General features: G+C 40.9%; 65 protein-coding genes (1 of these 65 running past the window's edge). 6 read left to right on the forward strand and 59 right to left on the reverse strand.

The window, feature by feature from the left end; all coding sequences use genetic code 11:
- Positions 1-667: 667 nt before the first annotated feature.
- Positions 668-889, reverse strand: coding sequence for a hypothetical protein (locus ACTWPF_RS18570; RefSeq protein WP_443150059.1), 222 nt, complete (start codon positions 887-889; stop codon positions 668-670).
- 302 nt (positions 890-1,191) lie between these two features.
- Here ACTWPF_RS18570 and pdaB point away from each other — a divergent pair, with 302 nt between their 5' ends.
- A complete protein-coding gene (gene pdaB / locus ACTWPF_RS18575) occupies positions 1,192-1,950 on the forward strand; it encodes a polysaccharide deacetylase family sporulation protein PdaB (RefSeq protein ID WP_036576798.1) in 759 nt (252 codons plus the stop codon).
- Positions 1,951-1,999: 49 nt separating this feature from the next.
- Here the strand turns inward: pdaB and ACTWPF_RS18580 are convergent, their stop codons facing one another.
- Positions 2,000-2,629: a KinB-signaling pathway activation protein gene (locus tag ACTWPF_RS18580; RefSeq protein ID WP_443150060.1), complete on the reverse strand. Its 630-nt coding sequence runs from the start codon at positions 2,627-2,629 to the stop codon at positions 2,000-2,002.
- Between the two features lie 157 nt (positions 2,630-2,786).
- On the opposite strand from ACTWPF_RS18580, the gene gerD reads away from it, so the two are divergent.
- Positions 2,787-3,437 (forward strand): spore germination lipoprotein GerD, encoded by a 651-nt coding sequence (gene gerD, locus ACTWPF_RS18585; protein ID WP_443150061.1) that lies wholly within the window; start codon positions 2,787-2,789, stop codon positions 3,435-3,437.
- 120 nt (positions 3,438-3,557) lie between these two features.
- Here the strand turns inward: gerD and ACTWPF_RS18590 are convergent, their stop codons facing one another.
- Together ACTWPF_RS18590 and cwlD are read right to left on the reverse strand one after the other, a co-directional pair.
- Positions 3,558-4,616, reverse strand: a complete 1,059-nt coding sequence (locus tag ACTWPF_RS18590) for an Mrp/NBP35 family ATP-binding protein (RefSeq protein WP_036576792.1) — start codon at positions 4,614-4,616, stop codon at positions 3,558-3,560.
- A gap of 117 nt (positions 4,617-4,733) precedes the next feature.
- Positions 4,734-5,462 (reverse strand): N-acetylmuramoyl-L-alanine amidase CwlD, encoded by a 729-nt coding sequence (cwlD, locus tag ACTWPF_RS18595; protein WP_161464368.1) that lies wholly within the window; start codon positions 5,460-5,462, stop codon positions 4,734-4,736.
- 395 nt (positions 5,463-5,857) lie between these two features.
- Between cwlD and ACTWPF_RS18600 the strand changes: the two genes are divergently transcribed.
- Complete coding sequence (locus ACTWPF_RS18600; protein ID WP_443150062.1) at positions 5,858-6,286, forward strand: DUF948 domain-containing protein; 429 nt, start codon at positions 5,858-5,860, stop codon at positions 6,284-6,286.
- Between the two features lie 43 nt (positions 6,287-6,329).
- Here ACTWPF_RS18600 and ACTWPF_RS18605 read toward each other — a convergent pair whose 3' ends face one another.
- Genes ACTWPF_RS18605 through ACTWPF_RS18615 form a run of 3 tightly spaced genes read right to left on the reverse strand, consistent with a single transcriptional unit; the run spans position 6,330 to position 7,501 of the window.
- A complete protein-coding gene (locus ACTWPF_RS18605) occupies positions 6,330-6,557 on the reverse strand; it encodes a hypothetical protein (protein ID WP_159033174.1) in 228 nt (75 codons plus the stop codon).
- A complete protein-coding gene (locus ACTWPF_RS18610) occupies positions 6,541-7,005 on the reverse strand; it encodes a DUF948 domain-containing protein (RefSeq protein ID WP_443150063.1) in 465 nt (154 codons plus the stop codon). Before ACTWPF_RS18610 ends, ACTWPF_RS18605 begins: the two co-directional genes overlap by 17 nt.
- A 1-nt stretch (position 7,006) precedes the next feature.
- Positions 7,007-7,501, reverse strand: coding sequence for a DUF948 domain-containing protein (locus tag ACTWPF_RS18615; protein WP_106895443.1), 495 nt, complete (start codon positions 7,499-7,501; stop codon positions 7,007-7,009).
- A gap of 125 nt (positions 7,502-7,626) precedes the next feature.
- On the opposite strand from ACTWPF_RS18615, the gene ACTWPF_RS18620 reads away from it, so the two are divergent.
- Positions 7,627-8,475 (forward strand): YihY/virulence factor BrkB family protein, encoded by an 849-nt coding sequence (locus ACTWPF_RS18620; RefSeq protein ID WP_443150064.1) that lies wholly within the window; start codon positions 7,627-7,629, stop codon positions 8,473-8,475.
- A gap of 200 nt (positions 8,476-8,675) precedes the next feature.
- Here ACTWPF_RS18620 and ACTWPF_RS18625 read toward each other — a convergent pair whose 3' ends face one another.
- From ACTWPF_RS18625 to ACTWPF_RS18645, 5 genes are all read right to left on the reverse strand, one after another.
- A complete protein-coding gene (locus ACTWPF_RS18625; protein WP_443150065.1) occupies positions 8,676-9,962 on the reverse strand; it encodes an efflux RND transporter periplasmic adaptor subunit in 1,287 nt (428 codons plus the stop codon).
- Positions 9,959-10,636 (reverse strand): hypothetical protein, encoded by a 678-nt coding sequence (locus ACTWPF_RS18630; protein WP_443150066.1) that lies wholly within the window; start codon positions 10,634-10,636, stop codon positions 9,959-9,961. Before ACTWPF_RS18630 ends, ACTWPF_RS18625 begins: the two co-directional genes overlap by 4 nt.
- Positions 10,637-11,032: 396 nt before the next feature.
- Positions 11,033-12,943, reverse strand: a complete 1,911-nt coding sequence (locus ACTWPF_RS18635) for a VWA domain-containing protein (RefSeq protein WP_161464177.1) — start codon at positions 12,941-12,943, stop codon at positions 11,033-11,035.
- Positions 12,944-12,958: 15 nt separating this feature from the next.
- Positions 12,959-13,831 (reverse strand): ATP-binding protein, encoded by an 873-nt coding sequence (locus tag ACTWPF_RS18640; RefSeq protein ID WP_036578606.1) that lies wholly within the window; start codon positions 13,829-13,831, stop codon positions 12,959-12,961.
- A 316-nt stretch (positions 13,832-14,147) separates the two neighbouring features.
- Positions 14,148-15,617, reverse strand: coding sequence for an ATP-binding cassette domain-containing protein (locus ACTWPF_RS18645; RefSeq protein ID WP_443150067.1), 1,470 nt, complete (start codon positions 15,615-15,617; stop codon positions 14,148-14,150).
- A 383-nt stretch (positions 15,618-16,000) separates the two neighbouring features.
- Between ACTWPF_RS18645 and ACTWPF_RS18650 the strand changes: the two genes are divergently transcribed.
- Complete coding sequence (locus ACTWPF_RS18650) at positions 16,001-16,528, forward strand: hypothetical protein (protein ID WP_443150068.1); 528 nt, start codon at positions 16,001-16,003, stop codon at positions 16,526-16,528.
- Between the two features lie 301 nt (positions 16,529-16,829).
- On the opposite strand, the gene ACTWPF_RS18655 is transcribed toward ACTWPF_RS18650, so the two are convergent.
- The gene (locus ACTWPF_RS18655) at positions 16,830-18,392 is read right to left on the reverse strand and encodes a collagen-like protein (protein WP_443150069.1); all 1,563 of its coding nucleotides are present in this window, start codon (positions 18,390-18,392) and stop codon (positions 16,830-16,832) included.
- A 423-nt stretch (positions 18,393-18,815) separates the two neighbouring features.
- Between ACTWPF_RS18655 and hpaB the strand changes: the two genes are divergently transcribed.
- Positions 18,816-20,273, forward strand: a complete 1,458-nt coding sequence (hpaB, locus tag ACTWPF_RS18660; protein WP_443150070.1) for a 4-hydroxyphenylacetate 3-monooxygenase, oxygenase component — start codon at positions 18,816-18,818, stop codon at positions 20,271-20,273.
- A 522-nt stretch (positions 20,274-20,795) separates the two neighbouring features.
- Here the strand turns inward: hpaB and ACTWPF_RS18665 are convergent.
- The 46 genes from ACTWPF_RS18665 to rplL all read right to left on the reverse strand — a co-directional run.
- Positions 20,796-23,786, reverse strand: coding sequence for a phosphatase PAP2 family protein (locus ACTWPF_RS18665; protein WP_443150071.1), 2,991 nt, complete (start codon positions 23,784-23,786; stop codon positions 20,796-20,798).
- A gap of 401 nt (positions 23,787-24,187) precedes the next feature.
- Positions 24,188-24,580: a 30S ribosomal protein S9 gene (gene rpsI / locus ACTWPF_RS18670; protein ID WP_036578626.1), complete on the reverse strand. Its 393-nt coding sequence runs from the start codon at positions 24,578-24,580 to the stop codon at positions 24,188-24,190.
- A gap of 19 nt (positions 24,581-24,599) precedes the next feature.
- Entirely contained in the window at positions 24,600-25,037 is a 438-nt protein-coding gene (gene rplM / locus ACTWPF_RS18675; protein ID WP_036578627.1) for a 50S ribosomal protein L13, read from the reverse strand.
- A 183-nt stretch (positions 25,038-25,220) separates the two neighbouring features.
- The gene (truA, locus tag ACTWPF_RS18680; protein WP_161464408.1) at positions 25,221-25,976 is read right to left on the reverse strand and encodes a tRNA pseudouridine(38-40) synthase TruA; all 756 of its coding nucleotides are present in this window, start codon (positions 25,974-25,976) and stop codon (positions 25,221-25,223) included.
- Positions 25,977-25,993: 17 nt separating this feature from the next.
- Positions 25,994-26,794 (reverse strand): energy-coupling factor transporter transmembrane component T family protein, encoded by an 801-nt coding sequence (locus ACTWPF_RS18685; protein ID WP_106895429.1) that lies wholly within the window; start codon positions 26,792-26,794, stop codon positions 25,994-25,996.
- Positions 26,787-27,659 carry an energy-coupling factor ABC transporter ATP-binding protein gene (locus ACTWPF_RS18690; RefSeq protein ID WP_443150072.1) on the reverse strand — a complete coding sequence of 291 codons (873 nt, stop codon included), beginning with the start codon at positions 27,657-27,659 and terminating at the stop codon, positions 26,787-26,789. Before ACTWPF_RS18690 ends, ACTWPF_RS18685 begins: the two co-directional genes overlap by 8 nt.
- Positions 27,635-28,474, reverse strand: coding sequence for an energy-coupling factor ABC transporter ATP-binding protein (locus tag ACTWPF_RS18695; protein WP_443150073.1), 840 nt, complete (start codon positions 28,472-28,474; stop codon positions 27,635-27,637). Before ACTWPF_RS18695 ends, ACTWPF_RS18690 begins: the two co-directional genes overlap by 25 nt.
- Before the next feature lie 281 nt (positions 28,475-28,755).
- Positions 28,756-29,109, reverse strand: a complete 354-nt coding sequence (gene rplQ / locus ACTWPF_RS18700; RefSeq protein ID WP_036578635.1) for a 50S ribosomal protein L17 — start codon at positions 29,107-29,109, stop codon at positions 28,756-28,758.
- 154 nt (positions 29,110-29,263) lie between these two features.
- Entirely contained in the window at positions 29,264-30,208 is a 945-nt protein-coding gene (locus tag ACTWPF_RS18705; protein WP_036578636.1) for a DNA-directed RNA polymerase subunit alpha, read from the reverse strand.
- Between the two features lie 208 nt (positions 30,209-30,416).
- On the reverse strand, positions 30,417-30,806 hold the full coding sequence (rpsK, locus tag ACTWPF_RS18710; protein WP_036578637.1) for a 30S ribosomal protein S11: 390 nt from the start codon (positions 30,804-30,806) through the stop codon (positions 30,417-30,419).
- 22 nt (positions 30,807-30,828) lie between these two features.
- A complete protein-coding gene (rpsM, locus tag ACTWPF_RS18715) occupies positions 30,829-31,194 on the reverse strand; it encodes a 30S ribosomal protein S13 (protein WP_036578638.1) in 366 nt (121 codons plus the stop codon).
- Between the two features lie 24 nt (positions 31,195-31,218).
- Positions 31,219-31,332, reverse strand: coding sequence for a 50S ribosomal protein L36 (gene rpmJ, locus ACTWPF_RS18720; RefSeq protein WP_010095733.1), 114 nt, complete (start codon positions 31,330-31,332; stop codon positions 31,219-31,221).
- A 33-nt stretch (positions 31,333-31,365) separates the two neighbouring features.
- Positions 31,366-31,584, reverse strand: a complete 219-nt coding sequence (gene infA, locus ACTWPF_RS18725) for a translation initiation factor IF-1 (RefSeq protein WP_036578640.1) — start codon at positions 31,582-31,584, stop codon at positions 31,366-31,368.
- Entirely contained in the window at positions 31,562-31,897 is a 336-nt protein-coding gene (locus tag ACTWPF_RS18730; RefSeq protein WP_036578642.1) for a KOW domain-containing RNA-binding protein, read from the reverse strand. Before ACTWPF_RS18730 ends, infA begins: the two co-directional genes overlap by 23 nt.
- A 184-nt stretch (positions 31,898-32,081) precedes the next feature.
- Complete coding sequence (locus ACTWPF_RS18735; RefSeq protein ID WP_106895425.1) at positions 32,082-32,726, reverse strand: adenylate kinase; 645 nt, start codon at positions 32,724-32,726, stop codon at positions 32,082-32,084.
- 34 nt (positions 32,727-32,760) lie between these two features.
- On the reverse strand, positions 32,761-34,053 hold the full coding sequence (gene secY / locus ACTWPF_RS18740) for a preprotein translocase subunit SecY (RefSeq protein ID WP_443150074.1): 1,293 nt from the start codon (positions 34,051-34,053) through the stop codon (positions 32,761-32,763).
- A complete protein-coding gene (gene rplO / locus ACTWPF_RS18745) occupies positions 34,053-34,493 on the reverse strand; it encodes a 50S ribosomal protein L15 (protein WP_036578646.1) in 441 nt (146 codons plus the stop codon). Before rplO ends, secY begins: the two co-directional genes overlap by 1 nt.
- A gap of 31 nt (positions 34,494-34,524) precedes the next feature.
- Positions 34,525-34,707, reverse strand: coding sequence for a 50S ribosomal protein L30 (rpmD, locus tag ACTWPF_RS18750; protein WP_036578647.1), 183 nt, complete (start codon positions 34,705-34,707; stop codon positions 34,525-34,527).
- Positions 34,708-34,720: 13 nt separating this feature from the next.
- The gene (rpsE, locus tag ACTWPF_RS18755) at positions 34,721-35,221 is read right to left on the reverse strand and encodes a 30S ribosomal protein S5 (protein ID WP_036578733.1); all 501 of its coding nucleotides are present in this window, start codon (positions 35,219-35,221) and stop codon (positions 34,721-34,723) included.
- A 23-nt stretch (positions 35,222-35,244) separates the two neighbouring features.
- The gene (gene rplR / locus ACTWPF_RS18760; protein ID WP_106895423.1) at positions 35,245-35,607 is read right to left on the reverse strand and encodes a 50S ribosomal protein L18; all 363 of its coding nucleotides are present in this window, start codon (positions 35,605-35,607) and stop codon (positions 35,245-35,247) included.
- Positions 35,608-35,639: 32 nt separating this feature from the next.
- Positions 35,640-36,176, reverse strand: coding sequence for a 50S ribosomal protein L6 (gene rplF, locus ACTWPF_RS18765; RefSeq protein WP_106895422.1), 537 nt, complete (start codon positions 36,174-36,176; stop codon positions 35,640-35,642).
- Between the two features lie 30 nt (positions 36,177-36,206).
- Positions 36,207-36,605, reverse strand: coding sequence for a 30S ribosomal protein S8 (gene rpsH, locus ACTWPF_RS18770; RefSeq protein WP_036578652.1), 399 nt, complete (start codon positions 36,603-36,605; stop codon positions 36,207-36,209).
- A gap of 29 nt (positions 36,606-36,634) precedes the next feature.
- Complete coding sequence (locus ACTWPF_RS18775; protein ID WP_019375521.1) at positions 36,635-36,820, reverse strand: type Z 30S ribosomal protein S14; 186 nt, start codon at positions 36,818-36,820, stop codon at positions 36,635-36,637.
- A 29-nt stretch (positions 36,821-36,849) separates the two neighbouring features.
- Positions 36,850-37,389, reverse strand: a complete 540-nt coding sequence (rplE, locus tag ACTWPF_RS18780) for a 50S ribosomal protein L5 (RefSeq protein WP_036578655.1) — start codon at positions 37,387-37,389, stop codon at positions 36,850-36,852.
- Positions 37,390-37,416: 27 nt separating this feature from the next.
- Positions 37,417-37,728, reverse strand: a complete 312-nt coding sequence (gene rplX, locus ACTWPF_RS18785) for a 50S ribosomal protein L24 (RefSeq protein ID WP_036578657.1) — start codon at positions 37,726-37,728, stop codon at positions 37,417-37,419.
- Positions 37,729-37,762: 34 nt separating this feature from the next.
- Positions 37,763-38,131: a 50S ribosomal protein L14 gene (rplN, locus tag ACTWPF_RS18790; RefSeq protein WP_036578659.1), complete on the reverse strand. Its 369-nt coding sequence runs from the start codon at positions 38,129-38,131 to the stop codon at positions 37,763-37,765.
- A gap of 42 nt (positions 38,132-38,173) precedes the next feature.
- Complete coding sequence (gene rpsQ, locus ACTWPF_RS18795; protein ID WP_036578661.1) at positions 38,174-38,437, reverse strand: 30S ribosomal protein S17; 264 nt, start codon at positions 38,435-38,437, stop codon at positions 38,174-38,176.
- 25 nt (positions 38,438-38,462) lie between these two features.
- Positions 38,463-38,663 carry a 50S ribosomal protein L29 gene (gene rpmC / locus ACTWPF_RS18800; protein WP_036578662.1) on the reverse strand — a complete coding sequence of 67 codons (201 nt, stop codon included), beginning with the start codon at positions 38,661-38,663 and terminating at the stop codon, positions 38,463-38,465.
- Positions 38,653-39,087, reverse strand: a complete 435-nt coding sequence (gene rplP / locus ACTWPF_RS18805) for a 50S ribosomal protein L16 (protein ID WP_036578664.1) — start codon at positions 39,085-39,087, stop codon at positions 38,653-38,655. Before rplP ends, rpmC begins: the two co-directional genes overlap by 11 nt.
- Before the next feature lie 18 nt (positions 39,088-39,105).
- A complete protein-coding gene (gene rpsC / locus ACTWPF_RS18810; RefSeq protein ID WP_036578666.1) occupies positions 39,106-39,747 on the reverse strand; it encodes a 30S ribosomal protein S3 in 642 nt (213 codons plus the stop codon).
- 3 nt (positions 39,748-39,750) lie between these two features.
- On the reverse strand, positions 39,751-40,092 hold the full coding sequence (gene rplV, locus ACTWPF_RS18815; RefSeq protein ID WP_036578667.1) for a 50S ribosomal protein L22: 342 nt from the start codon (positions 40,090-40,092) through the stop codon (positions 39,751-39,753).
- Positions 40,093-40,110: 18 nt separating this feature from the next.
- Complete coding sequence (gene rpsS / locus ACTWPF_RS18820) at positions 40,111-40,389, reverse strand: 30S ribosomal protein S19 (RefSeq protein WP_036578668.1); 279 nt, start codon at positions 40,387-40,389, stop codon at positions 40,111-40,113.
- A 58-nt stretch (positions 40,390-40,447) separates the two neighbouring features.
- Positions 40,448-41,278, reverse strand: coding sequence for a 50S ribosomal protein L2 (gene rplB, locus ACTWPF_RS18825; RefSeq protein WP_036578670.1), 831 nt, complete (start codon positions 41,276-41,278; stop codon positions 40,448-40,450).
- A 31-nt stretch (positions 41,279-41,309) separates the two neighbouring features.
- Positions 41,310-41,597, reverse strand: a complete 288-nt coding sequence (rplW, locus tag ACTWPF_RS18830) for a 50S ribosomal protein L23 (protein ID WP_036578671.1) — start codon at positions 41,595-41,597, stop codon at positions 41,310-41,312.
- A complete protein-coding gene (gene rplD / locus ACTWPF_RS18835) occupies positions 41,597-42,220 on the reverse strand; it encodes a 50S ribosomal protein L4 (protein WP_036578672.1) in 624 nt (207 codons plus the stop codon). The genes rplW and rplD overlap by 1 nt, the downstream gene beginning before the upstream one ends.
- A gap of 26 nt (positions 42,221-42,246) precedes the next feature.
- The gene (gene rplC / locus ACTWPF_RS18840) at positions 42,247-42,876 is read right to left on the reverse strand and encodes a 50S ribosomal protein L3 (protein ID WP_036578674.1); all 630 of its coding nucleotides are present in this window, start codon (positions 42,874-42,876) and stop codon (positions 42,247-42,249) included.
- Between the two features lie 30 nt (positions 42,877-42,906).
- A complete protein-coding gene (rpsJ, locus tag ACTWPF_RS18845) occupies positions 42,907-43,215 on the reverse strand; it encodes a 30S ribosomal protein S10 (RefSeq protein WP_036578675.1) in 309 nt (102 codons plus the stop codon).
- 606 nt (positions 43,216-43,821) lie between these two features.
- The gene (gene tuf, locus ACTWPF_RS18850; protein WP_106895419.1) at positions 43,822-45,012 is read right to left on the reverse strand and encodes an elongation factor Tu; all 1,191 of its coding nucleotides are present in this window, start codon (positions 45,010-45,012) and stop codon (positions 43,822-43,824) included.
- Positions 45,013-45,132: 120 nt separating this feature from the next.
- Complete coding sequence (gene fusA, locus ACTWPF_RS18855; protein WP_106895418.1) at positions 45,133-47,211, reverse strand: elongation factor G; 2,079 nt, start codon at positions 47,209-47,211, stop codon at positions 45,133-45,135.
- Between the two features lie 42 nt (positions 47,212-47,253).
- A complete protein-coding gene (gene rpsG, locus ACTWPF_RS18860; protein ID WP_036578679.1) occupies positions 47,254-47,724 on the reverse strand; it encodes a 30S ribosomal protein S7 in 471 nt (156 codons plus the stop codon).
- A gap of 48 nt (positions 47,725-47,772) precedes the next feature.
- Positions 47,773-48,192, reverse strand: coding sequence for a 30S ribosomal protein S12 (gene rpsL / locus ACTWPF_RS18865; RefSeq protein ID WP_042225473.1), 420 nt, complete (start codon positions 48,190-48,192; stop codon positions 47,773-47,775).
- Positions 48,193-48,340: 148 nt separating this feature from the next.
- Positions 48,341-48,592, reverse strand: a complete 252-nt coding sequence (locus ACTWPF_RS18870; protein WP_036578682.1) for a 50S ribosomal protein L7ae-like protein — start codon at positions 48,590-48,592, stop codon at positions 48,341-48,343.
- A 217-nt stretch (positions 48,593-48,809) separates the two neighbouring features.
- Positions 48,810-52,421 carry a DNA-directed RNA polymerase subunit beta' gene (gene rpoC / locus ACTWPF_RS18875; RefSeq protein ID WP_443150075.1) on the reverse strand — a complete coding sequence of 1,204 codons (3,612 nt, stop codon included), beginning with the start codon at positions 52,419-52,421 and terminating at the stop codon, positions 48,810-48,812.
- A 112-nt stretch (positions 52,422-52,533) separates the two neighbouring features.
- Positions 52,534-56,070 carry a DNA-directed RNA polymerase subunit beta gene (rpoB, locus tag ACTWPF_RS18880; RefSeq protein WP_058950410.1) on the reverse strand — a complete coding sequence of 1,179 codons (3,537 nt, stop codon included), beginning with the start codon at positions 56,068-56,070 and terminating at the stop codon, positions 52,534-52,536.
- A 373-nt stretch (positions 56,071-56,443) separates the two neighbouring features.
- Positions 56,444-57,046 (reverse strand): class I SAM-dependent methyltransferase, encoded by a 603-nt coding sequence (locus ACTWPF_RS18885; RefSeq protein WP_443150076.1) that lies wholly within the window; start codon positions 57,044-57,046, stop codon positions 56,444-56,446.
- Positions 57,047-57,161: 115 nt separating this feature from the next.
- Positions 57,162-57,230, reverse strand: partial view of a 50S ribosomal protein L7/L12 gene (rplL, locus tag ACTWPF_RS18890; protein ID WP_106895415.1) — the 3' portion only. The gene runs 297 nt beyond the window's last position; the window shows 69 of its 366 coding nt (coding positions 298-366); its start codon lies off the right edge, out of view — the gene reads right to left on this strand; its stop codon occupies positions 57,162-57,164.

The raw sequence follows: 57,230 nt of genomic DNA on the forward strand, positions 1-57,230 counted from the left end.
TTAGGCACGCCGCCAGCGTTCGTCCTGAGCCAAGATCAAACTCTCCAAAAAAGTTTGTATCATGTCGACACCAATCAACATGATCCGTCTTAGCTTCGCAGAAAACTGGCTTCTGCTTGTATTTCTTTGAAAAACAGAAAGTCTGTTTTCCCTTGACATACTAGTTGTTCTGTTCAGTTTTCAAAGAGCGAATTAAGTCTCTGTCGTTTTTTGCGACAAGATATAATTTATCATGTTTCCAATTGAATGTCAACATGTTTTTAAAATTATTTTTTAAAGACTGTGTTGCGTGTTTTGTTGTTTATTGACAACAGAAAATAATATAGCATATAAAAATCATAAGATCAATAGATATTTTAAAAAAACTTATATTTTTATGAAGTTCCCTTTCTCCATACAATAACATAAATGCTTTAGTATTGCTTAACACACTACAATTGACTGTCCATGTGAGATAAAAGAATTTTAAACCATGGTTTCTAGAATCATACCGTTGTTATCCTTTCCTCTACAAGTTAGATACTATTATATTCAATAGAAAAAACTCACATTTGGTCGTTTTTTTCCGAATGTATATGTTTTTCTTCTTCTTGAGACTTACAAAATTACTTTTTCGTCATTGCTTAGTTTGAAAAGAAAAAACCGCCACTGTGATGGCGATTATTGTTTATTGGTTACCACTGCGTTTAGGCATGTATTTTAAGCATTCCTTTTCGCTGGCCACCCTGCGGAACAATTGAAATAACAGATGGTACCTTTCCCCCATCGACCGTTTAAGCTTTTGATCAATACGATGATCTTCCAAGTCCATTAGCAATTCTTCTAGTTCACGTTTTAAAAGATACTCAACTTCCTTTTGTTCCATTTCGTTAATTAGTAAACCTAACATGTATTCACCTCAAATTTCATTTTTCTTTAATAACACTTCTTTTTCTCATTTATCTTGATCAAAGTTCGATACTTAAGTATGCGTACCCTATCATATCTATTCGTGAAACATGCCGAATTTTGTCGGTACAAAATGTCTTCGTGCATCGATCACAATATCATAAGATTACTATTCCCACTTTTTCTTGTTTTTCATCCATATTTCCCTATTCTTTCTTTATTAGCTACTTTTTAGTCAGTTCTAGAATAGGTTCTTCGCTGCATATGATATAAAAAAAGGACAAGTATTTAGGAGGGGTAAGCTTGCAGCATTTTTACGTCTTGAAGGCTAACAGATGGAAACGCTGGCTAGTTATTGTACTGTTTGCCTTGTTTACTGCTACGTTTGTTTGGTTCGAGCGTGACGGGGCTTTTTCAGTTTTTTCGAGTGATACACCTCAGGCGCTAACAAAAGGGAATGCGAACGAAACAGACATCGCACTTACATTTAATATCAGCTGGGGGGAGGATAAAGTACACGACATCTTAAAACAACTTGAGGACAAGCAAGTCCAGGCTACGTTCTTCGTTAGCGGAGAATGGGCGGAGAGGCACCCAGATATATTGAAACTAATCACAGAAGGAAAACATGAACTAGGAATGCTTGGTTACCGTTATAAAAGTTATTTAAAAATGGAACCAGATCAAATAAGAAGTGATTTAAATAAAGCAGAAGAGACGTTTACTAAACTGGGTTATGAAGATATTAGCCTTCTCCGACCACCAAGTGGCCAGTTCAACAAAGACACAATTGAATTGGCAACAAACCTGGGCTTTACTGTCGTGCACTGGAATGTTAACTCAAATGACTGGACCAATCCTGGTACAGACAAGATTATTGATAATGTAATGAAACATACGGAAAATGGGGATATTCTCCTCATGCACGCCTCAGACTCTGCTAAGCAGACTGCCGGGGCTCTAGAGAAGATACTGCCGGGGCTAAAAAACAAAGGCTTCTCTTTTATTCCAATTAGCGAGTTACAAAGCCAAGCACATGCTGAATCCAAAGTAGTAGAATAAAATGAAGAAAACCTGCTGTAGAATATCCACAGCAGGTTTTTAGTTCACGTTATTTCTTTTTACCCTTTGTATCTCCGGCCGTTTCCGCTGGCTTGCCTGGGTTAATGCGATGTAATGTGAGCAGTTGATATGTATTACATACTAATAAGGTTACAATCATAAGGACTGCATAATCTGTTCCCTCGGTATTTAATCCAGGTATCCATTCTAGTGTCGTCATAACCACCATAAAAAATAAAGCTGGAATGAAGGCACGCTTATTCGTTTCTTGCGCTTTTATTCGCGCTACAAACCAACCATATCCAAGAAGCGCTGCAGACATTAACAAATACCAAAACATGGATATTTCACCATCTGTGGCCTGATAAGGGAAATAAATCAAATCAAATACCACAAAAGCAATAAGAAGTACTTGCACGGTTGGCCAGTAACTTCGAAATAGTCCTAATCCAAGACGATTAATAAACAAGTATGCAAAAAAGCCAGTCTGGCTAATAGCACTAAATACAAGCCCTATCCCAATAAAAAAGACAATCAGTCCAATTAACTCCATAAAATCGAATGGAGCAAGATTACTACTATATTGCTCCGACATTACAAAAAAGCTGGTTATTAATCCGGCTAATCCTCCTAAAAATAGGGTTTTGATAAAGAAATTCACCAATTTTCTACTATTCAAAACAACTTCCTCCCACTATGTATGCAAAAAAAGATAAAATTTTACGCAAATGCTTACATGAGTAGTTTATCATGATGGAAGACATTTTTCCTTAACCTTGCGCATATTTTTCTTTTTCGACACTCATATTAAAGGTGTAGAGGAAGGAGGAACTCCAATGAACCGTTTATTATTAATTACCGTTCTTACCCTAACTGCCATGCTCATTACCGCATGTAGTGGAGGTAGTGCCTCTGGAGAAGAAGGGGATTATGAGGCAACAAAGAAAATGGTTGTCGATATATTACAGACTGAGGATGGCAAGAAAGCCCTCGGCGAAATCATGACAGATGAAAAGATGAAACAGGAGCTCGTTATTCAATCAGATGTTGTAAAGAAATCTATAAATGAAACCCTTGGCTCAGAAAAAGGGGCTGAAATGTGGTCCACCTTATTTAAAGATCCCAAATTTGTTGAAGGTTATGCAAAATCGATGGAAGAAGAACAAAAGAAATTAATGAAAAGCTTAATGAATGATTCTGACTATCAGAAGCAAATGTTAGAGCTTTTGCAAAACCCCGAAATTACAGATCAAATGCTTAGTACCTTAAAGGGACAGGAATTCCGCTCCCATCTTGAGGAAACAATACAGCAAACATTGGAAACCCCTACGTTTCAGGCAAAAATGCAAGACATTCTTTTGAAGGCTGCCGAGAAACAGGGAAGTGGGGAACAAGAAGGCGGCGGGGAATCACAGCAAGAAAGTAGTGGCGGCGGTGGTGGTGGTGGTGGCGACCAATCTGGAGGCGGTGGTGGAGGGAGCAGTTAGATGCTCTTCCACATCTCCCAAGTACTTAATATAGTGTACGCCACAAAATCATTGTTTCCAAAAAGGAAAACAGAGCGGAGGCACATTGCACCCGCTCTGTTTGAAATCATACCTATTGTTTTATTCTTCCATTTTGGCGACGACTTTCGACGCAATTTTATGGTATTCCTGTCCAATTGGATGGTCTTGCTGGTAGATGGAAGGTGCGAAAACATCTTCTTCCTCATAAGGCTGCTGGAGTGGAAGTTGACCAAGCACTTTTGTATTCAATGCTTCAGCAAGCTTCTTCCCGCCACCTTGCCCAAAGACATACTCTTTTTCTCCTGTCTTTTTGCTTTCAAAGTAAGCCATGTTCTCTACAACTCCAAGGATTTCGTGATCCGTCTTGAGCGCCATTTGTCCGGCACGTGCTGCTACGAACGCTGCCGTCGGATGTGGAGTTGTTACAATGACTTCCTTACAGCTTGGTAACAAGGAGTGAACATCCATCGCTATGTCCCCTGTACCAGGTGGCAAATCAAGCAAGAGATAGTCCAAGTCGCCCCACTCTACTTCCTTGAAGAAGCTGTTAATCATTTTACCAAGCATTGGTCCACGCCAAATAATTGGTGAGTTGTCCTCAACGAAAAAGCCCATCGATACTACTTTCACACCAAAACGCTCGACAGGAATTATTTTTTCTGCGCGAACTACCGGACGTTCCTCGATGCCCATCATATCCGGAACACTGAAGCCATAAATATCCGCATCAATAACTCCAACCTTTTTACCAAGACGCATAAGGGACATTGCAAGATTCACGGTAACTGTTGATTTTCCAACTCCACCTTTTCCACTTGCAACTGCAATAAACTTGGTATCTGTATTGCCGCCCATTAACGATGCTTCCTTAGACTCTTCTACGGCCGACTGATACTTCTTAATTACATCATCAGGCAATTGTTCAAAACGAAGACCTACGGTAGTGGCACCATTCTTTTTCAATATGCCAACGATTTCTTGTTGTAGTTGCATCTGCTCAGCCGTATTGGTTTTTCCAATAGCAACCTTTACACTAACATGGTTCTTTTCTTCTTTTATGGTTACTTCTTTGATCCCTTCTGTTTCTTCGAGCGATCTATGTAAAAATGGATCCTTAACAGGATTTAGTAATTGGATTATTTCGTCCTTTTTCAACACAATACGTCACCATCCTTTTCCAGCTATTGTGTATTCCTACACTCATGGCTAGTATAACATAATTCAGCTAAAATCTAAGTGATATGAATTATCGCTGGATTAGGATTGGTCACCCTTTCATTCTGCCTCCTCTTTAGGATCCTCCGTTACATAGCGTAGAATCCCCTCATAAATACTTGCTGACATTTGTTGTTGGTAGTCAACTTGTTTTAACAACTCTCTTTCTGATTCATTTGATAAGAACCCAATTTCCACTAACGCTCCTGGCACCTCTGCATGTTTTAGTAAATAGATACCATTAATCGCCATCGGTTCTCTTGTCGTATTTTCCATATTACGAATAATTTCCGACTGAATCATACTTGCAAGGTGTTTGTTCTCATCAAATTGAGGATAATAGAATGTCTGTGCCCCTCGCCATTTTGTGGAAGGCAGGGCATTTAAATGGATAGTCAGAAAAAAGTCTGGTTCCTTTTCATGGATAAACTCAAGACGTTTTCGAATATCTGCTGCTTTTCTTCTCGCAAGTCCTTTTGTATCCGTTTCAGCCAAATCCTTATCTGATTCCCTTGTTAAGTAGACCATTGCGCCAGACTGTTGCAAATAGTCCTGTACTTGTTTTGAAACTTCAAGAGATATATCCTTTTCAAGTGTATTATCTTTCCCAACTGCTCCTCCATCAGGTCCACCATGCCCTGGATCAATGACAATCGTCTTCCCTGATAAAGGTAACGACCATGAAGATGTACTCCATTCTACGTCACCCTTTGTTAATGGCAATTGAATTAAGAATACTAATAAAAGCATCCCTATCCCCCAGATTACAAACTTAATTCCCCGCTTCATTTGCCTGTCCCCTTTATCGTAAATTCCCTTAGGAACATTCTATGGGACAAGACAATGTAATATGACGATCAAAAGCGCAAAGTGCCGATTGAAAACGTAGCGGGTGGAGGGGATCAACTGAGATAAAGGAATCACAGTGAGTTTGCGAACTGATGATGACTTATCGTAGGGTGATTCGCGAAGTCGCCTAGTTTTTGGCACTTGAAGCTAGACGATCAAAAGCGCAAAGTGCCGATTGAAAACGTACTACTTGGTTGATTGAATCGATGACACATAAGCTTTACCATAGGTGATATACTACTATTACGCACATACCGTGTTTAAGCTATCTTACGTTTCATTTCAAAATAGTAGTGGTATTATTAAAATAAGTTAATTAAAGGAAGGGGTATTCTATGGATTGGCTCGGAATAGGCGTAACAGTTATTGGTGTCGCATTTTTAGTATTGGTTATCGTATTAATAAAGCCATTAAATAAGTTGGCAGGCGTTTTAGGGGGATTACAAAAAACTACAGATAACCTCCCTACACAGGTAGATGAAATGATGTCTCAGGCGAAGGATGCGTTGCAAACCGGGAACGACACATTATCGCAAATAAACACTCAAATAAAGGAGCTAAGCCCTATCTTCCATACAATTGGAGATGCCGGCAGAGCTACAAATCATTTATCTACATCGATTGCAGACAAGGTAATGAATGTTAAAACAGACGCTGCAGAAGGCCGCTCCTTTATAACAAAGCATGATCTTGAAGGACTTTATGGACTAGGTACACTAATTTACTATATCGTTCAAAAGAGAAAAAGCGAAGAACGCCTTTAGAAGAATAGGCTGAAATAAAAAAATCCCCATAATGGGGATTTTTTTATTTTGATACTTTATTATTGATCTCGCTTTTAATGTTCTTTAACTGCTCGTCACGTTGCTTTCCAGCTTCGTAAAGTTTTCTCTCAGCTTGTTTCAACTTCTCGAGAAGTGACTTGTTCTCTTCAAGGGTGCTTCGCTTTTCTTTACTGTTTTTAACAAACCAACCAGCAGCAACGCCGGCTCCGCCTGCTAGAATAGATCCCAGAACCTTATTCATCGGATTCACGACCAGCTACTCCACCTTGCTCCGCTTTCTTTTGCTGTCTTCTCTTCTGAAGCCAATAATAACCAAGCGCGAATGATCCATAGGCACCGCCAAGTTTATTTTTCTTTGTCACCTCGTTTGCTTCTCCAGTCTTCATTTTTAAAGAATCAGTTACATCCACTAAAGATGAAGAAAATTTACGAGTAACATTCCCAACATCTCCCATAATATAAAACATTGGGCTTAATTGCTGCATCTTATCATTAATATCCCGAAGTGTATGATTGCTCTCCTCGATAAGATTACCAGTCTCTTTTAAGATATCATCCATTTGCTTTGGAAATTGATTGACTGTTTTCTCTACTCCTTGTAAAACCCCAGCCAAGTTATTTAGTACATGTGCTACGAAAATGGCTATTACAATAAAGGCAACACCGATAAGTAATACGCCGACTCCAGTTAATGTCATATTATCTTTCCTCTCTCCCTGATGGATTTATTGGCACAAGCTGTGTTTTATTTTGAACCATTAGCTCATTTTTCTTGCTCGATTTCTTTGTTTTTTTAAACATATTAAATACTGTTAAAGCTGCCTCACTCCACCTAATGGCTTCCTGAAACGGTTTCGTTTTTTCCTGCATTTCCTGATCAGATAGCGTTGTATAATTGCTTTGGATAAATTCATTGGTTGTGTTTACCGTTGTGCCTACATGATCAACAGTATCAAACACATTATTGGTTGCATTTAATTTTTCCTGAATATCATCAATTGTTGCCCCGGTCTCCCGGATGGTCTCCTTTAATGGTGGAGTAATGTACTGAAGTTCTTTTTCGAATTCCCCAAGCGTGTTACCCATCGATTTAATGGTATCCGATAGTCGCTTCAATACAATGGCTATGTATACAGAAACGATTGCAAACGCTAGAGAGAGTAATAAAATTGCTAGATAGAATATTCCTTCCATTGAAAACCCTCCTTCTTAATTGCATTATACCACTACCCTACCAAAATAAAACGTGAAGCCCCTTACGATTGAATGATTAACATGAAGGGTATAGAAAAAGAAACACGTGGTTTGGAGGTTAGCATATGAAAAAAATAAAAGCATATGGGAAAAAGTTTATAGAGCAATTTCAAAAAGATAATGTCCCAATTCTTTCGGCCGCGCAAGCCTATTACTATTTTCTTTCCATTTTCCCTTTAATTGTGGTTTGTTTTGCATTAATACCGTATTTTAACATAAATCCCCAAGATGCTGTGACCTTTATAGGCAATATCCTCCCAAGCGAGATTGCCAGTGTCTTTGAAGAAAATATTGTGAGTCTTGTGGATACCCAAAGAGGTGGTTTGCTTACGGTTGGTATTATTGGTGCATTATGGTCCTCATCAGCAGGAATCAATGCGTTTATTAAATCTACAAATGAAGCTTATCATGTGGAAGAAACCCGTAACTTCCTTGTTGTAAGGCTTATCTCATTAGGACTGACATTAGGTATGATTGTGACACTGGTTGTTGCCATCCTTGTTCCCGTTTTCGGTGATGTTATTTTAAGCTTTGTAAGTTCTATCGTTGGGTTTTCGGGGGCCATGGAAATATTACTCCAAATCCTACGTTGGGCTGTAAGTTTATTGGCAATTACCGGCTTCCTGCTTATTCTGTACAGATTTGCACCAAATAAACGGATTCCTTTTAAGTACATCTTTCCCGGTGCGCTCACTGCAAGTATTTTGTGGTTGCTCATTTCACTAGGATTTTCTTTTTACGTTAGCAATTTTAGTAACTATTCCGCAACGTATGGAAGTCTAGGAGGAATTATTGTCCTGATGATCTGGTTCTTCCTTACAGGAATGGTTTTAATGATTGGTGCTGTCGTAAACGTATTAAATTACCGGCACCATCATAGTGTTGAGGAAACAAGACAGGCGTCTAATATGTAATTAGCAGCGGTAATCAACATTTAAGTATAACCAAAAGAAATCGGCAGGGAGCCGATTTCTTTTTTTGTACGTTAGGAAATTATAAAATTTCAGCAAGGAAGTAATGTTGACGTAGTTGAAATTTTGAGGTTCCAAGTATAAGAAAAACGTACACATTCGCTAAAGGATGAGCGAATGCAAGTTTTTCTAATATGCTTTGTCTAGCGTGATAAGAGTCCTGTCACGGCAAATTCCCACCAATTGGTTTCCTTCGGGTTCACAAGCTGTTTCCAGGGCTGCTTCCAAGCCTTCAGAGGTGTTATAAACACAGCATTATCGCGTAGCTGTCCTTCTGGCCCATCTGCCACCCATTCTCCAATCGTCGCGCCTTCTTTTATCTCCTGCATATTATTCATATGGACTCCTGTTACTACCGTTTGTTCTTGTAACTTCCCATCTACGGTCATCTTCCAAACTTTGTTTTGGTAAATATTTTTTTCAAATAGCGTAGCAGCCCCTTCTGCTGATTCCGTCGTGATAACGAGATTCGCATGATATCCAGGCAATAAATCGACTATCGCTTCGCTCTCCTCTATTTCGTCCGTAGTATCATCTTCTGCTAAGGAAGGATCTTCAAATGTCACACGTAGTGGATATATACTTTCCCCTTCCACAGAAGCTTCTTCTTTTGGTGAATCACTAACCTCTGCTACCGTGCCTTCGAGTAGGGCAGCTACTTCTGACACTTCCACCCTTACTGGGAACCCCTGCTCTATCAATGGTCTAACTGTCTCTGAGAGTTCACCTTCTGCTTGTAAGACCGTACTTTCAATTATTAAAAGAGGGTTGTCTAAAGCCTGAGATACTTCCTTTACCCTTCCTTCAAACGGACTTTCAACCGTTATCGTGTCTCCCGTTTCCCGAAGCTCTGCGATCTGTGCTTCGACTAAGGCCAGCTCTGCGCCCTTTTGATCTAATTCATTTTGCTTTTCTGTAAGGTACTGCTCTTTCATTAAACTTGCTTCAATAGGATCCTGCGGAAACTCAACCCGAATCTCCTCGTCATTCACTTCAAATGACGGTGCCGACTCTGTATCTGTTTCTGGTATTTGATAGGCACTAATTGTGGTGATTGCTGTTTCTATTGCTGTTAATTGACTCTCCAGTTTTGCTGCTTCCTCTAGTAAATTAGCTTCGGTTTCATAATAATTATGTACACTGTAGGTAAACAAGGGTTCTCCAACCGATACTTGAGCTCCCTCTTCTACCAGAAATTCGTTGAAAGTTCCGCTCTCCTGATCAAAGTAAATGCGGTTTTTCTCCATAGCCGCTAATACTCCTGATGTACTTACTGTTTCCTCTAGATCTGACTGGAATACATCGGACCAGTCATGGACATATGCAATTCGATCAACTTTATCCTCTTTATCTAGAAAAACGAGTAAGAAATTGGTGGCGATGAAGAGTAGCACGACGAGCTGTATAAGACGCTTTTTTCTTTTTCTCATTGTCCAAACCACCTGTTAATCATGTATTGATCCATATAAGCAAGTAGAGCTGTCAGCAACCAAAAGAAGAAATGGAAAAGGAGGACATAGCCCCACACCCATTGTTTTTTGATTTCTGTAAGATTTCGGATGTAACGCACTTGAAACCAGATAATCCATAATTGAAAGAGCGATATTGCCCCGAAAAAGTAAATAAGCCAAGGGATCTCCGTAAAGTAAGAAGCAATGATGCCAAACGAAACAGGCGATACATACCAATCAAGGCCATTAAAAACTGCCAAGGGAATCCAAATGGCCCGCTCTACCAACAATACGAAGAGCACGACCTGTTGCATAATGATTAATTTTTTATATGGTATATCTGTTAGCAATGAGAAATAAAGAGATGGAATAAATAATATAAACACGGCAAATAGTAGTCCAAATATTAGCCTTCCAGCGAGAAACCAAAACTTTTGTTGCTCATAGGCCAGTGGGTCAAGGCTCTGTGCTTGTGGCGAGAGGAGGTTTGTCCCCATTCCTAAATAAGCCATGTAACCGTAAAGGATAAGGCTGAGTAAGATAAGCAAAACATTCACTTTCCAAACGCGTTTTATGCTCTCTGCTTCTTTCACTCTAATTAAATGATCATCCATGGAAAATAAAAATCGAAGAAGGTTATTATGATAGGTCATCCGCTACATTCCTTTTCTATGTCACAATCATAGTAAATTTTAAATATTTCTTCAATTTTATCGTACAATTACGTAAAAATCTATTGTTTTTGTAAATTATTGTTAGATTTTCCCGGTTCTTATGTCACATCCCACCAAAAGGCCTAGTTTTATTACAGGTTGCTTCCAGCTTGGTTTGGTTAGAAACAAGTTTTATTTTGGCCCAGTTTGCCGCTTCGAAAATACACTGCGCTTCCCGCGGGCTCGCGCTAAGCCTCTCTTCAAGAGATCTTGTATTTTGTATTTACATTCGAGAATCACTCCACTGATCCAGAACACTAATCAAAAAGCCGAACAGTGATTCAGAATCCTTGGTCACCCAATTAGGATTTGAATTTGTTCGGCTTGTGACATTCTCTATATACTTTTCAATAGTAATTTTTTCAATAATGGGGCGAAGTGGTCTGGTAGTTCGGATACGGCGGGGACGATGATTTTTTCTCGACCGTAAATGTTTTTCATTAAGACTTCATCCCGCTCTTCTACTTCTCCATCTGATAAAAACATTCCAATAACTTCTATTCCTCTTTTTCGTGCTTCTGAGACGGCTAGGTTTGTGTCGATAATTCCATTTTGGTTGTAGTTGGCTGCTGCTGGCTCTCCGTCAGAGAAAACGAGCAGGAATCGATTCTTCTCCCGACGTTTTTCTAGCTCTTGGGCAGCAACGCGAATACTAAAGCCATCTCGATTATCCTCTCTGGCTTCGAGCTGCATAATCTTCGCGCCATTTTCTTTGTATAGCGAATCCTGGAAAGAGTGGATCACATGGAAATAATTCGGCTGATAGTTTTCCCGTACATCCATGGCGTCTTCCCAGAAACCTATAATAGAATGTGGTATTTTAAAGGTCTTCAACACTTCATGGAAGAGTGCAATCCCATGTCTTGTTTCCTCCATCTTTCCTTGCATCGACGCGGAGCAATCGACAAGCAAAGTAAAAGCAGCATCGAACTCTTTGGATTCCTGATTTTTTTTGTAAAAGATTCTAGGCTTCTCTTCTAACACGAGTGGCAATAGCTTTTTGGATAGACGACCTGCCATGAGATCTTTTCTCGGTGCATTCTTTTTATGCTCAATCGTTTTTTTAATGATGGTTGCAAGCTTCCGCTTATACGGTTCGATAGCATGAAGAATCTCTTGATAGCTACCTCTTTCTTCTGAAGTAGGGTTTTCTGCCTCTTCTATTATCTTAACGGCATCTTTGTTTTCTTCGCCAAATTGATTCTCTGCAGATGCACCTTTATTTGATTCTTGCTTATCCAGTGCGTCTAGCTCTGAGTAATCTTTATTTCGCGTTTGCTGGGATGAACCTTGGATGGAACCCATGGCCTGATCTGCATCTTCTGTTTCTCTTGCACCCCCACCTTTGATGTTTGTCTTGGTGCCTACTTCCAATTCAAACTGAAGAAAGGTCTGTTTACGGTCATTGTTTTCATTTTCCCTATGCCAGGTGGAAAATTCCTCATCAATATACTCGTTATTCTCTTCGTCGACTTCCTCGCTGTCATCATTGGCTAATTCATCCGTTCTGGTCAACTCATCAAACAAGGTGTTTTTCGTATAGTTTTCCAAATGGCCAACCGGGAACACGAAGTATTCATCTATCATATCGTTGTAGTCCTGATGAACACGATACACGACTTGTTCTGCGATTCGGGAAATAGCTCTTGTGTCCCTCGCCTCAAATACTTCATATAAGAGTGATTGAATATTAGCTAGCTGGTCTAGCTGGGGTTTAGTCGCTCTTGGAAAGCTTGGGTCAGGACTGTCTGATTGCAAGGATAAATAAATGAGGCAAAACAGCTCATCAAGGGCGAACCCTCTTGTTACATGTGCTGCAAGATCGGTTGTAAATTTATGCCGATAATACTGCTTCCGCATGTCAAAGACCCGTTTGGTCCCTGGGCGTTCTTTTCGAATTTTTTCCTCCAGCCTCAAATCCTCAAACAAGGTAACGAGCTGGGAAGCAAATTTAGGTAACGCAGCTTCTTCCACCGCACTCAGGTATGACTTTAATTCAGGGAGTTTGGAAAAGTGCATGGTTCCAATTGTCCTTAAATATATATCTGACTTTAATCCACCTTTTTGCAGCGTAGCAGGCGCCGTATCCCACGTCCTACTTGCCGTGACCTTACTATCCACCATATCGATATATGCTCCGTAGCTGTATTCGAATGTAAGGTCAGCTCTTCTTGCCAGTACGGTAGCAAGATCTTGGAGCTGACGAAATAAAAATGTATCCACTTTAGCATCATAGAAACGATACATGGTTCATGCTCCTAACTAGAATAAGGTTTCGGCTAAACTCATAATAAATTCTTGTTCTCTTTCCTCATCAAGCTTCGCGGCAATCGCACGCTGAACAGCTCGCTGTGGCGGTATAATGGAGCTTAAATCACATGCATCGAGAATTGCTCGGATGGATGCCGCGTCCTCTGAAAGCTTCCCTTGAAATGCGGCCTGCACGAGATCTGCTGATAACGAGACAAACAGATCGATCATCCGCTCATCTTGTAAGCGGGTGTTGGACTTAATAAGACTCTTCAATTGTTCCCCCTCAATATAAGGAACATCAATTACAACAAATCGATTCTTTAATGCCTCGTTCAATGGCACTGTACCGACATATCCTTCGTTGATTGCTGCTATGACACCGAAGCCTTTATTTGCAGTCACAATTTCATTCGTAAATGGGTTGGTAATTGTCCGGCGATAGTCTAGTACACCATTAATTAACGGTAGTGTTTCCGGCTTCGCCATATTAATTTCGTCAATATAGAGGAACGTTCCGTTAGCCATGGAATTCATCACTGGGCCTGGGACGAACTCGATCACTTGTTTCTCCCCTTCATAGGCCAATGTCTTAAAGCCAATAAGACTCTCTGCATCCAAGTCAACTGAGCAGTTCACACTGTACATCGGCTGATGAAATAGACTCGATAGCGTCTCAGCAAATTTCGTTTTTCCCGCTCCAGTTGGTCCTTTTAACAAAATGTTTTTCCCCATACTGAGCGCTGATATTGCATCTATTAATAGATCCGCATTTGGTGGCATATAGCCTCCAGGGCGAATTAATTCACTCAAGTTATCCGTCGTTCTTTTATTTTCATCTAATAAGTCACTTATTTGTTGTGGTAAATCATAATGTGCTGTCATTGTAATACGTAACTCCTTTCCTTGTTATTGTACCTTTTTTGGTGCAGATTAGAAAAGAAAGTCACTTATAGTGGGGAAATCTGGAAAATCGTCCTTTCTTGGCTGATGGGGGATACCATGGGAGGCGATGTTTGCACGCTCTCGGGTGATGTTTTCTCCGGCTCAGGCGTTGTTTGCACGCTCTCGGCTGATATCTTCTCCGGCACAGACGATGTTCTATTACTCTCGGGTGATGTTTTCCCAAGAACAGACGATGCAAACACAGTAAAAAAGAAAAGACCCTTCCCACAAAGTGAAAATGGCCTAATCTATGAATTTATACATCCCTTCTTAACTCAACCTTCTTCGTTGCAATAGACTCCACAAAATGTTCATTATGATCGACTCCAATCATCGATGGTTCATGCCTTTCTATTGCATCTATTAATTGCTCAATTATTAGCATATCTAGGTAGTTGGTAACCTCGTCCCAAATAAATAGCGAATGATTACCAAGTAATGCATGCGCCAGGAACACTTTTTTCTGTTCTCCTGCACTCCAATTTTCACTTGAACGATCAGCAAAGCTTGAACGTTCAAAACCCAATTGACGAAGCAAATGTAAATAAGACTCCTTTTCTTTTGCAGTTAGGTCATCAAGGATAGTAGCATAATCTTCATCAAGCTGATTCTTTTGGTGTAAGACAGACAGCTTATCGGGCAGTCGTATGTGATAGTCGCCTGTAATTTCAAACTTCCCGTTACCCATTATAAAGTTCAACAAGGTGGATTTGCCCACACCATTTTTTCCAGTTATAAAGAAGCGATCACCTGGGTATACATCTACATTAATAGGCACGAATAAAGGCTTTCCATCTTGGAGTATTGAAAAATTTCTCAAGAAGAGGATTTGTTTGTGTGGCTGTTCGACCTGCATTGCTAAATCGGCAACCTCTTCCACGTTATGAATTAAACGCTGTTTATCACTTATTTTCTCTTCGGTTCTTTTCTTAATAGCTTTTGACCGCTTCATCTGTTTAGCAGCTAGCCTTCTCCCAGCAGCATCTTTGGTGCTATCCTCTCTCTTTTGCCCCCAAACACCCACCCTTTTTGAAACAGCTTCTAGGCGATTAATCTCATTAAACAGCTTTTGATTCGTTTCTTCCGCTAAATTATCCGCATTCTTTTTCTCAAGTTGCCATGTATCGATATTACCTTTCAACACGTCTACGCTCTCTTTGTTAATTGCCAGCACATGGTCAACAAATTGGTTTAAAAAATGTTGATCATGGCTAATCACGATAAATCCTTTTTTTCGATTTAAAAAATCCCCAACTATTTTCCTCCCATGCACATCTAAGTTGTTTGTCGGCTCATCAATCAATGGAAAGGAGTCATCATTTAGAAATAATCCAATCAACAATATTTTCGTCTGTTCTCCACCGCTCAATTCATGAAAGCTTCTATCTAAAATCTCTGGAGGCAAATCCATATAGGATAACTCAAGCTCCATTTCCCAGCGTTCAGCCATTGGACTCTCCTTAAGTAGCACTTCTTCAGCAGTAAGGCAATCATCTCGGTCTGGAGAGACTGGAAAATACTTAAATTCAAGGGAGGCAATTACAGTCCCTTCAAATTCTAATTGGTCTAAAAGGATTTTTAATAGTGTTGTTTTACCACGACCATTTCTTCCAATCAATCCGAGCTTCCAGTCTTCATGGATGTTCACTGATACATTTTTAAAAAGTGGTGAAATCATGGAGGGGTATTTGAATGTCATGTTTTTGACGAGTATATTTCCTGACATAATTAGTGACTCCTTTTACATAGCATGGCAATTTTGCTAATTCAGTGGTGGTGATTACTTTTAGATGAGATAACCATTAGACAGGTACCTACTTTTGAAAAATCTTATCATAATTATTTAAAAATTCAAACCACACTATAGGAATGCTAGCTTACGAGTAGCAAGCCTAGCAATTGATTCTAGACATGCAGTTAGGTGTAAAGTTTCTTCAAAACAGTAGCAATACCACTAAAAATATAAGCTAAATACCAAAGTGAAGTTTATCTCATCAAGAGAAAGAACAGTTAATAGCTTTTAAGAAATCTTCTTTAATGTTAATATTATAAATAATCTAAATATAATGAATAATGACTAGATAGCTAAATTAGGAAAGGAGTGTCTACATGAGAAAGTTATTCTTATTACTTTGTTATTCTGTTGCTCTTTTACTATTCGTTACTGCTTGTAAAGACACAGGCGCTGACGACTCTTCGAATTTTAAGGATACAGCAGTAGAGCTTGGTGAAGAGTTTATTAAGGAATTCTATACTGTAGATGAACTTAATTTTGATTTCGAGGATACTGATTTAATGCTTGATTATTCAAATGCGTATTCAACTTATTTAACGGAAGAGGAATTTGAAGACCTTTCAGCTAAAAGGTTCTTTATAATTCCACAAGAGGTAGCAAACAAGCAAAATAGGACAATTACTGTACAAAACATTAAATTCGAAAGAGACGATGGTGATCAAGAAGAAAGTAACTCAATTGATTTAGAGCAAACCTTCACTTTAATATTTACAGACCAAGAAGGAAATACAGTAGATGAAGTAGACATGAAGGGTCAAATGACAGTTGTAGATACAGAGAATAGATTAAAAATCGACCGATATTATGATGGCCAAACTTTAGTGGATATGTTATATCCCTAACGTAACATTATAAAAAATTTATTTACTTATTTTTATAAGCCATTGCATTAAAAATGCCTACGTATTGTTACCTACATTCATATCAGAAAAAAGCACCCGTTGGAGGCAGGTGCTTTAAATCTCTTAATTGCTTCTGTTGATAACTATAATCCATTTTGCTGATATGGTAAAACAAATCTCTGCTCTCTGGCGCAAGAGAAGTGTAGAAAATAACTGAGCTTATGATAAAACTGCCTAGATAGACTTTATTTATGAACTCAAGCAACCCTTGATAAAGAAGTTGTTTTCATAAAGCAATCTATTATTGTAATCTCGTGATAACAAGATGGGCAGAAACAGGCTCTGTTCCTCCTGCAAGAGGTGTGATAGTTAGTGCAGTGGATTCATCAGCAGGATTCCGTACAGTGAGTATAGAATTGATAACAGTCGTTTGAACAAGAGCCATTCCTACTAGTTGAGAGGTACCTGTTGCCCGCCCCACCACTGTGTAGGATAGTTCAACTGCTCCTGCTCCCGAATCAAGAGTTAAAACTAGTTGCCCTGCTTCGGAAACACTCACCTGAAACAATACCTGATAAATACCAATTTCAGACAAGTTAAATGTATCATCTCCTGTACGGGAAATTGCCCCTCCACCAGAGGGACCATCACGCGGAAAGTCCACATCCCCACCAGGCGGAACAGTTGCAGCATTATCAGGAGGCATTAAAGCATAAAAATCTGCAAAATCTAACACTCCTCCTGCTGGCCCCGTTGCTCCCGTCGCTCCTGCTGGTCCCGCTGGCCCCGTTGCTCCTGTTTCTCCTGTTGCTCCCGCTGGCCCCGCTGGCCCCGTTGCTCCTGTGTCTCCTGCTGGTCCCGCTGGCCCCGTTGCTCCTGTGTCTCCTGTGTCTCCTGTTGCTCCCGCTGGTCCCGCTGGCCCCGTTGCTCCTGTTGCTCCTATTGCTCCCGGTGGCCCCGATGGTCCCGTCGCTCCTGCTGGCCCGGCTGGTCCCGCTGGCCCCGCTGGCCCCGTTGTTCCTGTGTCTCCTGTTGGTCCCGCTGGCCCCGTTGCTCCTGTGTCTCCTGTTGGTCCCGCTGGCCCCGTTGCTCCTGTTGCTCCTGTGTCTCCTGTTGCTCCTGTGTCTCCTGTTGCTCCTGCTGGTCCCGCTGGCCCCGTTGCTCCTGTATCTCCTATTGCTCCCGGTGGCCCCGATGGTCCCGTCGCTCCTGCTGGCCCGGCTGGTCCCGCTGGCCCCGTTGCTCCTGTGTCTCCTATTGCTCCCGGTGGCCCCGATGGTCCCGTCGCTCCTGCTGGCCCGGCTGGTCCCGCTGGCCCCGTTGCTCCTGTTTCTCCTATTGCTCCCGGTGGCCCCGATGGTCCCGTCGCTCCTGCTGGTCCCGCTGGTCCCGTTGCTCCTGTTTCTCCTGGCGGTCCCGCTGGTCCCGGTGGCCCCGTTTCTCCTGTTTCTCCTGGCGCTCCTGGCAGTCCCGCTGGCCCCGTTGCTCCTGTTTCTCCTGGCGCTCCCGGTGGCCCCGGTGGCCCCGCCGGCCCCGTTTCTCCTGGTGATCCAGGCGGTCCTGGTGGCCCGACTGGTCCAGGTGCTCCGGCTACTCCTCTTGGGCCCCGCGGGCCTGGTGGACCGACCGGCCCTGGTAAACCGGCTACTCCTCTTGGGCCCGGCGGTCCAGCCGGTCCTATGTCGCCTGCCTCTCCTGGTGGTCCCGCTGGCCCCCGAAACCCACGTGGACCTCTATAAACAGGAAAATCTTTTACACAACATTCGATGGATTTTCCACACTCACATTTGCAGTTAATCTCAACTGTTTTTTGTTTTTCCCTTTTTCTTCTGCAACGAGCACAATTACATTTGTTATTACTCATTAAAGGTACTCCCTTCTACCCCCTTTCTAAACTTTATGATTTATATGTAATTAATGAAGCTTGTCCCACCTATGTTTGGACGAAATGGGAACTTCTAGGACAATGAGAAGTGAAATAATCTTTTTATCCACTGTTTATAAGCAAATACAGAGACATTAAAACTATACAGTACCATATGATAGTCGTTCAGATTTTGCCAAAGAAATTTCTATATTTAACATTGCCTTACATATAAAAAAGGCCCCCAACCAAATTAGTTGAGAGCTTGGAAAGTAATTACCATAAAATTAAAATCTTAACCTCCGTTTTTATAAGTCCTTTTGCATTTTAAAAAAATGGTGAACAGGTAAACACACTGATTAATAAAATAATACAGTAAGCCTAACGCTGCATTATAAAACAAAGGTAAATGGGAGTGTTATTATGGGAGCTATTACAGGAACGGATTTTATTAAACGTTTAAATCAACTGGATACTGAAATTTGGCTGGATGGAAAAAAGGTTAAGGGGGAAATTTCTGAACACCCTGCATTTAAAGGAATTCTTCAGACAAAGGCTTCCCTTTATGATATGCAACATGACCCGGAAATTAAAGAGGAGATGACTTTCCATTCCCCAGAAGCGGGGGAGGCTGTTGGACTTTCCTTCCTGCAACCCAAAACAAAGGATGACTTAATAAAAAGACGAAAGGCAAGTGAGCACTGGGCTAAACGTACAGGTGGATTGATTGGAAGAAGCCCCGATTACCTCAATACCGCTATAATGAGTTTCGCCTCTTCTTCTCCCTTATTAATAGGAAGGGCCAACTGTTTTCCAGAAAATATCCAATCCCTTTATGAATTGGCGATGAAAAAAGACCTTTCATTCACCCATACATTTGTCACACCTCAAGTAAACCGTTCCGAGTCATACTTAGAATCCTCTGAGGAAGAACCGATTGTAGCCCGGGTGGTTGATAGGAATGAAGAAGGGATTGTAATTAAAGGGGCACGACTCTTAGCTACTCAAGGTGGGTTAACCGACGAAGTGTTAGTTATTAGTACTCCTAAATTTTTACTAGATGAAGATGAAGCTTTTGCCTTTTCAATCCCATCAGATACGAAGGGGTTAAAATTCATTTGCAGAGACCCGTTTGTTGGTGGGGATTCTCTTTTTAACCATCCCTTAAGCTCTCGATTCGAAGAGATGGATACCATCCTTGTTTTCGATAATGTACTCGTTCCGTGGAATCGAGTATTCTATTATGACAATGCGATTGTAGCTGCAGATTTCTCATACCAAAGCTCGTTTCACAATTTTACGACCCACCAAGTCATAACCAGGCAAATTGCCAAAACGGAATTCATTTTAGGTCTGGCTGAGCTCCTTGTACAAACGATAAACGTGAGAGAATATCAACATATTCAGGAAAAGCTGTCTGAGATTATTATTGGTCTAGAAACGATGAAAGCTCTATTGGAAAAGTCGGAGAACGATGCGGAGTTGGATCAGTGGGGAGTCATGCGACCGGATATTGTTCCGCTTAAGGTTGCCAATAATATCTTTCCTAAAATTTATCCCCACTTCACCGAAATTATTCAATTAATTGGCGCAAGTGGTTTGGTTAGTCTGCCTACTGAAAATGCATTCAATTCCTCTATTCGAGCCGATCTCGATCAGTATCTTCAAGCAGCAACCAGTAACGCAGAGGATCGTGTGAAAATATTTAGGTTAGCCTGGGACCTGACAATGAGTTCATTTGGAACAAGACAAACCCAATATGAGAGGTACTTTTTTGGAGACCCAATCCGTTTATCCGGCCGCCTATACAATGCATATCCACTTGATGATTATGTGAAAGAAGTTAGGAATTTTTTAGACTTGGAAACGGAAGAATCCTAAGAAAAGCTAACTCATACGGAATCCTGGTGATATTTTGAAGAATATTTATTTTACAGGGAAAATGAGGTGTACTGTATATAGATAGTAATATGATAATAAAAGATCGTCCATGGTGGTATATGGCACTGCCTAATGTGTAAAAGCCCTTCAAGTGGGAAGCTCACGATTTGAATTAAAAAAGTAACCAACCCAAAGGCTTGCTAGGCGTTTAATGGGTAGTTACTTTTTTTGTTGCGACAGTATTGCTATTATTAAGGTTCCGAAAGATATCTTCACCACTAATGTTTCGATTACTATCATAGTATCACCCCCTTTCTAATAAAGGGTGAACCACCACACATGAAATCTCTATTACAAAAGACCCCCAGCCAAAATAGCTGAGAGCCTGATACGTAAATATAAAAATTTAACGTTTTAATAAATATACTGGTCTATTGAATCCACAATAAATGTTAGTTGTATACTATTTCTGACCATGGCTTATAAACTCTAATATTCTCATATATTTCTCTACATAAATGATTAAGCTTTTCTTTTTCTCATGAAGAGGAAGAACACCCCACTTAACAAGAGTAAAAACCCTGCTAATAAGTACTGATAGATCGTAGTGGCAGTTTCCGGTAGCTTTTGTCCTTCTTTTCCTCCTTGAACACCTTGTTCTTTTTGTCCGTCATCCGTACCAGGCTGCTGTTCTATTGCTTCCTGTTCAAAAACAGTATAGGTGCTAAAATGACCGGTTTGTGCCATTACCTTTCCATCTTGCCATTCTCCGCCAATTGCTTCCCATTCTTCAAGTTCTGGGTTCAAATAAAACAGTTGCACCTGATCCTTATCATTTACCTTGTCGCTATTAACAGAAAAAGTCAGCGTCACTTTTTCGTCGAAGGTATTTAATTGTTTTTCGCCTTGTTTAATTTCAAAGTTATAGACCACACTCAATGCTTGGTCAATGTCATCTAAACGCTCTAACTGGATTGTTGCAGCCTCGGATACATTAGTGAAATTGGAGGCAGCTAGTTGCAAGCTGACATTTTTCAACTGAATGATGATCGTTATTCGATGCTCCTTCAGCCATTTTATTTGGTCAGAAGTAAATACTAGGTTAACAGAATCATTATGATTACGTAAATCTATCCATAATTCACCTTGATCAGCTAGCTGATAGAGCGAGTCTGTTTCGATCGTTGCTTCGTCATTGATAACGTCAGGTGTTACGGTCACACGGGGGTGTTTCTCTGGGTCTGGGTCTTGTGAGTCCTCCGGTTCTTCGGGATCGACAGGATCTTTTGGATCTTCATGATTTCCCGGATCTTCAGGGTCTGGTGTACTTGGATCAGAAGTACCGACTGCTTTGATATGTGCAACGACACTATTATTATCATAAGTGACTTTTACCTCATAATCATCTGCTGTTACATTATTAAATTTACCTTCCACCTTGTCAGCAGTCATTATCGTAATATTTGCAGCCTTGTCTATTTCATAATTAGAAAGATCCAAATTCAGATCCCCACCATCCAGGTATACCAAGCCATCTACATTTAGTTGAGTTTGGTCATTATTCATAGCAATATCTAGGCTTCCAGCTTCCATTGTTAAGTTCCCATTTAAATTCAGAGGTTCATCTACATTAACTAAAACAGCACCATTTTCTACATAAAGGTCACCTTCACCAAAAGCAGTCGCTGAAGTAGCTTCTAACGCTCCTTCTTGCAGTAATGTGCCTCCCGTATAACTATTATTCCCTGTCAATGTAAGTGTTCCTGTCCCTTGCTTGGTAAGCATACCACTGCCAGTTATATCATTTCTCCACCAATCTTGGGCATTAAATCTTCCTTTTGAAGCATCCATATCCACTGTTACAGTGCTTAAAAACGCACCATATCCATCAGACGCTGTTACCAAATCAATTCTTCCCCAACCATTTGATTCATCTATTACAGGGTAGCCTGAGTCAATTTCTGTCGTATATAACACTTCTCTACGTTGTTCATCAGTCAAATAAGGTTGGCGAGTTTCTAACAACACTTCTGCCCCTTTAGGTACTACAGGAGCTAAACCTTTTACGCCTGTTTGAGGTAATCCGTATGTGAGCTTTTGCCGATAGAGTGTTTTATTTGCTTCATGGTCTTCCCACTTTTGTTCATCGTACGCACTTTCAAACGTATAATCCTCTGTTACTGTATGTGCATATTCGTACAAACTCATTTCTTTGGATGCAGCTAATTTACCGAATACTTCTCCAGCATTGTTATATGCCTTATCCAATACTTCTTTATTTCCTGAGAGATTGTATGCATAAGCAGTCATGGCAGTAGATTGTATTCTTCCTCCTATAATATCAAGTGGAGAGTGCATACCAGTCACTATTCTATTTTCTCCCATTTGAGCTGCTCTTGTTAAAAATTCAGCATACCTTTCAGGTGTTGCGTATGCAAACCCGAATGTTGACAAATAAGATGCACTTGTATGCCCGCTTGGAAAAGCTCCGTCTTTACCTCTCCCGTCTTCCGCTATTCTTTTTACATATTCTAATGCAGGAATTATTTCCACATTCGTTTCATATTGTTGGTAATGTCTTTCCCCTGTTTCTTTTTTCCCGCCTGAAGGTAATTCTTCTACTACCTTCTCGCCGCTACCGATTGTTTCCCATTCAGGTAAACCATTCTCATCAACAACTTCTATCACTTCTCCATTTGAATTCATTCTGTAAGGCCTTGGAGAAGAGTAATAGTACTTAGAAGGATTAGATGAAGAAGGATTTCTAAACCTAATTAAATGTACTAAATCCAACGCATCTGAAAGTTCAGTTCCTTCCCATTGTCCCATTCCTTGGCTTTGGTCTTCAACAGTCGTTTCTTCCAATATCTTATTCATGTCCTCAGTTGATCTTACTACACTTGTGGTCGGATTAACGATACCTACATAGGTATTAGCCAAAGGCCCATAAGCTTCCATCATACTATATATCTTATCTCTTTGATCGTCATAATAGGCCGCTAACGCCTCTTCATCGGTTCTGTTTTTGGTAACATCTTCAACATATTTAATATTAGCCTTCCAAGTCTCTGGATCTCTGATTTCTACGTTAGCATATGTATTCTTATCTGCTACTACTTTTGTCTTATCATTTTTATATCCATCAAAATAAACGGTAGGGCCGTCACCATAGTTAGCAACTTCCCCATTTGCACCTGGTATAGTTAACGCTTTTCCGTCTCTCCAATCTGGTTGATTCATAGACCATACTTGATCAAACCCATCCAAAATACTTATAAAAGGGTTAGTCGCAGCTATATTCTTTAATTGTGAATCATTGGCATTTCCGCCATTATCCAATGCTGGTAAAGGTTGCTCAACGTTAGGAGGATCTGTATTTACTTTTTCAGTAGTTCCTTGTGGCTTTGAGGGTTTATCTGAATATTGACTAGCAGCCTGAACAGGAAGCTCAAAATTTGTTATAATTAGCATTGCAAGTAGTAATATTATCGACGCTTTTTTCATGAATTTCATACTTTTTTATTTCCCCTTTTCTGCTGCATTTTAGAATAACTAACTAAACCTCACTAGTTACACTTTAAGGACAGTATGTTAAATGAATGTAGGGAAACTGTTAAAACTTCGTTAATTTTATGTAGAAGAGCAGAGAAGTATGACGAAAATTACGGGTTCAGTTGTAGTCGAAGCAGGCATGGATCCTAACAAAGAATATTTCATTACTAACCATGAAAACGTCAAAATGCTATTACGATGATAAGTGGGGAAAGTGATGGAATACTCATGTTACCGATGAAGCGAAGGAGAAAACATCCGAGATTTTCCCAAATTAGCCCAGGGTATTCAATCCCAGAGTTGGACAGAAAAAAAGACTCTTTCCACATAAGTGAAAAGAGCCTTGAAACGTAAATATAAAATTAACGTTTTGAGAACTGTGGTGCACGACGTGCGCCTTTAAGACCGTATTTCTTACGTTCTTTCATACGAGCGTCACGAGTTAGGTATCCTTCTGATTTAAGGGATCCGCGGTATTCTGGATCTGCTTCAAGAAGTGCGCGAGCGATACCGTGGCGAATTGCTCCAGCTTGTCCTGTGAATCCTCCACCATGAACGTTTACTAAAACATCATAAGTTCCTTGAGTTTCAGTAGCAGCTAGTGGTTGGTTCAAGATTAAAAGCTGAGTATCGTATGGGAAATAGTCTTTCGCTTCACGACCATTAATTGTTACATTACCTGTACCTGGTACTAAGCGTACACGTGCAGTTGATTTTTTTCGACGACCTGTGCCGTAGTATTGTACTTGTGCCATTTGATTAACCTCCTTTTAATTACCCGCGAAGTTCGTAAACTTCAGGTTGTTGTGCTTGGTGATTGTGCTCAGCGCCTCTGAATACGTGCAATTTCTTACCCATTTTACGGCCTAGAGAACCTTTTGGAAGCATTCCTTTGACTGCAAGCTCAAGCATTTGCTCAGGGTATTTTGTACGCATTTCATATGCATTACGTTCTTTCAATCCACCTGGGTGGTTTGAGTGACGGTAGTAGATCTTGTCATTGATTTTGTTACCAGTTAGTTCGATTTTCTCTGCGTTAATGATGATTACATTATCGCCAGTGTCAGCGTGTGGTGTGTAAGTTGCTTTATGCTTTCCGCGAAGGATTGCAGCAACCTCACTAGCTAAGCGACCAAGACGTTGGCCTTCAGCATCCACAACAAGCCATTTGCGTTCGATATTAGATTCATTCGCCATGAAAGTTGTGCGCATGATTGTTCCCTCCATAATTAAAAATTCATTTTAAAATTCGTTTCGCTATTTCTATATTCAACACAATTAGATTCCGGGGCTAATCGTGGTTTCAGAAATAAATTGCCATAGATCATAATATACCAAAGTATAGGGATTTGTCAAGGGGATGAGCAAATGATTTGCGTAAATCCTCTATTTACATTATGAAGACTCCTCTTCATAGACAACATTCCACAAATAAAGCCCCTGTGGTGGAATCGTTTCGCCCACAAGCTGACGATCTTTCTGTTTCAGCAAGTCATTTATGTCTTCGGGGTTACGCCGCCCCTGTCCAACATCTAGGAGCACTCCAACAATGATGCGCACCATATTATATAAAAAGCCGCTCCCCCGAAAAATAAATTCTAGTTCTGTCCCTTGGTGTTCGCAACTTACCTGAAATAGGGTCCTTTCCTTACTCCCCTTCGTCGTTGCTTTCGCAGATGAAAAGGTTGTGAAATCATGTGTCCCTTCCAGGTAAGTGCACGCCTCTTTTATTTTCGAGACATTAAGTGCATAGGGGAAATGATAGCTGTAATGACGTTTAAACACATCGGGCTCTTTTTCATTTATTACGTAATAGCGATATTCTTTTTCGACTACATCATAGCGAGCATGAAATGTTTCCGAGACTTCTGTTACGTCCTTAATATAAAGATCATCTGGCAATAAAGTATTTAGCGCAAGCTTCCAGTTCCCTGTTGGAATCTTATAAGGGGAATCAAAATGGATTTTTTGCCCTTTTGCATGCACGCCAGTGTCAGTCCGGCCAGATGCCTGGATCCGAATGTCGCTACCCTTATGCATTTTCTTCAACGCTCTTTCCAACTCACCTTGGATTGTTCGCTTTTTGGGTTGTATTTGGAAACCGGAAAATTGGGACCCATCGTAATAAATGGTACATCGTAGTCTTACCATCGTGCTTCAGCCTTTCCTTAATAGCCTCTTGTTAGCAGCAGACCTGCAATGACAGCGATAAATAGTAGATAAACGGCGATATCACGTGCGTTTATTTTTAATTCTCTTAATTTCGTACGTCCCTCTCCACCTTTATACCCACGAGCTTCCATCGCCATAGCCAGCTCTTCCGCCCGCTTAAAGGCACTAACAAACAAAGGAATCAGCAATGGAACCACCGCTTTTGCTCGATCTTTGATAGAGCCTGTCCGAAAGTCAACTCCGCGTGAGGCCTGAGCTTTGGAGATTTTTTCTGTTTCCTGCATAAGTGTTGGGATAAACCGAAGAGAAATAGACATCATCAGTGCAAGCTCATGAACAGGGAACTTCACTTTCTTTAATGGATGCAGCATATCCTCAATAGCATCGGTAATCTCAATTGGTGTTGTGGTTAAAGTTAAAAGAGATGTAATGAGAATAAGCAAGAAGAACCGCAATGAGATAGCAATCCCTTGAAATACTCCACCAGAATAAATCTGAAAGGAGTATATCTCCAGCCATATGGTGCCTTCCTTCGTTACAATGATATGCAAGATGAACGTGAAGACAATCAGGAACCATACAGGTGTCAGCCCCTTCATGATAAATCGTATGGGTACACGAGAGGTCACCATACTGGCCAGTGCAAACAACGCTAGAATACTATAACTCACTACATTATTGGCTAAAAATACAATGAATACAAAAAAGAAAATAAGTGTAATTTTAGTTCTTGGGTCTAATTTATGAACAAGGGAGTTTCCTGGTACATATTGTCCGATGATCAGGGTGTTATTCATCTATTCTGCCCCCTTGCATGACACGCCGGATGTCCTCAGCCAATTCATCAACCGTCTGCCCTTTAAAAGGTAGAGAGTATTTAAATCTCTCTTCAAACTTACTTAGGAATGCAACACTCTCTGGTACATCTAATTGCACCTTATGCAGTGCATCCTTTTGGGTGAAAACTTCAACAGGGTTTCCCTCCATATACTTTTTCCCTTTGTTCATGATCAACACGTGGTCAGCATATTTGAGTGCATCCTCCATGCTATGGGTAACGAGAATGGTAGTAAGCCCCTGTCTTTTATGCAACTCATAAAACATCTGCAAAATCTCTTTCTGACCTCGGGGGTCTAAACCTGCCGTAGGTTCATCCAAAACAAGTACTTCTGGCTGTACAGCCATAACACCTGCAATCGCAACTCTACGCATTTGCCCGCCACTCAAGTCAAATGGAGAACGCTCTAATATATCCTCAGATAACCCAACAGCTGGAATGATTTCTCGAATCCGCTCCTCGATTACCGCTTTCTCGACACCGAAATTTTCTGGACCAAAGGCGATATCTTTTGCAACGGTTTCTTCGAATAGCTGATGCTCGGGATATTGGAATACGACGCCTACTTTGCTACGCAGTTCTCGCATGTTCTTCGGCTTCTCTTTTGCTTTAAGGTGAAAATCACCAATCGTTACCTCGCCTCTTGAAGGCATGGCTAGACCATTTAAATGCTGGATCAGGGTCGATTTACCGGAACCAGTATGACCGATGACAGCTACAAAGGAACCAGATGGAATATGAAAACTTAAATCCTCAATCGCCTTATGAGCGAAAGGGCTATTTTCTTGGTATATATAGCTTACGTTGTTGAATGTAATGTCCATAATTCCTCCAGCAGCTCTTCATGGTTTAATGGTTCCTTTGTTAAAGCTAGTCCCTTTTCCTGCAACTTATCAGCCAAAATGGCAACAAATGGCACGTCAAGCCCGATTTCTCGAAGTGCATGTTTTTTAGCAAAAATTTCTCTAGGTGTGGCTTCATCCCAGATCTCTCCATGATTCATAACAATAACGCGATCTGACTGCACGACTTCATGTAAGTCATGGGTTATCGTGATGAGAGATAAATTATTTTTTTCTTGCACTTGATTTAATGTGTTCATAATTTCCGTTCTACCTTTAGGGTCAAGCATCGCTGTCGCTTCATCTAATATCAGGACTTTTGGGGAGACTGCCAGTACACCTGCGATGGCGACACGCTGTTTTTGACCACCTGAAAGCCGGTGTGGTTCTGTTAAATGGTAATCCTGCATTCCCACGGCTGTTAAGGATTCCTCAATACGGGCTATCATTTCTTCTCTTGGAATACCTCTGTTTTCCATCCCGAAGGCTACATCATCCTGGACGGTGGTACCCACGAACTGATTGTCAGGATTCTGAAAAACCATCCCTACATCTTTTCTAATATCCCAGATTGTCTCCTCTGTTACAGGTTTTCCAGCTATTAAAATCTCGCCTTCTTGAGGAAATAGTAAGCCATTAATTAGTTTTGCTATTGTAGATTTACCACTTCCATTATGGCCAATGATAGCAATCGATTCATCTTCATAGATTTCAAACGAACAGTTTTTCAAGACCCAGGGGTGCTCTTCTCTATATCGAAAGGATACATTTCTAAACTCTATTAGCTTCTCTCTCATTCTAATGCCTCCTCTAGCTCTTCTCTCCCCCTGAGGTGTATTTGTAGGGGCAATGGGTTAAATAATGTTCAGAAGGGCGTTAAAACGCTTCTGTGAGGTTTATACTCTATGATGTCTCTTCCATCTAGTTGGATACAAAGCATAGTAGGCTTAAACACTCCGCAAGCAACATTAGCCAGCACTAGAGTGTTACAAGCCCACTACCTTTTTAAATTACAAAAAAAGGGCTTGGCTTCACCTCATGAAGAGATTCAGTCCTGCCCTCGACGCCTTTTTGTAGATTAAACTAATTCTACAATTGCCATTTTTGCTCCATCACCTTGGCGTTCACCTAATTTAAGAACGCGTGTGTATCCACCTTGACGGTCTTCATAGCGTGCAGCAACGTCATTGAAAAGTTTTTGAACAACACTTTCATTTTCGTTAGCTTCTTTGTTATACAAGAATGCTGCAGCTTGACGACGTGAATGAAGATCACCACGTTTTCCAAGCGTAATCATTTTATCTACTACAGATTTAAGCTCTTTCGCTTTTGCTTCTGTTGTTTCAATCCGTTCATGAATAATCAAATCAGATGCAAGATTACGAAGTAGAGCCATACGAGAATCTGTTGTACGACCTAGTTTTCTAGCCATGGACTATCCCTCCCTTTCTTGATGACTACAGACTAAATTTAAAAATGCGAAAAACCGCAAAGAAAACCTGCGATACCTATTCTTCCTAACCTGCGTATGTCCCGGTTATCGGGACCAGGTTAAATGGGAATAGGAATGCTGGTAAAAACAATGATCAATCGTCATCACGTAAGCCTAAGCCAAGATCAATTAGTTTTACTTTTACTTCTTCTAATGATTTACGACCTAAGTTACGAACTTTCATCATGTCTTCTTCCGATTTGTTTGCAAGTTCTTGAACCGTGTTAATTCCAGCACGTTTCAAGCAGTTATAGGATCTGACAGAAAGATCAAGCTCTTCGATTGTCATTTCCATTACTTTTTCTTTCTGGTCTTCTTCTTTTTCTACCATGATTTCGGCCTTTTTGGCTTCATCAGTTAAACCAACGAAAATATTAAGATGCTCAGTGAAAACTTTAGCTCCAAGAGAAACTGCTTCCTCTGGGCGAATGCTTCCATCTGTAGAGACATCCAACGTTAGTTTATCAAAATTAGCTACTTGCCCTACACGTGTATTCTCAACTTGATAGGTCACACGGGAAACGGGAGTAAAAATAGAATCGATTGGCACAACACCAATAGGTTGGTCATCTTTTTTATTCGCTTCAGCCGGACGGTATCCGCGACCACGTTCTGCGGTAATTTTCATACGCAAATTACCTTTGCTGTTCAATGTAGCAATAGGTAGTTCCGGATTTAATACTTCCACATCACTATCGTATGTCAGATCAGCGGCCGTAACTTTCCCTTCCCCCTGTACATCCACTTCTAAAACCTTTTCTTCATCAGAATAGATTTTCAAAGCTAGTTTTTTCAAGTTCAAAATGATAGACGTTACGTCTTCAACAACACCATCAATTGTTGAAAATTCATGAAGCGCCCCATCAAACTGAACGGATGTAACAGCAGCACCTGGAAGTGAGGATAGTAGGATACGACGCAAGGAGTTTCCTAGAGTGGTACCATATCCACGTTCAAGCGGTTCGACTACGAATTTACCAAACGTAGCATCCTCGCTGACTTCTACCGTCTCAATTTTTGGTTTTTCAATTTCGATCATTCAATAAAACCCTCCTTTAAAACGTCGAAACCCCGGTTAGACACCGCGTCTAACCGAAATTCCTCAAATAGGCAGTTGGCGTTTCTGCACTACCTGCAATACTTTCGTACTTCTTGTCTCTCGAATGCTGTATGGTAAAGGGCGGACCTTTACATTTTTAGCTATCATAACCCATTATAGACAGGGTGACAAATTCTATACGGTATAATTATACGCGACGACGTTTTGGTGGGCGACAGCCATTGTGTGGAACAGGAGTTACATCAACAATTGCTGTTACTTCCAGACCAGCTGCTTGAAGAGAACGAATCGCTGCTTCACGGCCAGCTCCAGGTCCTTTAACTGTTACTTCTAGAGTTTTCATTCCATTATCTACAGCAGACTTCGCTGCAGTTTCTGCTGCCATTTGAGCAGCAAATGGAGTAGACTTACGAGATCCTTTGAATCCTAATGATCCAGCAGAGCTCCAGCCAATCGCATTACCTTGCGCATCTGTAATTGTAACAATTGTGTTGTTAAAAGTAGAACGGATATGTGCAATACCGGTTTCTATATTCTTTTTCACACGACGTTTACGTGTATTAGTTTTACGTGCCATTAATTAGCTTACCTCCTTCACGTTATTTTTTCTTGCCTGCAACTGCTCGACGAGGTCCTTTACGAGTACGTGAATTGTTCTTAGTTTTTTGTCCACGAACTGGCAACCCACGACGGTGACGTACACCTCTGTAAGAACCAATCTCGATTAGACGTTTGATGTTAAGGGAAATTTCACGACGAAGGTCCCCTTCGGTTGTATAAACATCGATTACTTTACGGATTTTACCAAGCTCATCTTCTGTTAGATCGCGTACACGAGTGTCTTCTGAAACGCCTGCTTCTTTAAGGACTTTCTCTGCGGTCACTTTGCCAATTCCATAAATGTAAGTCAATGAAATTACTACACGTTTGTCACGTGGAATATCAATACCTGCAATACGTGCCATAAGATTGTAACACCTCCTATTAGTTTAGCCTTGTTTTTGCTTGTGTTTCGGGTTCTCGCAAATAACCATAACTTTACCTTTACGTTTGATTACTTTGCATTTTTCACAAATTGGTTTAACAGATGCTCTTACTTTCATCTCATCTTTTCCTCCTTTTATATCGGAGCTCGCTTATTTATAACGGTACGTAATTCGTCCTCTAGTTAAATCATACGGAGAAAGTTCAACCGTTACTTTATCACCTGGCAGAATGCGGATGAAATGCATACGAATCTTGCCTGAGACATGGGCCAAAACTGTATGGCCATTTTCAAGCTCTACATTAAACATCGCATTCGGCAATGTATCGGTTACGGTACCTTCAACTTCAATTACATCGTCTTTCGCCATCGTGTTGATCTCCCTTCTTCAAATCAGTCACAACTTCATTGATAAATTTAGCTATGGCAAACCGTAGCTTACCATTTGTGACACGACCAGTTTCTAGAAGGCTTTTCTGGACTTCAGGAGAAATGTAGTCCATAACTTCAATATGATGCAAGTTCTTTTTCTTTGGTCGATCATATTTACGTTTTTCCCCATCTGCAAGCAAGACATACCGATCTTCAAGTAATTTTATGATAACCGCATATTGTCCTGCTTCCCGTCCCTGCATAATACGAACAACTTGACCTATTAGCGGAATCGAATCATCTTCGTTCAACAACGATCACCTTCACTTAGGCTATAGTTTATACTGCCACCCTACTAAATAGGGGTTATCGCTTATCCAATCCTGTGTCACTTAACTTGAAGCAATGCACGTTCAAATGTGATTACTCCATTTTATTATAACTTTTCATCCAACGGAATGCATCCGTTGGCTATACAACAGTTATAATAAAAGATTATTTATCAATCTTGTTTTGAATATCTTCAAAAACCTGATCAATATCTTGGTCACCGTTAACAGATACTAAGTATCCTTTGTCCTCGTAAAAGTCCAATAACGGTTGAGTTTGCTTTATATTAACTGCCAAACGGTTCTTCACTGTTTCGGCCTGATCATCTTCTCGCTGAATTAACTTGGAACCATCTTTATCACAAATTCCTTCAACCTTTGGCGGGTTGTAAAGAACGTGATAAGTAGCTCCACATGTCGGACAAATTCTACGACCCGTTAGACGCTCCACTAATTTTTCTTTTGGTACATCTACATGCAGTACATAGTCAATGGATTGATTTAAATCGGAAAGAAGATCTTGTAAAGCCTCTGCCTGGGCAATGGTTCTTGGAAATCCATCCAATAAGAAACCTTCCTTACAGTCTGCTTTGCTTAAACGTTCTTTCACAATCCCGATTGTTACTTCATCCGGAACAAGCTCACCTTGATCCATATATTCTTTAGCTTTCTTTCCAAGGTCTGTACCCTCTTTTATAGCTAATCGGAACATATCTCCTGTTGAAATATGAGGGATGTTATATTTTTCGTTTATCTTTTCGGCCTGAGTACCTTTGCCGGCACCAGGAAGACCCATTAAAATCAAATTCAACAAATTTCCCCTCACTCTCATTGGCAGCAGGATCCTACTTGATAAAACCTTTGTAGTGTCGTTTAACCAACTGACTTTCCAGCTGTTTCATTGTCTGTAATGCTACTCCAACAACAATCAGTAAGCTTGTGCCACCAATTTGAACTGCGGTAGGTAAACCAGCCAGCCCACCCAATAGGATAGGGAGCACAGATACAGCCGCCAGGAAGAGAGCACCGACAAAGGTTAAACGGTACATCACACGTGTTAAATACGTTTCAGTATTTTTACCAGGTCGGATACCTGGAATATAACCGCCTTGTTTCTGTAAATTCTCAGCCATTTGTTCAGGATTAACCTGTACGAACGTATAGAAATATGTGAAAGCAATAATAAGCGCTACATATAAAACCATACCAATTGGCTTTGTATAGTCAAAAATCGTTGTGATCGTTGATGCGATTTGGCTTCCTTCAAAGAAGTTAGCCACCGTACTTGGTGCAACCATAAATGCTATCGCAAAGATTACCGGGATAACTCCTGCAGCATTTACTTTTAACGGTAAATGTGTGGAATGTCCGCCAACCGGAGAGCGATTAACAAGTTTTTTTGCATATTGGATTGGTATTTTACGAAGTGCCTGCTGGATGAAGATAACTCCAACCACTACAGCCACAACTACCAAAGCAATCAAGGCAACAATTACAATGTTGATAAACAATTCATCACCAGGATTAACAAAATACTGACTGTAAAGTTGTTGAATCCCGTTTGGAACTGCGGCTACGATACCCGCAAAGATAATAATTGAAATTCCATTCCCTACACCATTTGCAGTGATCTGTTCTCCCAACCACATTAAAAATGCAGTTCCACTTGTAAGAACAATCGCAATCACGAGAAATGTTAATACACCTGGATTGGTAATCAGTGAACCTCCAGCCATTGCGTTGAACCCAATGGACATCGCAATCGCCTGAATGAATGCAAGGACGATCGTACCATAACGCGTGATCTGTGCCAACTTCTTACGTCCCGCATCACCTTGCTTCTTCCACTCGGCAAATTTAGGAACAACATCCATTTGCAATAGCTGCATAATAATGGACGCTGTAATGTATGGCATGATACCCATGGCAAAAATGGAGAAGTTTTGTAGTGCTCCTCCACCAAATGTGTTCAGGAATCCAAATACATTTTGTGAGTTCATCCAATCAATTGCTTGTTTATCTGTATAAGGCACAGGAATAAATGTGCCTAGACGGAAGACAACCAACATCAACAAAGTGAAGATTATTTTCCGTCTAATGTCACCTACGCGCATAAAATTGGAGATTGTACGGAACATTAAATCACCTCGGTTTTACCGCCCGCTGCCTCTATTGCTTCAATTGCTGAAGCAGAGAACTTATGAGCTTTTACTGTAAGTTTTTTTTCGATAGCACCTTTGCCAAGTACTTTAATACCAGCATTAAGCTTGCTTACGACACCTTCTTCAAGTAATAGCTCAGGTGTAATTTCTGTGCCGTCTTCAAAACGATTTAGCGCATCTAAGTTCACAATAGTAAATTCTTTACGGTGAATGTTTGTAAATCCACGTTTAGGTAAACGTTGGAATAAAGGCATTTGACCACCTTCAAAGCCCGGACGAGTACCGCCGCCTGAACGTGCTTTTTGACCTTTATGTCCACGGCCGGAAGTTTTTCCGTTACCAGATGACATACCACGACCTACACGGTTACGATTTGTGCGTGTTCCTTCTGATGGCTTCAATTCATGAAGTTTCATTCGAGCACCTCCTCTTTACGCAATTATATAATTAAAGTTCTTTAACCGCTACTAGATGAGATACTTTGTTAACCATACCGCGAACGGCATCAGTATCTTCACGTACTACGGATTGACGAATCTTTCTAAGTCCTAATGCTTGAACAGTTTTCTTTTGTACATCTGATCCACCGATAACACTACGCGTGAGGGTGATTTCTAATTTTTTAGACATAACAGTTCCCTCCTTATCCTAACAGTTCTTCCACAGACTTTCCACGTAGTTTTGCTACGTCTTCTGCGCGCTTCAAGTTTGTTAAACCGTTTAATGTTGCACGAATCATGTTAATTGGTGTATTTGAACCAAGTGATTTTGTTAAAATATCACCAACACCCGCAAGTTCAAGGATGGCACGAACCGGTCCACCAGAGATAACTCCAGTACCCTCTGCTGCAGGTTTCATCAATACATTACCAGAACCAAAACGTCCATTAATTTGATGAGGAATAGTAGTTCCGACGATCGGTACTGTAATCAGATTTTTCTTCGCATCATCAACTGCTTTTTTAATTGCTTCTGGTACTTCTTGTGCTTTACCTGTACCAAATCCTACATGGCCATTTTTATCACCGACAACTACTAAAGCAGCAAAGCGGAAACGACGTCCACCTTTAACTACTTTTGCAACACGGTTGACCGTAACAACACGTTCTTCAAGATCTAATTTGTTCGGATCGATGTTTGACATCATGTATGTCCCTCCTTTATCGATTAAAATTCAAGACCTGCCTCACGGGCAGCATCTGCTAATGCTTTTACACGTCCATGATAAAGGTAGCCTCCGCGATCGAATACAACCGATTTGTAACCTTTATCTTGGGCACGTTTCGCGATAGTTTCTCCGACTTTCACGGCAGCGTCAAGGTTGCCAGTAGCTTCTACTTTTAATTCGTTATCTTTAGTTGAAGCACTTGCAACTGTTACACCATTATTGTCATCAATTAACTGTGCATAGATGTGTTTATTTGAACGATATACGTTAAGACGTGGGCGTTGCTCCGTACCAGAAATGTTTTTTCTTACACGTGCATGCCTTCTTTTACGTACAATATTTTTGTCAGGCTTTGTGATCATTTAGGTCACTCCTTTCTGCTCCCTAACTAGTCTTACTTAGCAGTTTTACCTTCTTTACGACGTACATATTCACCTTCGTAGCGAATACCTTTTCCTTTATAAGGCTCAGGTGGTCTGATTGCTCTAATATTGGAAGCAACTGCACCAACAAGCTCCTTATCAATTCCTTTAACAATTACTTGCGTGTTTTTAGGAACGTCAATTTCAATGCCGTCAATTGGATCAAGTTCAACAGGGTGTGAATAACCAGCGTTAATCACAACTTTGTCTCCTTGTTTCATTGCACGGTAACCAACCCCGATGATTTCAAGGGATTTTTCGAATCCTTTGCTTACACCTTCAACCATGTTGTTGATTAAACTACGAGTAGTTCCGTGCAGGGCACGATGGTCTTTGTGATCACTTGGACGTGCAATTGTAACAACATTATCTTCAATATTAATATTCATATCCTGGTGTACGTTTCTTGTTAACTCACCTTTAGGTCCTTTCACAGACACTGTAGTTCCGTTAAGTTTAACTTCTACACCTTGTGGAATTTCAATCGGCTTAAGTCCTATACGAGACATTCCATACACCTCCTCATCAAAAAATGTTAATTACCAAACGTATGCTAGAACTTCGCCACCAACAGCTTGTGAACGTGCTTCTTTATCAGAAAGCACACCTTTTGATGTTGAGACAATAGCTATACCTAAACCATTAAGCACACGTGGTACTTCATTAGCTTTAGCGTAAACACGTAGTCCTGGCTTACTAATACGTTTGATACCTGTAATTACTCGTTCTTCGTTTGTACCGTATTTAAGGAAAATACGCAAAACACCTTGTTTGTTATCTTCAACAAACTCATAATCTGAAACGAATCCTTCACGCTTAAGGATGTCAGCGATCTCCTTCTTCATTGTTGAAGCCGGAAGCTCTAACTTTTCATGGCGTACCATGTTAGCATTACGAATACGAGTTAGCATATCTGCAATTGGATCTGTCATAACCATTACTAATTACCTCCTTCCCGAATCGGGGTTTACCAGCTTGCTTTTTTGACACCAGGAATTTGACCTTTGTAGGCAAGTTCACGGAAACAAATACGGCAAAGTTTAAATTTACGGATTACAGAATGTGGACGGCCACAACGTTCGCAACGTGTATATTCACGTACTTGATACTTTTGTGGGCGTTTTTGTTTCGCAATCATTGATTTTTTAGCCACAATTTTCCCTCCTTGTATTAGCTCTAAGCTTATTTTTGGAAAGGCATGCCTAGCTGAGCTAAAAGTTCACGAGCCTCTTCGTCAGTATTGGATGAAGTTACAATAACGATATCCATACCACGTACCTTGTTCACTTTATCATAATTAATTTCCGGGAATATTAGCTGTTCTTTTACACCTAATGTATAGTTTCCACGACCATCAAAAGCTTTTTTAGAGATACCACGGAAGTCACGTACACGTGGAAGTGATACCGATACAAGCTTTTGAAGGAATTCGTACATACGCTCACCGCGAAGGGTTACTTTTGCACCGATCGGCATTCCTTCACGAAGGCGGAAACCAGCGATTGATTTCTTAGCACGAGTGATCAATGGTTTTTGACCAGAAATTAACGCAAGCTCTTCAACAGCGCTATCTAATGCTTTAGAGTTTTGAACTGCATCACCGACACCCATGTTGATAACAATCTTCTCAACAGCTGGTACCTGCATTACAGACTCATAATTAAATTTATTCATCAAAGATGGTGATACTTCATCTTGGTATTTTTTTCTTAATTCATTCATCAATGTCGCCCTCCTTTCGTCGCTAAATTATTTATCTATTGCTTCACCGGATTTTTTAGCGATGCGGACTTTCTTTCCGTCACGTACTTCATACCCAACGCGAGTTGGTTCACCGGATTTAGGATCTATTGGCATTACGTTAGAAGCGTGGATTGGAGCTTCTTGGTTTAGGATTCCACCTTGTGGATTTTCCTGTGAAGGTTTCGCATGTTTTTTCATCATGTTAATGCCTTCTACAAGAACGCGCTCCTGAGCTGGGTTCACTTCTAGGATTGTGCCTTCTTTACCGCGGTCTTTACCGGATATTACTTTAACTTTATCACCTTTTTTTACATGCATGCTTGACGCACCTCCTTGCAAGGCTAATTTTAGCTTATAGAACTTCTGGAGCTAGAGATACGATTTTCATGAATTTTGCATCACGTAATTCACGTGCAACTGGTCCGAAGATACGAGTACCTCGTGGACTTTTATCATCACGGATAATTACCGCTGCATTTTCATCAAAACGAATGTATGAACCATCTTTACGACGTGCACCAGATTTAGTACGTACGATGACAGCTTTAACAACTTCACCTTTTTTGACAACGCCTCCTGGTGTTGCTTGTTTGACAGTACAAACAATTACATCACCAATATTGGCAGTTTTACGGCCAGATCCGCCTAACACTTTAATAGTTAAGACTTCACGTGCGCCAGAGTTATCTGCAACTTTTAAGCGAGTTTCCTGTTGAATCATATCGCTGTGACCTCCCTTCGGATACCTTCCGAGCGAACTTTATTATATAATTACCGCTTCTTCAACGACTTCAACCAAACGGAAACGTTTAGTTGCTGATAGCGGACGAGTTTCCATGATACGCACAACATCTCCAGTTTTTGCCTGGTTGTTCTCGTCATGTGTTTTGAATTTCTTAGAGTATTTTACACGTTTACCGTATAGTTTATGAAACTTATAAGTTTCAACTAATACCGTAATTGTTTTATCCATTTTGTCTGATACGACACGGCCTGTATATACCTTACGATCATTACGTTCAGTCATTCGAGGCTAACCTCCTCTCAGATTTCTAGTTATTTACGCTAACTTCGCGTTGGCGTACTACTGTTTTCATGCGAGCAATTGACTTTCTCACTTCACGAATACGAGCAGTGTTTTCCAGTTGACCAGTTGCAAGCTGGAAGCGCAAATTAAATAGTTCTTCTTTTAAAGATTTTACTTTTTGTTCAATTTCGGCAGTGGTTAGTTCTCTGATTTCATTAGCCTTCATTGCTTTCACCACCAATTTCTTCACGTTTTACGAATTTAGTTTTGATCGGCAGTTTGTGAGATGCTAGACGTAGCGCTTCACGAGCAACCTCTTCGGGAACTCCTGCGATTTCAAACATGATTTTTCCTGGTTTTACTACTGCTACCCAGCCTTCTGGAGCACCTTTACCGGAACCCATTCGAACTTCTAGGGGTTTTGCAGTGTATGGCTTATCAGGAAAGATTTTAATCCAAACTTTACCGCCACGTTTCATGTAACGAGTCATTGCAATACGGGCAGCCTCAATCTGACGACTAGTGATCCATGAAGCTTCTGTTGCTTGTAGGCCGTATTCACCAAAAGCTACTGTAGTACCACCTTTAGCTTGGCCTCTCATTTTACCACGATGTTGTCTACGATATTTTACGCGTTTAGGCATTAACATAATGCATTGCCCCCTTCCTTATTTGTTTGATTTAGTTGGAAGGACTTCCCCACGATAGATCCACACTTTAACACCTAGTTTACCGTAAGTAGTATCTGCTTCAGCTGTACCATAATCGATATCAGCACGCAATGTGTGTAGTGGTACTGTTCCTTCACTATAATGTTCCGCACGAGCGATATCTGCTCCACCAAGACGTCCGGAAACTTGTGTTTTGATTCCTTTTGCTCCTCCGCGCATTGCACGTTGAATTGATTGCTTTTGTGCACGACGGAATGAGATACGGTTTTCTAATTGACGAGCAATGTTTTCAGCAACTAGTGTTGCATCAAGATCAACTTTCTTAATTTCAACAATGTTGATGTGTACTCGTTTACCAGTCAAGCTGTTCAATGATTTACGTAGAGCTTCTACTTCAGAACCGCCTTTACCAATTACCATTCCTGGTTTCCCAGTATGAATAGTGATGTTTACGCGATTAGCTGCGCGCTCGATGTCGATAGAAGAAACAGCAGCAATACGCAAACGGTTTTCAAGATATTCTCTGATTTTAATATCTTCATGTAGTAAGTCTGCATAGTCTTTACCAGCATACCATTTTGACTCCCAGTCTTTAATGATGCCGACACGAAGACCCGTTGGATTTACTTTTTGACCCACTGACTATCCCTCCTTCTTTTCTGTTACAACCACTGTAATGTGGCTAGTGCGTTTGTTAATTTTACTTGCACGTCCTTGTGCACGTGGACGGAAACGTTTCAATGTAGCACCTTCATTTACAAATGCTTCGGAAATCACTAGATTGTCCGGGTCCATTTCGTAGTTGTGTTCTGCGTTTGCGATAGCAGACTTCAAAACCTTCTCTACGACTGGAGAAGCACCGCGTTGTGTGTGGCGTAGAATTGCAACTGCTTCGCCAACGTTTTTTCCTCGAATTAAATCAACGACTAATCGTACTTTACGAGGAGCAATACGAACCGATTTCGCCATGGCTTTAGCTTGCATACTTAGTGCCTCCTCTCATTAGCGTTTAGTTTTCTTATCATCGCCACCATGCCCTTTATACGTGCGAGTTGGCGCGAATTCACCTAGTTTATGACCGACCATGTCTTCTGTGATATAGACTGGTACGTGTTTACGTCCATCATATACAGCAACAGTGTGACCAATAAAAGTAGGGAATATTGTTGAACGACGTGACCAGGTTTTTACTACCTGTTTCTTGTCGTCTTCATTTAATTTCTCGATCTTTGACAATAGATGGTCATCTGCAAAAGGTCCTTTTTTCAAGCTACGACCCATGGATAAACCTCCTTCCGCAATTGAGAGACGGGTATATAATCCCGTCCACTACTTTCGATTATTTTTTACGTTTACGAACGATATATTTATCAGTCGGCTTATTACGTTTACGAGTTTTGTAACCAAGTGTAGGTTTGCCCCAAGGTGACATTGGTGATTTACGTCCGATTGGCGCACGTCCTTCACCACCACCGTGTGGGTGATCGTTAGGGTTCATTACAGAACCACGAACTGTAGGGCGTTTGTTTAACCAGCGTGAACGACCAGCTTTACCGATACGAATAAGTTCATGTTCTAAGTTTCCAACCTGGCCAACAGTTGCACGACAAGTTGTAAGAACTAGACGAACTTCACCTGATGCTAAACGAACAAGTGTGTACTTTTCTTCACGACCAAGAATTTGTGCTTCCGCACCAGCAGAACGAGCTAATTGACCACCGCGTCCTGGCTTTAATTCAACGTTATGAATAATTGTACCAACTGGAATGTTAGCAAGTGGAAGTGCGTTACCTACTTTGATATCCGCATCTACACCAGATTCGATTTTTTGTCCTACTTTTAGTCCTTTCGGAGCCAAAATGTAGCGTTTTTCACCATCAGCGTAATTGATTAGTGCAATGTTAGCTGAACGGTTTGGATCATACTCAATAGTAGCAACGCGTCCTGGTATACCATCTTTATCACGTTTAAAGTCGATAATACGGTATTGACGCTTATGACCGCCACCTTGATGACGAACAGTTAGTTTCCCTTGGTTGTTACGACCACCACGTTTGTACAACGGGCTTAAAAGGGATTTCTCTGGAGTGTCTGTAGTGATTTCCGCGAAATCAGACACTGACATATTACGTCTTCCGTTAGACGTTGGTTTGAATTTTTTAATCGCCATCTTGTTTTCCCTCCTTCACGAGATTTTCTAGTTAACCTTCGAAGATTTCCAGATCTTTACTGTCTTCTGAAAGTTGAACGATAGCTTTTTTGCGGTTTGGACGGTAACCACCGTATCTTCCCATCCGCTTAAATTTACCTTTAAGGTTCATTGTGTTTACTTTATCTACTTTAACGCCAAATACAAGTTCAATAGCATCTTTGATCTCTGTTTTATTGGCTTTAGTACTTACTTCAAACGTATATTTCTTTTGTTCCATTAAGTCAGCAGAATTCTCTGTAATGACAGGGCGCTTTATAATATCACGTGGATCTTTCATTATGCAAGCACCTCCCCTGCTTTTTCAGCTGCATCCTTCGTTAGGATCAGCTTGTCATGCGTAAGCAAATCTAGAACATTTACTTCTTCAACAGTTAGAACTTTAACAGATTGAAGGTTGTTTGCGGAACGGATAACCGTTTCGTCTTTCTCAGCAGTTACGATCAATGCTTTTGTATCCACATTAAGTGCTTTAAGCATGCTCACTACTTCTTTTGTTTTTGGAGCATCCATCGCTAGACTTTCCAATACTACTAGATTTTCTTCTTGTACTTTAGAAGAAAGTGCAGATCTTAGTGCTAGACGACGTACCTTTTTAGGTAGTTTGTAGCTGTAGCTGCGTGGCGTTGGACCAAACACTACACCTCCGCCTACCCATTGTGGAGAGCGAATAGAACCTTGACGCGCACGGCCAGTTCCTTTTTGACGCCATGGTTTACGACCACCACCGCGTACGTCAGAACGACCTTTAACTGCATGAGTTCCTTGACGCATAGATGCACGTTGCATTACTACTGCTTCATGTAAAACATGTGTATTTGGTTCAATTCCAAATACAGAATCATTTAATTCCAGATCACCAGCTTGTGAACCGTCTTGTTTTAATAGTGCTACTTTAGGCATGACATATCCTCCCTTCGTGTGTGTGATTAGTTAGCCTTTACTGCACTCGTAATTTTTACGAATGATTTTTTTGCACCTGGTACATTACCTTTGATTAATAGCAAGTTGCGTTCAGCATCTACACTAACAACCTCTAGGTTTTGAATTGTTACCTGTGTTCCACCCATTTGACCTGGTAGTGGACGTCCTTTGAAGACACGCATTGGGTCAACCGCACCTAGTGAACCAGGGCTTCTGTGGTAATGAGAACCATGGGACATTGGACCACGTTGTTGATTGTGGCGTTTAATAGAACCTTGGAATCCTTTACCTTTGGTTGTGCCTGTTACGTCGATCTTGTCTCCTGCTTGAAAAACTTCAACGCTGATTTCTTGACCAACTTCATGTTCGTCAAGCTTCGCGTCACGGATTTCACGAACGTAGCGCTTAGGGGCTGTGTTTGCTTTGTCAGCATGGCCTTTTTCCGCCTTGTTAGTACGTGATCCTTTTTCATCAGCAAAACCGATTTGCAGTGCTTCATAGCCATCATTTTCTAATGTTCTTTTTTGTAGAACTACGTTTGGCTCAGCTTGAATTACAGTCACAGGTACTAATTCACCAGTTTCAGAAAATAGCTGAGTCATGCCGATTTTACGACCTAAGATTCCTTTCGTCATCCGTTACACCTCCTATAGTAAAACATTTATTTATAATTTAATTTCAATGTCAACACCTGATGGTAAGTCAAGACGCATTAGTGAATCAACTGTTTGTGGTGTTGGGTTAACAATATCGATAAGACGTTTATGTGTACGCATTTCGAATTGCTCACGTGAATCCTTATACTTGTGCACCGCACGTAGTACTGTGTAAACCGATCTTTCTGTAGGTAATGGAATCGGACCAGACACACTAGCACCTGAACGTTTCGCAGTATCTACGATTTTCTCAGCTGATTGATCTAAAATACGGTGATCATAAGCTTTCAAACGAATTCTAATCTTCTCTTTTGCCATTATTTTCCCTCCTTCTCGCCCATATTATTATAGACATTCTCCACGAAAATATCTCGACAACCCGCCATGGCAAAGGGGCCGGGTGTGCCAACAACCTTCCGCTTCATCGCCTTTGATGACCAACATTCTTATTATATAGAATTTATACGGTCATTGCAACCCTTTTTGTAAAAAACATTCATTGGGTCGCACATCTATGTATTATACTAACTATCGCTACTAAATGCAAGGGTGTGTGGAAATCTCTTTAATAAATTTCTCACGTGTTATTACCTTTTGGAGAAGAAGAAGTGTGTAAGTCAGAAATTATGGCTTTCTGACCTACTTTTGCGATTCTATATGGTTCTCTAGGATATAGTTCATTTATCTCTATTAAGAAAACTCTATTAACCCCTCGTCTTTAGAAGGTTATGGATGGATTTATTAGAAAGGGTGTTTGTGATACTTTACTAAATACATCTTTATACGATTGGAACTCCGTTGTGGTTAATTGAAACCAAGTGCTTGGTTGTTTAATAGGTTTTGTACAGTTTCCAACGAAGATTGACTTCTTGTTAAAAACCAAAAAAAGGACCGCGCATAGTGCGCAGTCCTTTTGAAAAGGTATTATTTGTTGATAGAAGAAACAACACCAGATCCAACAGTACGTCCACCCTCACGGATAGAGAAACGAGTACCGTCTTCGATAGCGATTGGTGAAATCAATTCTACAGCCATTTCGATGTTATCTCCAGGCATTACCATTTCAACGCCTTCTGGAAGTGTAACAACGCCAGTTACGTCAGTTGTACGGAAGTAGAACTGTGGGCGGTAGTTACCGAAGAATGGAGTATGACGTCCACCTTCTTCTTTTGACAATACATAAACTTCAGCTTTGAAGTTAGTGTGTGGAGTAATTGAACCAGGCTTAGCAAGCACTTGTCCACGGTTGATGTCTTCACGTGCTACACCACGAAGAAGTGCACCAATGTTATCTCCAGCTTCTGCATAGTCAAGAAGCTTACGGAACATTTCAACACCAGTTACAGTTGTTTTAGAAGCTTCTTCATTGATACCAATGATTTCAACTTCGTCCCCAACTTTAACTTCTCCACGTTCAACACGGCCTGTTGCTACAGTACCACGACCAGTGATTGAGAATACATCCTCAACTGGCATCATGAATGGTTTGTCTTTGTCGCGGTCTGGAGTAGGGATGTACTCGTCAACTGCGTCCATAAGTTCAATGATTTTTGCTTCGTAGTCTGCATCTCCTTCGATTGCTTTAAGAGCAGAACCTTTGATTACTGGTACGTCATCACCAGGGAAGTCGTATTCAGTTAATAGGTCACGTACTTCCATTTCAACTAACTCAAGAAGTTCTTCATCGTCAACCATATCTGTTTTGTTAAGGAATACAACGATTGAAGGTACACCTACGTTACGAGATAGCAGGATGTGCTCACGAGTTTGTGGCATTGGACCATCTGCAGCAGATACTACAAGGATAGCTCCGTCCATTTGTGCAGCACCAGTGATCATGTTTTTAACATAGTCAGCGTGACCTGGGCAGTCAACGTGTGCATAGTGACGAGTATCTGTTTCGTACTCTACGTGAGAAGTCGCGATTGTGATTCCACGTTCTTTTTCTTCTGGTGCGTTATCAATTTGGTCATATGCCATTTGAGTACCTTTACCAGATTTCTTGTGCATTACGATTGTAATAGCAGCAGTTAAAGTAGTTTTACCATGGTCAACGTGTCCGATAGTACCAACGTTTACGTGACTTTTTGAGCGATCAAACTTTTCTTTACCCATTTATAGTTCCTCCTTTAAATAAATAAAAGTATTTGTAAGATTTATGTGTGGCTAAGAAACAATACTAGATTATTTCTTAGCCTTCACTAAAGTTATACTTTAGTTGCAGAAAAAAATCAATTATTCACCTGCATTTTTCTTGATAATTTCTTCAGAGATGCTTTTCGGCACTTCTTCGTAATGATCAAAATGCATGGTAAAGACTCCGCGTCCTTGGGTGTTAGAACGTAATGCAGTTGCATAACCGAACATTTGAGATAAAGGAACAAAGCCTCTTACTACCTGTGCAGTTCCGCGTGCTTCCATACCTTCCACACGACCACGACGACTTGTTACGTCACCCATGATATCACCAAGGTATTCCTCAGGGATAACAATTTCTACTTTTGCGATTGGCTCAAGTATAACTGGGCTACATTTGTTTTTCGCTGCTTTCAATGCCATTGATCCAGCGATTTTAAATGCCATCTCGTTGGAATCTACATCATGGTAACTTCCATCATATAGAGTTGCTTTAACATCTATTAATGGATAGCCAGCTAATACACCATTTTTCAATGCTTCTTCAATACCTGCTTCAACAGATCCGATGTACTCACGTGGTACGACCCCACCAACAACCTTGTTTACAAATTCAAAGCCGGCACCTTCTTCGTTTGGCTCAAATTTAACCCAAACGTGTCCGTATTGCCCACGTCCACCTGACTGACGTACGAATTTACCTTCGACTTCAGCTGCTGAACGGAATGTTTCACGGTATGCTACTTGTGGCGCACCAACATTCGCTTCAACTTTAAATTCACGCTTCAGGCGGTCAACAATGACATCAAGGTGAAGTTCACCCATACCAGAGATGATCGTTTGTCCTGTTTCGACATTTGTTTCTGTTCTGAAGGTAGGATCCTCTTCAGCAAGTTTACCTAGAGCGATACCCATTTTATCCTGATCGGCTTTTGTTTTAGGTTCGATTGCAACCCCAATAACCGGCTCAGGGAAGTCCATGGATTCTAGAATAACTAGATCCTTTTCATCACAAAGGGTGTCCCCTGTAGTTGTATCTTTAAGACCAACTGCAGCAGCAATTTCACCGGAATAAACTTTTGAGATTTCTTCACGGGAGTTTGCGTGCATCTGTAGGATACGACCAACGCGTTCGCGTTTGTCTTTAACAGAGTTTTTAACATAAGAACCAGAATCTAAAGTCCCAGAGTATACGCGGAAGAATGTTAACTTACCAACGTATGGGTCTGTCATTACTTTAAATGCTAGTGCTGAGAATGGTGCTTTATCATCTGCCGGACGTGTAACTTTCTCTTCTGTTCCAGGAATAATCCCTTCGATAGCAGCAACATCAGTTGGTGCTGGAAGATACTTGATAACACCATCAAGCATTAATTGAACACCTTTGTTCTTAAATGCTGAACCACAGTATACTGGGTAGAATTCTACATCCAGTGTTGCCTGACGAATCGCATTATTCAATTCTTCGTTGGAGATTTCTTCTCCTTCTAGGAATTTCATCATTAGTTCTTCATCAAGCTCAGATACAGCTTCGATTAAGCTAGCGCGTAGTTCTTCTGCCTTTTCCTTGTACTCAGCAGGAATCTCGCGAGACTCTGCTTTTGTACCAAGATCATCAAGGTAGAAGTGAGCTTCCATATTTACAAGGTCAATAATACCTTCGAATTCGTCTTCAGCACCAATTGGTAGCTGTACAGGATGCGCGTTTGCACCAAGACGTTCTTTCAAAGTACCTGTAGAGTATAGGAAGTCTGCACCAATTTTGTCCATTTTGTTAATGAAAACAATTCTTGGTACACCATACGTAGTAGCCTGACGCCAAACTGTTTCTGTTTGAGGTTCAACACCTGATTGAGCATCAAGAACCGTAACGGCACCATCAAGTACACGTAGTGAACGTTCAACTTCAACAGTGAAGTCTACGTGACCTGGTGTATCAATTATATTGATACGGTGGTCATCCCACGCAGCAGTTGTTGCAGCGGAAGTAATTGTAATACCACGCTCTTGCTCCTGCTCCATCCAGTCCATTTGAGAAGCACCTTCATGTGTTTCACCAATTTTATGAATACGTCCTGTGTAGAAAAGAATACGCTCTGTAGTAGTGGTTTTACCTGCATCAATGTGTGCCATAATCCCAATATTACGCGTCTTTTCCAAGGAGAACTCTCTAGCCATGTATTCTTCTCCTTCCTATTAAAAGCTATATTTTGATTTAACCTACCAGCGGTAGTGAGCGAATGCTTTGTTTGCTTCCGCCATTTTGTGCATTTCTTCGCGACGCTTAACTGCAGCTCCTGTATTGTTAGAAGCATCCAGAATTTCGTTAGCAAGACGTTCTTCCATTGTCTTTTCTCCGCGTAGACGAGAATAGTTAACGATATAACGTAGTCCTAGAGCCTGACGGCGTTCTGGGCGAACCTCCATTGGCACTTGGTAGTTTGAACCACCAACACGGCGTGCGCGTACTTCAAGTACAGGCATTACGTTTTTCATAGCTTGTTCAAAAACTTCCATAGCGTTTTGTCCGCTTTTTTCATTTACAAGTTCAAATGCATTATAAAGAATTTTTTGTGCAATCCCCCGTTTACCGTCAATCATGATCTGGTTGATTAAACGAGTGACAAGTTTTGAATTATAAAGTGGATCTGGCAAGACATCGCGTTTAGGTACTGGTCCTTTACGTGGCATATGTCCTCCTCCTTTCTTAATTATAATGATGCGAGACTGGTGTCACGCTTATTTCTTAGCTTTAGGTCTTTTCGTACCGTATTTAGAACGGCCTTGTGCGCGACCTTCTACTCCTGCTGTATCAAGTGCTCCACGAACAATGTGGTAACGTACACCAGGTAAATCTTTTACACGTCCACCGCGAAGCAATACAACACTGTGCTCCTGTAGATTGTGACCAATCCCTGGGATATATGCAGTTACTTCCATGTTGTTAGAAAGACGAACACGCGCATATTTACGAAGTGCAGAGTTCGGTTTCTTTGGAGTTAGTGTACCCACACGTGTACAAACACCACGTTTTTGTGGAGAGTTTTGGTCTGTTAGTTTCTTTTTGAAGCTATTGTAGCCTTTGTTAAGTGCTGGAGAATCAGACTTTTTAGGCTTGCTCACACGTCCTTTACGGACAAGTTGATTAATAGTTGGCATTTTGTTTTCCTCCCTTCCGGAATAAATAATAGTCTAAAATAAACTGGCACAACCTAGAGTATAACAGGTTGTTTGTAATACCACACAGCCAGGTGGTTCATCTTTTGGCAAAAAACAAAGCTTCAACGATTTAGTTTCGTTAAAACTATTATCTTCTGATTGCTACTGTTGAGGCGCCCACTTCAATACCACAAGCTGCACCTAGCTTTTCCATTGAATCTACTCGCTGACAAGGTATTCCAAGTTCTTCAGCCAAACCTGCTACCTTTTGCGTTATTTGCCTATCAGCATCATCTGCAATAACCACTTCGCTTATTTCGCCATTTTTCATAGCTTTAAGCGTTTGTTTAGTACCGATGATTATTCGTGATTTAACCTGTGCTACTTTTTCATAAGACATCTCATATCCTCCAAAGCAACAAGTGTAATCAGAAGCACCTTGAATATTCTACCATTCACATTTTTTAATGTCAACATGATTTAAAATATTTTTGGTACTTCTAATTGTTATCCCTTGTTTTTAACCTAAAGGTCAGGGGAGCCAGTTTGCTACAAATCCGTAACAAAACTCTCTATCTTCCTGACTCCCTACTTTAGGTGTTCGTAAGCTATCCCCACTATTGTATGGTTTCTGTTTCTTCTGTTTCCTCAGTTGTATCTGCTAAGTCATCTAGAGAAGCTTTCACTTTTCGGTATTTCTGCATTCCAGTACCAGCCGGAACAAGTTTACCAATGATAACATTCTCTTTTAGACCAAGTAATTCATCGCGTTTTCCTTTGATCGCTGCATCTGTAAGAACTCTTGTTGTTTCTTGGAACGATGCGGCTGATAAGAAGGAATCTGTTTCAAGGGAAGCTTTTGTAATACCAAGCAGAACAGGTTTCCCTGTCGCTGGTTGCGCACCCTCGTTTAGTACCGTATGGTTGGCGTCACGGAATTGATGTAGTTCAAGTAAGGACCCCGGAAGAACTTTTGTATCACCCGAATCAATTACTCTTATCTTACGAAGCATCTGGCGAACCATTACTTCTACGTGTTTGTCACCAATTTCCACACCTTGCATACGGTAAACCCGTTGTACTTCGCGTAACAAGTAATCCTGAACGCCTTCCACACCTTGCACACGTAATAGATCTTTTGGATCAACAGAACCTTCTGTTAGTTCCTGACCAGCAATTACGGTGTCTCCAACGCTGACCTTCATACGGGCATTGTAAGGAACTGCGTAAGCACGTTGTTCTACGTCGCTTTGAACAATGATTTCCTGTTTATCTTTTACTTCTTTAACTTCCTGAACCGTACCATAAACTTCACTAATTACAGCTTGACCTTTCGGGTTACGCGCTTCAAATAACTCTTGGATACGCGGTAAACCTTGGGTAATATCGTCTCCAGCAACCCCACCTGTATGGAAGGTACGCATTGTTAGCTGTGTACCTGGCTCTCCGATGGATTGTGCTGCGATAATTCCTACTGCTTCGCCAACTTCAACATCGGCTCCTGTAGCAAGGTTACGGCCATAGCACTTCTGACAAACGCCATGTTTTGTGTTACAAGTGAACGCTGTACGAATGGTAACATCTTCAATGCCGGCTTCCACAATTTGCTTCGCTTGATCCTCTGAAATCAACTCATCATGCTCTACGATAATGTCATTGGTTTCAGGGTGCTTCACAGGGTGGAACGCAGTACGACCAATTAGACGGTCGATTAGTGGTTCAATTAATTCCGCACCGTCAGTTAGAGCTGAAACAGATAAGCCTCTATCTGTACCACAGTCATCTTCACGGACAATAACATCCTGCGCAACATCAACGAGACGACGGGTTAGGTAACCAGAGTCCGCTGTTTTCAAGGCAGTATCGGCAAGTCCTTTACGCGCACCGTGAGTGGAGATAAAGTACTCTAGTACTGTAAGTCCTTCTCGGAAACTTGACTTGATCGGTAACTCAATGATCTTACCAGCCGGGTTGGCCATTAGACCACGCATACCAGCAAGCTGCGTGAAGTTAGAGGCATTACCCCTCGCCCCAGAATCACTCATCATGAAGATTGGGTTACGTTCACTAAGTGACTTCATAAGTTTTTCTTGGATATTATCCTTCGCTTGTGACCAAACAGCGATAACTCTGTCATAACGCTCTTCATCTGTAATCAGACCACGGCGGAATTGTTTTAAGACATTATCTACTTTCTTCTGTGCTTCTACAAGAATTGTTTCTTTTTCTGGTAGTACCACGATATCAGAGATACCAACAGTCATACCCGCCTTCGTAGAATAGCTGAATCCGAGATCCTTCATTCTATCAAGCATTTTAGACGTTTCACTGATCTTAAATTTCTTAAAGACTTCAGCGATGATATCACCAAGGAAACCTTTCTTAAACGGCTTGATAATATCTCGAGATTTTATCTCTTCCTTAATATTTGTGCCATTAGCAACAAAGTATTTCTCCGGAGTTTCGATCTCCAAGTTACTTTGTGTCGGCTCATTAATATACGGGAAGGACTCAGGAAGAATGTTATTGAAAATAAGCTTCCCAACCGTTGTAATTAGCAACTGATTGTGTTGCTCTTCTGTAAATGTTTTATTGTTTAGACTTGAAGCCTGAACAGCTATCCGTGTATGAAGATGTACATAACCGTTTTGGTATGATAGTACTGCTTCATTAAGATCTTTAAAGACAGTACCTTCCCCAATTGCATCTTCACGTTCTAGAGTTAAGTAGTAGTTTCCTAATACCATATCCTGAGAAGGTGTAACAACTGGTTTTCCATCTTTCGGATTTAAGATGTTCTGTGCTGCAAGCATTAAGATACGCGCTTCAGCTTGAGCCTCTGCAGATAACGGCACATGGACAGCCATTTGGTCTCCATCAAAGTCAGCGTTATATGCTGTACATACAAGTGGATGTAACCTAATTGCCCGGCCTTCTACCAATGTTGGCTCAAATGCCTGAATTCCCAATCTGTGAAGCGTTGGTGCACGGTTAAGTAATACAGGATGCTCCTTAATTACTTCTTCCAATACGTCCCAAACCTCTGGATGTACACGTTCAATTTTCCGCTTAGCGGACTTGATGTTGTGCGCAATACCTTTTGCAACGAGCTCTTTCATGATGAATGGTTTGAATAATTCTAGCGCCATTTCCTTCGGCAGACCACATTGATACATTTTCAGATGTGGACCAACGACGATAACAGAACGACCAGAATAGTCAACACGTTTACCTAGCAAGTTTTGACGGAAACGACCCTGTTTCCCTTTAAGCATATGTGAAAGGGATTTAAGTGGTCTATTACCAGGACCAGTCACTGGACGACCGCGACGGCCATTATCAATTAGTGCATCTACCGCTTCTTGTAGCATCCGCTTCTCGTTTTGTACGATAATGCTTGGTGCTCCAAGATCCAATAGTCGTTTAAGACGGTTGTTACGGTTAATTACACGACGATACAAGTCATTTAAATCAGAAGTGGCAAAACGCCCACCATCCAGTTGTACCATTGGACGGATTTCTGGTGGAATAACAGGTAATACGTCCAATACCATCCAAGAAGTATCATTACCGGAATTACGGAATGATTCAAGTACCTCTAGACGTTTAATTGCACGTGTTCTCCGTTGTCCTTGAGCTGTCTTCAATTCTTCTTTCATTGCATCGACTTCTTTTTCTAGGTCAATGTCTTGAAGAAGTTTACGGATTGCCTCTGCACCCATTTGAGCTTTAAATGTTTTTCCGTACTTGTCATAATAAGCGCGGTATTCTTTCTCTGACAATAGCTGCTTTTTCTCTAATGGTGTGTTACCTGTCTCTGTAACAATATATGCAGCGAAATAAATAACTTCTTCCAATGCTCGTGGTGACATATCTAGCACAAGACCCATTCGGCTTGGGATACCTTTGAAATACCAGATATGGGAAACAGGTGCTGCTAATTCAATATGTCCCATACGCTCACGACGAACTTTTGCCTTTGTTACTTCCACACCACATCGGTCACAAACAACGCCTTTATAACGAACTCGTTTGTATTTTCCACAATGACATTCCCAGTCTTTTTGCGGTCCAAAAATACGTTCGCAAAACAGGCCGTCTTTTTCTGGCTTTAGTGTCCGATAGTTAATTGTTTCAGGTTTTTTTACCTCACCGTATGACCATGAACGGATCTTTTCTGGTGAAGCCAACCCTATTTTCATATACTCAAAATTATTTACATCTAGCAAGGGGCCTACCTCCCTTTTAGTGTCCAAAAATTTACCACAAGCTTATTTATGCGTTATATACAATAAAAGTGGGGGGAGGTTCCTAACCCTATAGGAACCTGCCATCCAACTTTTAGTTACCTTCTACTTCTAAATTGAGTTTACTTGCCTGTTGTGTTTCCTCTTCTTCCAATTCGCGCATATCAATTTCTTGTTCATCACTGGAAAGCATTTTAACATCCATTCCAAGACTTTGAAGTTCTTTGATTAATACTTTGAAAGATTCTGGAACGCCTGGTTCAGGGACGTTGTCACCTTTAACTATGGACTCATAAGTTTTCACACGACCGACAATATCATCTGATTTAACAGTTAATATTTCCTGTAGTGTATATGCAGCACCATATGCTTCAAGTGCCCAAACCTCCATCTCACCGAAACGCTGTCCACCGAATTGTGCTTTACCACCTAGTGGTTGCTGCGTTACAAGTGAATAAGGACCTGTTGAACGGGCGTGTAATTTATCATCAACCATGTGAGCAAGTTTGATCATGTACATGACACCAACAGACACACGGTTATCAAATGGCTCACCGCTTCTACCATCATAAAGAACGGTTTTCGCGTCACGAGGCATTCCCGCTTCTTCAAGCGTTTCCCATACATCTTCTTCTGTAGCACCATCAAATACCGGTGATGCAACATGTAGTCCAAGCTGTCTTGCAGCCATTCCTAGATGTAGTTCAAACACCTGTCCGATATTCATACGTGATGGTACCCCTAATGGGTTAAGCATGATATCAATTGGTGTGCCATCCGGCATGAACGGCATATCTTCTTCAGGTAAAATTTTAGAAATTACACCTTTGTTACCATGACGTCCTGCCATTTTATCGCCCTCATGAATTTTACGTTTTTGGACGATATATGCACGAACAAGTTGATTTACCCCTGGTGGCAGTTCGTCTCCATCTTCACGGTTGAAGATTTTAACATCATGAACGATTCCACCAGCACCATGTGGTACACGTAAGGATGTATCTCTAACCTCACGAGCTTTTTCACCAAAGATAGCATGTAACAAGCGCTCTTCGGCAGATAGTTCTGTAACCCCTTTTGGTGTTACTTTCCCTACAAGAATGTCACCGTCTGTTACCTCAGCACCAATACGGATAATTCCATGCTCATTAAGGTTCTTCAATGCATCTTCCCCAACGTTCGGGATATCTCTTGTAATTTCTTCTGGTCCAAGCTTTGTATCACGCGCTTCAGACTCATATTCTTCGATGTGAATAGAAGTATAAACATCGTCCTTTACAAGTCTCTCACTCATGATGATAGCATCCTCATAGTTATAACCTTCCCAGGTCATAAATCCTACAAGAACATTACGTCCTAGCGCCAGCTCTCCATTTTCCATGGAAGGACCATCAGCTAAGATTTCGCCTTTTGTTACTCGGTCGCCTCCACTTACGATCGGGCGTTGGTTGTAACAAGTTCCTTGGTTGGAACGAATGTACTTCTGTAGCTTGTAACGATCTACGTCACCTTCTACTTCTTTACCATCCACTTCAGAAATACGACGTACGTAGATTTCTTTCGCTTCTACGCGTTCCACGATTCCTTCATGGCGACAAATAATAGCGGCACCTGAGTCTTTACCATCTACATATTCCATACCAGTACCAACAATCGGTGCTTCCGGGTTCATCAAAGGAACAGCCTGACGTTGCATGTTCGCACCCATTAATGCACGGTTGGAGTCATCATTCTCCAAGAAAGGAATACATGCTGTCGCAGCAGATACAACCTGTTTTGGAGATACGTCCATGTAATCAATTTGATCACGCGGAACAATGGTGTTCTCCCCGCGGAAACGAGCAATTACTTCTTCGTCAACAAAGTTTCCTTCATCGCCTAATTTCGCATTTGCCTGTGCAACAACGTAATTATCTTCTTCATCTGCTGTCAGATAATCAATCTGCGCTGTAACCTTACCTGTTTCAGGATCTACACGACGATAAGGGGTTTCGATAAAGCCGAACTTGTTCACTTTTGCATAACTGGACAGAGAGTTAATCAAACCGATGTTTGGACCCTCTGGTGTTTCAATCGGACACATACGACCATAGTGGGAATAGTGAACGTCACGTACTTCAAATCCAGCACGCTCACGTGTCAAACCACCTGGTCCAAGTGCAGATAGACGACGTTTATGCGTCAACTCTGCTAGCGGATTCGTCTGGTCCATAAACTGGGATAACTGTGAACTACCAAAGAATTCTTTAATAGACGCAATAACCGGACGAATGTTGATTAATTGTTGTGGTGTAATGCTAGAAGTATCCTGAATGGACATTCTCTCACGCACGACACGCTCCATACGTGACAAACCAATACGGAATTGGTTTTGCAACAATTCACCAACTGAACGCAAACGACGATTACCTAGATGGTCAATGTCATCTGTGTCCCCTACTCGGTGTAATAGGTTAAAGAAGTAACTGATTGATGAAAGGATATCAGCAGGTGTAATGTTCTTCACGCTAGTATCCACATCAGCATTACCGATTACGTTAAGCACTCTTTCACCACTAGGGTCTGTTGGATCTACGATTTTAATGGATTGTAACGTAATATCTTCTTCTAGAACGCCATCTTTTGGCTCGCTTGTAATCTCGCCAAGCTTTTCTTCCGCTTTATCAAGATAAGGGATTAGTTTATTTAATAGTTTACGTTCTAGCTTATCGCCTTTCTCTGCAAGAACTTCACCAGTTTCCTGATCCACTACCGTTTCAGCCAGCACTTGGTTGAATAGGCGGTTTTTTATGTGTAATTTTTTATTCATTTTATAGCGTCCAACATGAGCTAAATCATATCGCTTAGGATCAAAGAAACGTGATACTAATAGACTTTTAGCATTTTCAACTGTCGGTGGCTCACCAGGACGAAGACGCTCATAAATTTCCAGTAGCGCTTTTTCCGTGGTTTCTGTATTATCTTTTTCAAGAGTGTTTTTGAGGTACTCATTATCACCAAGAAGATCAATGATTTCCTGATCTGTACCAAAACCAAGGGCACGAAGAAGCACTGTGATCGGCAACTTACGTGTACGGTCGATACGAACATAGGCAACGTCCTTGGCATCTGTTTCAAACTCTAGCCAAGCTCCCCTATTGGGAATAACCGTAGCAGCTACACCCCTTTTACCGTTTTTGTCTATCTTTTCATTATAGTAGACACTTGGTGAACGTACGAGCTGGGAAACAATTACTCGTTCCGCACCATTAATTACGAAAGTACCTGTATCTGTCATTAATGGGAAATCACCCATAAATACTTCCTGCTCTTTTACTTCACCGGTCTCATTATTAATCAAACGGACCTTCACGCGAAGCGGAGCATTGTACGTAACGTCTCTTTCTTTTGATTCATCTACAGGGTATTTCGGCTCACTGAGACTGTAATCCACAAACTCTAGTGATAAATTACCTGTAAAATCTTCAATAGGAGAGATGTCTCTAAACATTTCCCGCAAACCTTCTTCTAAGAACCACTCATAAGAAGCGGTTTGAATCTCGATTAGGTTTGGCAACTCTAATACTTCACTAATGCGCGCATAGCTCCTGCGTTGGCGGTGCCGTCCATACTGAACTAGTTGACCTGTCAACTGCTTCACCCCTTAAATCATGCATTCTTTATAGATTTCTCTACTCGGAATGGGTTATTATATTTAGGAAAACATACTAAAATAGCCTGCTTTCCGGTTCTAGCAAACAAACATAAAATGCCCAGTAAACATACTGAACAACTTGTAATTCGGAGTGGTTACAAGTAGAATAATACGTAAAAAATGCTAGAGAAACGCAAAATAAAAATAGAAAAAAGGCTTTTTATTTAAAAAACCGTCTCTTATTTTACCCGATTTTACAAGTGTCCCCGAAGACTTATAAAATATACGTTTCAATTTTTATGAAAATACTTCTTGACAGAAGAACCCCCATGTTAGCATTTTCCTATCTTAACATAACAAAATAGAGCGGTCAAACATTAATAGCCCGCAATATAAAATAGCCTTTATCTTTCGCCATCGTTTCTACTTCTCCAAACAATGTTTCCAACTTTTTGATGGCTGATGGGGCACCTTGCTTTTTCTGAATCACAATCCAGAGCTCCCCGCCCTCAGCTAAAGCGGCATGGGCTTCTTCAAACAATTGGTGAACCACTTTTTTTCCAGCTCTTATTGGAGGGTTTGTTAATATCGCAGCAAAGTCTCTCTTCGTTACTTTTGCAAAGAGATCACTTTGGAACACTGTTGTATTGGATACATGGTTTAATTGTGCGTTTTTTTCGGCAAGCTCCACTGCTCTTTCATTCACATCTGCCATGAATACATGGCGTTCAGCGAATTCGTCTGCCAGCGTAATGCCGATTGGGCCATAACCACACCCCATATCCAGAATATCTCCGTCTACTTTCGGCTCCGTGAATTGCTCAATAAGCAATCTGGATCCAAAATCAACATCATTTTTTGAAAATACCCCGACATCGCTCGTAAAGGTGTAGGATGTCCCGCGTAATGTATAACTCCATGTCTTTGGTGAACGTTTAGAATGAGGTTGTTGTGAGAAGTAATGCTCAGACATTTGGCACCTACTTTTTAATAGTTTTGCGAAGATACGAATAGCTGGATTGCTATCGATAAGGGTTTATACATAGAGAGCCCGTCGCATGAAATACGACGAGCTCCCATTATGGAAATTACTTAACTGCTACAGAAGCGCCTGCTTCTTCTAGCTTGCCTTTAACTTCTTCAGCTTCATCTTTAGA

This window comes from Oceanobacillus sp. M65, from assembly GCF_052246275.1.
GTDB lineage: Bacteria > Bacillota > Bacilli > Bacillales > Amphibacillaceae > Oceanobacillus_B > Oceanobacillus_B jordanicus.

Excerpts from the sequence above, each read along its gene's own strand:
- rplC (WP_036578674.1), bottom strand. The coding sequence starts at position 42,876 with ATGACGAAAGGAATCTTAGGTCGTAAAATCGGCATGACTCAGCTATTT.
- ACTWPF_RS18615 (WP_106895443.1), bottom strand. The coding sequence starts at position 7,501 with ATGGAAGGAATATTCTATCTAGCAATTTTATTACTCTCTCTAGCGTTT.
- rplX (WP_036578657.1), bottom strand. The coding sequence starts at position 37,728 with ATGCATGTAAAAAAAGGTGATAAAGTTAAAGTAATATCCGGTAAAGAC.
- truA (WP_161464408.1), bottom strand. The coding sequence starts at position 25,976 with ATGGTAAGACTACGATGTACCATTTATTACGATGGGTCCCAATTTTCC.
- rpsI (WP_036578626.1), bottom strand. The coding sequence starts at position 24,580 with ATGGCACAAGTACAATACTACGGCACAGGTCGTCGAAAAAAATCAACT.
- cwlD (WP_161464368.1), bottom strand. The coding sequence starts at position 5,462 with ATGAAGCGGGGAATTAAGTTTGTAATCTGGGGGATAGGGATGCTTTTA.
- tuf (WP_106895419.1), bottom strand. The coding sequence starts at position 45,012 with ATGGGTAAAGAAAAGTTTGATCGCTCAAAAAGTCACGTAAACGTTGGT.
- rplW (WP_036578671.1), bottom strand. The coding sequence starts at position 41,597 with ATGAAAGATCCACGTGATATTATAAAGCGCCCTGTCATTACAGAGAAT.
- rpmC (WP_036578662.1), bottom strand. The coding sequence starts at position 38,663 with ATGAAGGCTAATGAAATCAGAGAACTAACCACTGCCGAAATTGAACAA.
- rpsS (WP_036578668.1), bottom strand. The coding sequence starts at position 40,389 with ATGGGTCGTAGCTTGAAAAAAGGACCTTTTGCAGATGACCATCTATTG.
- rplE (WP_036578655.1), bottom strand. The coding sequence starts at position 37,389 with ATGAATGAATTAAGAAAAAAATACCAAGATGAAGTATCACCATCTTTG.
- ACTWPF_RS18690 (WP_443150072.1), bottom strand. The coding sequence starts at position 27,659 with ATGGACATTACATTCAACAACGTAAGCTATATATACCAAGAAAATAGC.
- ACTWPF_RS18650 (WP_443150068.1), top strand. The coding sequence starts at position 16,001 with ATGAGAAAGTTATTCTTATTACTTTGTTATTCTGTTGCTCTTTTACTA.
- ACTWPF_RS18630 (WP_443150066.1), bottom strand. The coding sequence starts at position 10,636 with ATGACCTATCATAATAACCTTCTTCGATTTTTATTTTCCATGGATGAT.
- rplF (WP_106895422.1), bottom strand. The coding sequence starts at position 36,176 with ATGTCTCGTATAGGACTTAAGCCGATTGAAATTCCACAAGGTGTAGAA.
- rplV (WP_036578667.1), bottom strand. The coding sequence starts at position 40,092 with ATGCAAGCTAAAGCCATGGCGAAATCGGTTCGTATTGCTCCTCGTAAA.
- ACTWPF_RS18870 (WP_036578682.1), bottom strand. The coding sequence starts at position 48,592 with ATGTCTTATGAAAAAGTAGCACAGGTTAAATCACGAATAATCATCGGT.
- rpmD (WP_036578647.1), bottom strand. The coding sequence starts at position 34,707 with ATGTCTAAAAAATTAGAAATCACCCTCACGCGTAGTGTTATCGGTGGA.
- rpsL (WP_042225473.1), bottom strand. The coding sequence starts at position 48,192 with ATGCCAACTATTAATCAACTTGTCCGTAAAGGACGTGTGAGCAAGCCT.
- rplR (WP_106895423.1), bottom strand. The coding sequence starts at position 35,607 with ATGATCACAAAGCCTGACAAAAATATTGTACGTAAAAGAAGGCATGCA.
- gerD (WP_443150061.1), top strand. The coding sequence starts at position 2,787 with ATGAACCGTTTATTATTAATTACCGTTCTTACCCTAACTGCCATGCTC.
- rplP (WP_036578664.1), bottom strand. The coding sequence starts at position 39,087 with ATGTTAATGCCTAAACGCGTAAAATATCGTAGACAACATCGTGGTAAA.
- rpsJ (WP_036578675.1), bottom strand. The coding sequence starts at position 43,215 with ATGGCAAAAGAGAAGATTAGAATTCGTTTGAAAGCTTATGATCACCGT.
- ACTWPF_RS18625 (WP_443150065.1), bottom strand. The coding sequence starts at position 9,962 with ATGAGAAAAAGAAAAAAGCGTCTTATACAGCTCGTCGTGCTACTCTTC.
- ACTWPF_RS18685 (WP_106895429.1), bottom strand. The coding sequence starts at position 26,794 with ATGAATAACACCCTGATCATCGGACAATATGTACCAGGAAACTCCCTT.
- rplD (WP_036578672.1), bottom strand. The coding sequence starts at position 42,220 with ATGCCTAAAGTAGCACTATTAAAACAAGACGGTTCACAAGCTGGTGAT.
- secY (WP_443150074.1), bottom strand. The coding sequence starts at position 34,053 with ATGTTCCGTACAATCTCCAATTTTATGCGCGTAGGTGACATTAGACGG.
- ACTWPF_RS18645 (WP_443150067.1), bottom strand. The coding sequence starts at position 15,617 with ATGTCAGGAAATATACTCGTCAAAAACATGACATTCAAATACCCCTCC.
- rplB (WP_036578670.1), bottom strand. The coding sequence starts at position 41,278 with ATGGCGATTAAAAAATTCAAACCAACGTCTAACGGAAGACGTAATATG.
- infA (WP_036578640.1), bottom strand. The coding sequence starts at position 31,584 with ATGGCGAAAGACGATGTAATTGAAGTTGAAGGTACCGTAACCGATACA.
- fusA (WP_106895418.1), bottom strand. The coding sequence starts at position 47,211 with ATGGCTAGAGAGTTCTCCTTGGAAAAGACGCGTAATATTGGGATTATG.
- ACTWPF_RS18665 (WP_443150071.1), bottom strand. The coding sequence starts at position 23,786 with ATGAAATTCATGAAAAAAGCGTCGATAATATTACTACTTGCAATGCTA.
- rplN (WP_036578659.1), bottom strand. The coding sequence starts at position 38,131 with ATGATTCAACAGGAAACTCGCTTAAAAGTTGCAGATAACTCTGGCGCA.
- ACTWPF_RS18600 (WP_443150062.1), top strand. The coding sequence starts at position 5,858 with ATGGATTGGCTCGGAATAGGCGTAACAGTTATTGGTGTCGCATTTTTA.
- rpsQ (WP_036578661.1), bottom strand. The coding sequence starts at position 38,437 with ATGACTGAACGTAATGATCGTAAGGTATATACAGGCCGTGTCGTATCA.
- hpaB (WP_443150070.1), top strand. The coding sequence starts at position 18,816 with ATGGGAGCTATTACAGGAACGGATTTTATTAAACGTTTAAATCAACTG.
- ACTWPF_RS18635 (WP_161464177.1), bottom strand. The coding sequence starts at position 12,943 with ATGTATCGTTTCTATGATGCTAAAGTGGATACATTTTTATTTCGTCAG.
- ACTWPF_RS18655 (WP_443150069.1), bottom strand. The coding sequence starts at position 18,392 with ATGAGTAATAACAAATGTAATTGTGCTCGTTGCAGAAGAAAAAGGGAA.
- rpsG (WP_036578679.1), bottom strand. The coding sequence starts at position 47,724 with ATGCCACGTAAAGGACCAGTACCTAAACGCGATGTCTTGCCAGATCCA.
- ACTWPF_RS18610 (WP_443150063.1), bottom strand. The coding sequence starts at position 7,005 with ATGACATTAACTGGAGTCGGCGTATTACTTATCGGTGTTGCCTTTATT.
- ACTWPF_RS18620 (WP_443150064.1), top strand. The coding sequence starts at position 7,627 with ATGAAAAAAATAAAAGCATATGGGAAAAAGTTTATAGAGCAATTTCAA.
- rpsH (WP_036578652.1), bottom strand. The coding sequence starts at position 36,605 with ATGGTTATGACAGATCCAATTGCAGATATGCTAACTCGTATTCGTAAT.
- rplO (WP_036578646.1), bottom strand. The coding sequence starts at position 34,493 with ATGAAACTTCATGAATTGAAGCCATCAGAAGGAACACGCACAAATCGT.
- ACTWPF_RS18640 (WP_036578606.1), bottom strand. The coding sequence starts at position 13,831 with ATGACAGCACATTATGATTTACCACAACAAATAAGTGACTTATTAGAT.
- ACTWPF_RS18705 (WP_036578636.1), bottom strand. The coding sequence starts at position 30,208 with ATGATCGAAATTGAAAAACCAAAAATTGAGACGGTAGAAGTCAGCGAG.
- rpsE (WP_036578733.1), bottom strand. The coding sequence starts at position 35,221 with ATGTCAAACATCGATCCGAACAAATTAGATCTTGAAGAACGTGTTGTT.
- rplQ (WP_036578635.1), bottom strand. The coding sequence starts at position 29,109 with ATGGCTAGAAAACTAGGTCGTACAACAGATTCTCGTATGGCTCTACTT.
- ACTWPF_RS18695 (WP_443150073.1), bottom strand. The coding sequence starts at position 28,474 with ATGAGAGAGAAGCTAATAGAGTTTAGAAATGTATCCTTTCGATATAGA.
- rpsM (WP_036578638.1), bottom strand. The coding sequence starts at position 31,194 with ATGGCACGTATTGCAGGTATTGATATTCCACGTGACAAACGTGTAGTA.
- rplM (WP_036578627.1), bottom strand. The coding sequence starts at position 25,037 with ATGCGCACAACTTTCATGGCGAATGAATCTAATATCGAACGCAAATGG.
- rpmJ (WP_010095733.1), bottom strand. The coding sequence starts at position 31,332 with ATGAAAGTAAGAGCATCTGTTAAACCAATTTGTGAAAAATGCAAAGTA.
- rpsK (WP_036578637.1), bottom strand. The coding sequence starts at position 30,806 with ATGGCACGTAAAACTAATACACGTAAACGTCGTGTGAAAAAGAATATA.
- ACTWPF_RS18570 (WP_443150059.1), bottom strand. The coding sequence starts at position 889 with ATGTTAGGTTTACTAATTAACGAAATGGAACAAAAGGAAGTTGAGTAT.
- ACTWPF_RS18885 (WP_443150076.1), bottom strand. The coding sequence starts at position 57,046 with ATGTCTGAGCATTACTTCTCACAACAACCTCATTCTAAACGTTCACCA.